Below are 55,998 nucleotides of genomic sequence, written 5' to 3' on the forward strand. Positions count from 1 at the left end.
GTTTTTCTAATAAGCGCTATAAACTCCTCTGCTTTCTCGATGTGTGGAGCGTGCCCCACATTTTCCATGACAATCTCCTGATAGAAACCACCAGCGCGCTGATATTGTTCAAGCACGTCACGAATTTGGGAGACCATCGGCTGCGGGGGATATTCGTCTTCCCCCGGCCATCCGGGGACATAGCCAAGCTTGCCCAGCGTACCGAAATCAGCCAGCGACTGATCCGAGACAATGGCATCATCCGCACCGCGAATCCATAAAATCGGACACTTCGGCTCCATCTGGACAATACCGGACAAATTTACGTATTTGGGAGAAATCGCATTCGTAATCCCTGTCGTTCCAGGAGCAACACCGGGCCAATCGTTTACATATTCAAATGCACCGGGGAAAAAGTCCTCTCCTGTTCTCGTAGAGAGTATAGCGGTCACATAACGGTCTTCCTGCTCTGGGCCAACTTGAAAGGGGGGCTTGAAATAAAGCTGATTCATGACATTGCGAGGACTGGAGGGAGATTCATTGCCCATATCTTTGGCTGCTATCCTTTTGACCAGCTCGGAGTTGGCGGCTCCCCCACCCGAGCCCGAGAAGCTGCTGTAGCACGGGGTGCCAGCTATATCCTTGGTTCCACCAAAGCCGTAAGGGGACATGGGGGCGATGAGAATCAGAGAGCGGACTTCCTGCGGGTGATCGATGGCAAACTGCATCGCTATCCCGCCACCCAACGACCAGCCGGCAAGATGAACAGGCTTTGGCAAGTCCAATGCCCGAATAAACGAATGAAGGTCATCCGACCAGTCTCGCAAACCGCGCGTCGCATCAATTGGCAATGCTTCACTTGCTCCATAGCCGCGCATATCAGGTGCATACAGACGGTACTCGTCACATAGAGCCGCAATGGTATCATCCCAGAACAAGTTGGCTGATGCATTGCCGTGAATGAGGAGAAGCGGTTCTCCTTCTGGTACGCCTGCTGTCAGGTAGGAAACGAGCAATCGATCGGTCTGAATCGTTTTGGTTTCGATTCGTGCATCCATCAATGATGTGCCTCCTTTCAAATCCTTGATATCAGAATATTCCTATTATATGCCTGTTCAGTTACAAAATGAGAAAAGAAAACAACCGCCCTTGAAAAGGCGGTTGCAGGAAGGTTAATTATGGAGACCACGCATCTGCTGTTCGATTTTCTCAAAGCCGCCTGAAACCTTAACGACTTCGTCTTTTTGCTCAGAAACCAGAACAAGCACTTCTTCCAGACTCTCTTTGTTCTTGTCGGTAATATCTGCGTTGACTTCTACTTTTGCGCCGACTTCCTGAATCATGCTGTGAACATGGACGATGAACTCTTGCAGGTTCTTCGTTTTATCTGCGAAGTTTTGCATGTAGTTGTCAACATTGGTGAACATATCTTGTACTTCGAGGATACCCTCGCTATTTTTCTCAAAAGAAGTCTGCGACTCGGAAATCATATCTGATACGAGTTTCATTTTTTCGCGGATGGTCATGAGCAGGCTCGAGATCGACTCGGAGGATAGCTTGGAGGATTCAGCCAGCTTGCGTACTTCATCTGCTACGACAGCAAATCCTCGGCCGTGTTCGCCTGCGCGAGACGCTTCAATCGTGGCATTGAGTGCCAACAGATTGGTTTGTGCAGAAATATCGGAAATGGTTTGAATGATTTTCCCAATCGATTCGGTTTCTTTATTGAGCTCTTGAATCAGCTGGTTCGTACTTTGGATGTCCTTGATGAATCGTTCAAAGTCATTGCCGATGTTGCCAATGCGTTTTCCACTCTCGCTAGTGGCTTCTTTGGTAGATTCTACGTACTCATGCATCTCTATAACAGAGCGGGTCATATCCTCAACTTGCAAATTCGTCGAGCTCATTTCCCGACGAAGCTCGTCTGTATTGCTGGTCTGGACCGTAAAGGACTCCATAATGTCTTGCAGGGAAGCGACGGTTTCGACAGCGCGAACATTTACACCGTCCGTCACCTTGTTCAAATTCTCTTGATAGTCTTGCATAGAGGTGAGTGATTCATTGATCTGATCCAGAACACGTTGTAACGATTCCTTCGAGGCAATCGCTTCTTGCTTTTGTTGCTCACTTTCCTCTTGTAGCTTGTTATTGAATACAGCATGCATCATGCTCGTGATAGAGACGAAGCAGAAGGTGAGCAGGAAGTACATTAGATCAAGGTTGCTAGTCGAATGGAAAATCGTTTCTCTTTGTGTCAGGAAGTAGTAAGAGACAATGCCCAATGTCGATACAATCGTCAAAATATTGATGAGTCGGTCTTGATAAATCCCCATAACTGCTACAAAGAACATAATAGTCATGATATTGATCATGTGCGGGTCCAGTCCAACTATGATGAACATGAAGATCCCGATTACGGCGAAGTTGAAAAACTTCATGAAGGGCGCTGCTTTTTCCCGCAAGCTCGGGCGATTGGAGATGTAAGCAAAAGGTGCCAGCACGCCATACAAAATACCCAGTACCGTGAGAACGAATGTGTACGGTACGCCTAGAAAGAGGTTTAAGATCTGAACAACCGTAATAATACTTGCGAATACGATTACGACCCAATTGTTTCTTCTTCTCAATAGATCAATGTGATCCATGTTACCCACCTACCTCGACTTTTACTTGATTGGATGACGACGAATTGTACCAGGAATATTTCGGATCGTGCTTATTGTCATAGACATCTTTGAGATGGAAGAGGGTCGGAATAGCATCGGCCCCTTTGTAAAATACGATATCTTTGATCTGAGTCGCCTTTACTTGATATTTCTTGTTAATAAATTTAAAAAATGTCGGATCTGCTACCCCGATTGCGTGGGTATAGCCATGCTTTTCAGCGTAATCTATCATCAAGCAAATTCCTTTTTGCCCTAGTTGTCCGCGGTATTTCGGCAAAACAGCGAGACTGTCTACCTCCATGACTTTCATATCTTCTGTAACAACGTCCTGAAAAAGTGATTTCATATAAGCACTTGATTTGGAAAAGGGCGTCATTTCAAATGTTCCACCTGCTTCACCATCTTCGGCGATTAGGAGGAACAGAGCTGAGCCTTCTTTCGCGTACTCCATCTCGAAGCCCATGCTTGTCCATACTGTTTCTTTGATTTCATGAAATTTAGCTAACTCTTGTACGGTTTCTACTTGTTTGTACATAACTTCTCCACTCCATCATTTTCTCTGATTGAACTATGTTGTGTATGTTTGTCGTCTCAAAAGTTATGTTTTTCCATCCGTTGCAAAAATGAAAGTGCTTTCATCCTCCTTTCAAAAATGTCAACACAAAAAAAGGCCATTCCATCGAAATGGAACAACCGAAGCTACCAACATCGAAAATGGTCTCATGATGATGGCAACCCGGCTATCATGGTCAAAGAAGACTGTAGACCCGTGGTTTTGCGTCGCCACCTTTCGATGACTTTGCCTTTTGCATTTCTTTAGCAAAAATTGTAAAAACGTGTCGAATTTTGCTAGACACAATCATGCAAAATATAAGCCATTTGTATTAGCTGTGTCAAGTTTTGGTAGGGAGAAGTAACTAATTGTTCATAATATAAGAACGTACGAAAAAACCAGTTGCGGTATCAACTGGTTCTTCATTAAGTAGGGAGTAGGGCGTTAGGCTAGGGTGCGCAGAATGTCTATAACTTCAGTAGGCTCCATTCGCTTTTTGTAGTCAGGATCTAAGGATACTGACCGGATTACGCCCTGTTTATCGAGGATATAAGTAGCAGGTATGGGGAGTGTCCATGAATCTTCATGATTAAAACGAGTGAGATCGATATCTAATGATTGGTAGGTATCATGTAAATATTCAGGCAGTCTGAATCTGAGTTCATATTTTTCTGCTACCTGATTATTGGTATCGCATAAAACGGGGAAGCTCAGACGATTGTTCTCTTGCATAGTAAGAGAGTGTGCAGGAGATTGTGGACTTATGGCAAACAATTGGGCACCCAGTGAGTTTATTGTATCGATCTGTTTTTGGTACGCTTGCATCTCTAAATTGCAATAGGGGCACCATGATCCACGGAAAAATGTGAGGACGACAGGACCTTTTACGATTTCTTCCGACAAGGTAATGTTCTTTCCAGCATGATCGTTCAATGTGAAATCAGGCGCAATCGAACCAAGGGGCAAGCCCTTTGCGTGTCCAGAGGTCCGCAGCTCCTCGATTGATCTTGTAAATGCATCTGTTACTTCACGGGTGAGGAAGTCTGCTATTTGAATGGTTGTAAAATCTAGCTCTTCGCGCAGGCTCTGAAAATGTGGTTTATCCATATGTCGTTCCCCTCTTTTTCGAAAGAATAGTAGAAGCCATAGCTTTACGATATCTTTCTTTTTGAGCGAAAGATGTAAACTGGATTACATTCTCTTCAAAATTTTGTCCCGCTGAATAGAAATGGATTTAAAGCCTGTTTGAATCAGTTCTTCTCTTGCTAAAGCACGTAATGCTACCGTCACTGCTTCCCTGGATGCCCCAACAAAATTGGCGAGTTCTTGATGGGAGAGAGGTAAGTCAATTTGTTGAAACGCCGAACTGTTAGCATTGCCAAATTGATCGGCGAGCTTTACCAACGTGGAAATAATGCGATCTTGTAAAGGGAGAAGGGCAAGATTTTCGGCTGCTTGACTGATCGAAACCATTCTATCGCTAATGATCTTCATGATCTTCATCATCAGTTGAGGATGTTCGATGAGGTAGCTTTCAAATTTTGCTTTGCTCATTTTACAAATGAGGCAGTCTTCGATGGCATCTATATACATCTCTCTTGTACCTAATGAGAGGAGATCCACTTCTCCAAACACATTGCCTTCCCCGAGGATATCGAATGTGAACTGCCGACCATCCCGATTTACTTTATATAAACGTACCTTCCCCTGTTTGATGAAGTAGAAGCCCTCTGAAAAATTTTCTGGTGTTTGAATGCACGTATTTTTGGGAAAAGGGGTTAGAGAGGTTAATTGATCAATTAAGCGCAAACTTTCCTCGGATAATGAATTCAACAAATAAAATTGGGATAAATGTGTAATTGGGTTCATCATTTCTGTTCAGTTTGGGTCTTCAGGATCGTTCTTTTCGCTTTTGTGACAATTCTTTTCGTCTCCTTTGTATCAGAGGTTTTTAGCCACTCGTCACAAAGCTGTGTCACCCAGTCTGGTTGTGATTTACTCGCATCGTTCAACCAATTCCCTACAGAATCTTGAACATATTTGGATGGATCTGACTTCACTGGTGTGAGCAAAGGCAGGCAGCGAGCGGGCTCATTTTTCAATGCGTCAATATGCTTGCACCAGACACCTCGAGGGCGTGTGGCTTCTATCGCAAAGCGGCGAATATTTTCGTCGGCATCAAGTACCCATTCGCTCAGGAGTTGAATGGAATGGTTCAGATCATGCAAGAGAGAATCTCGAATCGCCATCCATGCGATCTCTCTCACTCCAAAATGATGATCAGCCGCGAATTTTTTTATTTGCGCTAGTTTTTCTTCTAGAGATAAGGTGTTGTCCAGGCCGATAATATAGGCACTCCAGCAACGCACACTGTCTGACTTGTGGTTGGCCAACGATAGGAAAACAGGAGCCGTAGCTGTGGGTTCACCCGATTTGTGTAAGATCGCAAGCAGTTCTTGTCCAATCAGACGGATAGCTTTCATTCCGCTCGTTGATCCGGTCTCTTCTAGCTGACCAACAAGTTGAGGGACATACGCGCCTAATGTAACATGAGGCAGAACGATTCGTACCAAATGAATATGATTAACAGCCTGCCATTCAGTCAAATTGACGCTTTCTAATTCTCCAGCATGAAGGAGTGCTAATACATTGTCAGGGATGAGTGAGGCTTTACTTGCTCCTTTTCTCGTGTGTACCGAATCCGGCATTTCAACAAACTCCTTTTCGCGGTAATGGTAAAAGTATACATAAAAATCACCCGTAACAAAAATTTTCCAACTATCCGATAACTAGAAGGAATAGGAGGGGATTTTGATGAAGGAAGTAAAAGTGATTCAATTTTACTTTTCCGGAGGCGGTGAAATGATTAGCATCGAAACGACGGAACCGGAAGAGATCATTCAAATGGTCGCTAATCAAAACGACGGATGGCTCCAGTATGATGATGTTGTCATTAACGTGAGAAATGTTTTGTATATCAGAGTACGCAATCAGGCGTAACAATAAGAATAGGAAAAGAGTGTCAAGCTCTAGCACGAAAAAGCTCTCCTTTGCATATGGAGGGCTTTTTCGTGTTGGAGGAGCTCAATTGGTTATTCTATTAATAGAAGAAAAGGAGGGTGGCAATATGACGCTGGAAGAAGTCATGCAGAAGCTCGAAGCGATGGGGACTGAACAGACGAAAAAAACGTTATTGCGGCATGGGGCGAAAGAGCCTTTGTTTGGCGTGCGAGTCGGTGATATGAAAAAGCTGGTCAAGGAGGTAAAGCGTGATCAGCAGCTCGTTCAGGCGCTGTACGATACGGGAAACTACGACGCCATGTACTTGGCCGGATTGACGGTTGACCCAATGAGCATGACAAAAGAGCGGCTGCAGTCTTGGGTCAAGAAAGCCTCTTGGTACGCGCCCGCCGAGTATACGGTTGCGAGTGTAGCCGCTGAGAGCCATTTTGCCATGGAGTTGGCACGAGAATGGATCGAGTCAAAGGAAGAGATGGTAGCCACATGTGGGTGGAACACGTATTCGAACTACTTGTCGATTACCCCCGACGAACAGCTGGATAAAGAAGAAATCAAACGGCTCCTCATGAGAGTGAACGAGACGATTCATCAGGAACAGAATCGTGTGCGGTACACCATGAATCAATTCGTTATTTCAGTAGGCGCGTATGTAGCGGAACTTCATCAGGAAGCGCTGGAAGTGGCCGCAGCGATTGGCAAAGTACATGTAGACGTCGGACAGACAGCGTGCAAGGTTCCGTTGGCTACGGAGTATATCAAAAAGATAGAGGAACGAGGGAGTGTCGGAAAAAAGAAAAAGACGTGCATTTGCTAGTGGGGCATTTTTCTCAATCATTTGGCGTATATTTCTAAGGTGCTTTTGTTTAGTAAAGTATCGACTATTTCTTGCTAATGTGCTATCATGATACCTTGTTAACGTATTACCACTTTATCGGAGTAAAACATAGAGTAGGGAAACGAGGGGGATCATCACGATGAAGAAAATAGCATGGATGTCATTGTTGCTGAGTGCGATGGTTTCATTGGTAGTGGGCTGTTCCAGCACAAATACTGGCGCTGACGCGAACAAGCTGATCATCGGAATTGATGATAAGTTTGCACCAATGGGATTTAGGGATGAGAAAAATGAGCTAGTTGGCTTTGATATTGATTTTGCGCGTGCAGCCGGCGAAAAAATGGGAAAACAAGTCGAGTTTCAACCAATCGATTGGAGTGCAAAAGAGTCTGAACTAAACAGCGGTCGTATTGACTTGATCTGGAATGGATATACGATAACAGATGAAAGAAAAGGGAAGGTTCTTTTTACCAAGCCTTATCTGAAAAACGCACAAGTAGTGGTCACGATGGCAAATAGCAACTTGACCAAGCTCTCAGACTTGGCCGGTAAAGGAATTGGTTTGCAAAAGCTGTCTTCCGCAGCTGACGCGATTAATGCGAGTGATATCAAAAATCAGGTCAAATCGATTACCGAGTTCCCTGATAACGTGCTGGCACTGAGTGATTTGAAGATCGGTCGTGTAGAAGCAGTTGTCATCGACCAGGTTGTGGCTGATTACTATATGGCAAAAGAACCGGGTACTTTTAAGAAGTTGGAAGAATCGCTGTCCCCTGAGGAATATGGAGTAGGCGTCAAAAAAGGCAACGAGGCATTGTTGAATGAGCTGCAAAAAGCACTGGATGCGTTGAATCAGGATGGTACAGCTGCAAAAATATCGGAAAAATGGTTCGGCGAAAATCGTGTATTGAAATAAGGAGAACAGCGATGGCTTCGCCGCTTGATTGGCGAAGCCACGCTTTTATTTTCAGGATTAGGAGCATACCAAGATGAGCGTAGACTACATTCTCTCCATTACGAAGCCCATGCTAGAAGGGGCGCAGATGACGGTGCTGTTGTTTATCATCGCCATTCTGCTTTCCATTCCATTAGGTTTTTTGATCACCTTAATGGCAAAAAGCAATAATAAGGCGCTGGCCTGGCTCGCGCATACGTATGTGTATGTGATGCGTGGGACGCCTCTCTTATTGCAGCTGTTGTTTATTTGCTTCGGGCTGCCTCTCTTGCCCGTAGTGGGAGAGTATTTGGTGATGGATCGGTTCGTCGCTGCATGTGTCGGCTTCGTGCTGAACTACGCAGCGTATTTCGCGGAGATTTTCCGTGGAGGACTGCTGTCAATCGACAAGGGACAGTATGAGGCGGCGCAGGTCCTCGGTTTTAGCAAATGGCAGACAACCAATAAGATCATTTTGCCGCAAATGTTTCGCGTGGCTTTGCCTGCCGTCGCAAATGAATCAATTACTCTCGTAAAAGACACAGCACTGCTCTATGCGGTTGCTGTTCCAGAATTGCTTCACTTTGCACAAACGGCTGTGAATCGCGACTTTACCATCGTTCCGTTTTTTATTGCCGGAATCATTTATTTGTTGATGACGCTATTGTTGACGTTGTTCTTTAAGTGGCTGGAAAAAAGGTTCAAATTCGAATAAAGGGCTGGCTCAATATGGATATCATTCAAGTATCGAATCTAAAGAAATCATTTGGCAATCAGGAAGTTTTGCGAGATGTCTCGTTTTCAGTGAAAAAGAACGAAGTCGTGGCAGTAATTGGACCATCTGGCTCCGGCAAAAGCACAATGCTACGCAGCTTGGTCAATTTGGAGCAGGTGAATGGTGGCAGCATTCGTGTGCAGGATGATTATTTGGTGAAGGACGGCGTTTATGCCGGCAATCAAGAAATCAAGCAGATCACATCGAGAATGGGCATGGTCTTTCAGCATTTTAATCTGTTTCCTCATCTCACAGTAAAAGAAAATCTGGAGATCGCACCACGCGTAGTCAAAGGTGAGGCGTCTTCGGACATCCAAAGAAAGAGTGCAGAGCTCTTGGAAAAGGTCGGCCTGTCTGATAAGGCAGACGCGTATCCAGCAAAGCTCTCAGGCGGACAGAAGCAGCGTGTGGCGATCGCCAGAGCACTGATGATGAACCCGCAAATCTTGTTGTTTGACGAGCCTACGTCTGCGCTTGATCCCGAACTGACAGGTGAGGTCCTGCAAGTCATCAAGCAGCTTGCCCAGGAGCATATGACGATGATGGTTGTAACGCATGAGATGGGATTCGCGCGCGAGGTGGCGAACCAAATCATGTTTATGGACAAAGGGGAATTCGTAGAGTCGGGGACACCTGAGCAATTGTTTACAAACGCTAAATTTGAGCGGACCAAATCTTTTTTGCATCGCGCATTAAAATAGTGAAGATCAATAACAAATGCCCTCAGTGTCGAGAAGACAGACTGAGGGCATTTTTGTATAGACAGGCTACATCACCTGATAGTTCAAGTACCGTTGGCTGATAAACGAATGAAAATGATCGCTGAACGAATCAGCATTTAAAAACGCATTGTAAGCGTAAGGAGTGACCCGACAGTAAACGACCTCGCGTCCATCGTGAAAACGGATGTAGAGGTGGCTTGCATCCAGATCGTAGCGAGCAGCTTTGATCAATTTCGAATCCAGTTCCTTGTAGGTAATTTCTTGGGGTTGGTTCTGACATGGCAGAAATTGGCGAAAAAGGGATCTCAATGTTCGTGCAAACTCCTTTATCTAAAAATCAGCTTATCTATTTCTACGTGTCTTCATTTTACGCAAAAATTTGGATTCGGAATACAAAAATAGCACACCGATTGCAAAATAGGCTAAGAGAACCGTATTTAGAACGATCATTGGAAAGTCGGCAAGCATGTAAGTGCCTCCTGTAATAGAGAATGAAGTCACGAATGAAAAGTAACCTGCTCCAAAAAAGTGAAAATCTTCTTTTTGTTTCGTTCTATGGACCTATCATCTGGTTGTGTATAGAAAAGAATGATCATCCGAAAGTATGTAGACTCATGAAAAATGTTGTCGAATATAGTCTATATTACCTATTTTGTTATTGTCAATAATTACATAGAACCAAAAGTGTAATATGAAAATTTCTTTGATAAATTACCTTGTATCACGAGGTATAGTGTGATAATCTCTAGGCATGTCACGGGGAGGAGATGCTTTTGTGAACAAGGAGTTATTGAAAGGAAGCATTGATCTATTGCTTCTCTCGCTAATCGCACAAAAAGATCAGTATGGCTATGAGTTGGCCAAGAAGATTCGCGATAAAAGCGATGAGATGTATGAAATCGGTGAAGGCACACTATACCCTGCCCTAAAACGACTGGAGACGCAAAAGGCAGTGGAGTCTTATTGGGGGGAAGCCAACGAAGGCGGACGCCGCAAATATTATCGGATTACCAAGACGGGCCAGGGGCTTCTTCAAGACAAGATGAAGGATTGGCAGAGCTTAAGCCGACTCATTATGTTGTGCAATAAGGGAAGTGAGTAAACGAATGAAGCTCGAAGAATATGCAGAGCAGGTTGTCAGTCGCTTGCCGTGCTCGAAATGGGAAAAGCGGGATGTCAAAGATGAGCTGATGGATCATTTGAACAGCATGAAAAGTGAGCTCGTTGAAGAAGGCTATGAAGAAAAGGAAGCAGTATCTTTGACCCTTCAACGATTCGGGCCTACGGGAGCAATCAGTCGGCAACTGTCTGAATCCATGCCGCTCATTGATAAATATTTCCGCAAATGGGTCATGAGCTTATTCTGTATGTATGTAGCCGTCCTCAGCTATTACTTGTTGTTGTCGCCTGAGCGATGGGAAAGCAGAGCTTTTATGGTTGAATGGAAGGAAAGGATGCTTGCATATGGCGCTTCGCAGTACAGTCAGCCGTTTCTAAACACGAACCTATTTCATACATTGGTAGATTACGTATACCGTTATGACAAATACAACGTTGATATATTGGTGTTCAATCTGGCTGGAAATGTCATCTTGTTCGTGCCGCTTGGGTTGCTGGTACCACTGCTATTCCTTAGATTCCAAAACATTCATCGGGTATTTTTTCTCACGCTCTTTGTTAGTCTCATCATTGAAACTCTGCAACTATTGTTATCGTTAGGCAGTTTTGATGTTGATGATCTGCTGCTAAACGTACTCGGGGGACTCATTGGCTACGGAATGTTCCGATTAGGAGCGACTCTCATCTACAGGCGACGGAAAAGCATCCCATACGATGATGATTTGTCTGCAACGTCGTAACAACAGAATCAGAGTCGAAAAAGCCTTCTGATTTAGCGAGGTCGCACAGATGTGAGGCGGCCTTGGCAAAGGCTTTGGCTTTTTTTACACAAAAACATCGTGATACGATATACATAGTGATTCGATTTATGGGGATTTCATGAAACAAACAGGGATTTTACTACTGGTATTTGTACTGATGCTCCAAGTAGTCGTTGGTTGTGAGAACAACCTTGCTACCGAGCAGGGACAGACGAAGCAGCATGCAGATTTTACTTTTGATGTGAAGCCGGAGACCTTTGAAGTATTTGTCGAGAGAGACGGAGTGAAGGAAAGTGCTTCGGAGCCGATGCCTGCGCGCAAGGTAACGAATGTACAGAAAGGTCAACAAGAGATTGTCTGGAGCTACCCTGACGATCAACTGGATGTCTCGATCGAAAAGAAAGAGGATCATTTGCAAATCACCCTGACTTCCACAGGAGCAGAGAGCTTTTTCTGGCCGACAGTAAAAGGAGCAAGCTACATGCTGCCTTTGGGCGAGGGGAAATGGATTCCAGCTGTTGACAGCAAGTGGCAGTCCTTTTTAAAAGAAGAGAGTCTTAGCTTTGCTGAGTCTTTTTCCATGCGCTTTTTTACTGTGAACAAGAGCAAGTATGCGTTGATGTACGTCGTGGACAATTTGTTTAACAACACCGTCGATTTTGCCGTTGATCCGACGATTGCGTTTACGTTCTCGCACGAGTTCCCCACGATTAATCCAGACAAGACCTACGGGTTCCGCTTGTATGTCACAGACAACGATCCTGTTAGCGTAGCAGGTGTTTACAAGCAATATGTCAAGGAGCAGGGAGAACTGCTGACCCTGGCTGAAAAAGCCAAAGCCAATCCGAATATCGAAAAGCTTTACGGCGCTCCTCATTTTTACTTGTGGAGCAAGAGCTTCCTATCAATCAACGATGTGAAATGGAATGCACTGAAAACGAAGCTGAATGCGAGCTTCATCGGGGCACTTGAGCAAATCTTGGTTTCCAATGGGGTGGATGGAAAAGAGAGCATCCAGCAATTCCGCGAGATTCAGAAGCAGGATTACGTCGCGGATTATCAAAAGAAAGCGATCCTCAGCGGGTTGAATGACGCTTTGCGTTCCCGTGAGTTTTACAATCCGCAGCTATTTCCACATGTCGATGAAGAGGTGAAAAGATCGTTTAGAAAAGGGATCGACACGTTGACGGAATCACAGCTGTACGACTTGAACAAAAAGGTGCTGAAAAGTGTTCTCCAAGATGTCGTTCCACCTGTGGAACAGTGGGGGAATGCCGACTCTACTGATCTCTTGAAAGAAATGAAAGCGGCAGGGATTGATCAGGCATGGATCGGTTTGCCGGATTGGACGGCTGCCTACATGAAGCCTTCATTCATCCAAGAGGCGAATGAGACAGGCTATTTGATCGCCAGCTACGATTCCTACCATTCCATTCATCAGGAAGAAAATCCCGATTGGAACACGGCTATTTTCAAGGATAAGAGCTTGTATGAGAAGGCGACGATCTCGAAGAAAAATGGAGAGAAAAAAGCTGGTTTTCTCCAGCAGGGCAGATTGCTGAATCCGACGCTTTCGCTGCCAAGTGTCAAACAGCGCATGGATGAAATCATGAGTAACGATGTCGCTTTTAACTCGTGGTTTATTGATGTGGATGCAGCAGGAGATTTCAACGATGATTATTCGCCACAGCACACGACGACTGAGGCAGAGGATATGAAGGCGAAGCTCGCGCGTATGGACTATATTCGCGATGAAAAGAATTTGGTCATCGGGTCTGAGACTGGAAATGACTTCGCTAGCCGAAGCATCGCCTATGCCCATGGCATTGAGACGCCTGTCATCAAATGGGCAGATCCTGACATGCGAAAAAACAAGCAGAGCCCGTATTATGTAGGAGGCTACTGGTCCCAGGCAGGAGAGATTCCGGAACGATACGCCAAACAGGTTCCGATCAAGGAAGAGTATCGTCATGTATACATTGATCCTGCCTATTCTCTGCCACTGTACAAGCTCGTGTACAATAACGCGGTGATTACGAGCCATCACTGGGAGTGGGGCAGTCTGAAGATCAAGGATGAAGTCGGCACCCGTATGCTCAAGGAGCTGCTTTACAATGTACCGCCGCTCTATCATTTGGATAAAAAAATGTGGGATGCAAACCAGCCATTGATCACGAACTATTTGAAGGTGTGGTCTCCTTTCCATAAACAAGCGGTGCAGCAAGAAATGACTGATTATCGCGTCTTGTCCGAGGACAGGCTCGTGCAAAAGTCGGTTTATGGGAAGGATCTGCAAGTGATCGCCAACTTCTCTGAGCAAGATTTCACGTATGAGGGGCAAGTGGTGAAGGCCAGATCAGCGCTGATTATGAAAGGGAACGATAAACAAGCCTTCTTTGCTCCGGCGCAGTAGGAAACGATTTGAAAAAGGCTGTCCGCGAAAATGAAGCGGCAGCCTTTTTCTGCTAAGGAGTGGGTGGGTATTTCTTGCTTTTCAAATCGTATTGGAGTCGATTGATAAAGTTCATGGAAATACGGGAATAATGCCGTTCCTCCGAGCGCACCCACCCATAATAGACGGGTTGTTGATAAGGAATATCCAGATCAAGCGTAATTGAATCGGAGTCTTGCAAATGAGGTTCATGAATAAAAGAGTAGTCCAGTCCGATGGTTACCGCGAGATTTTGCCGGATTGCATTGCGGAGCGCTTCTGTGTTGTTCGACGTAAACAAAATGTCGACGGGACCATAAGTGGCGGCAAAATCCTCTACGAACCATTTGACGTAGTCGTCGTTGTACAGGACGAAGGAGTGGTTGCGAAGCTCTTCAGGTGTGACAGAATCCTGGTAGGCAAGCGGCGAGTTTTTACCCACACCAACGACCATTTTACCCTCCAGCAGCTGTTCGAAGACCAAGCCGAGGCCTTCGCTCTTTTTGACCAAGTTCTCGTGGATAATGACCAGACCAATGTCCAGCTTGTCATGAAGAATGTCCTCTAATATTTCCTGTGTGCCTTTTTCGGCAATTTCGGTACGGATGTAAGGGTAATCTTTTTTAAAGCTCGCGACGGCATCGACCAGAAGATTCATGGGACCGGGAATCGTTGCCAGCCTCAGCTCTCCACTCAACGTGTTCGTATAGTTTTGTGCTTCCTCCCAGATTTCCTGGATCTTTCCCAATGCTTCAAACGCTTTTTTGATGATGAGGCGCCCTTCAGGGGTCGGTACCGCTCCGAGACGCGAACGTGAAAAAAGAGTAACGCCTAGCTCTGCTTCCAAACTGGAGAGCGACTGGCTGATGGCGGAGAGGGTGATATGCTTGTTCTGAGCGGCTTTGGTCAAGGAGCCTGCCTTCGCTATTTCTACAATATATTCCAGTTGTTCCAGATGCATTTGGTAACATCACACCCTTTAGTCGTACTTAAGTAAGAGTAAGTATGTTTACATATTTTTAAATATAAAAGAGTCCTATAATGAAAGCAAGGCAAGAGATCAGGTACAAGAGACATAACGAATGGAGGTATTTACAATGACGAGACTCGAAGGAAAAGTAGCTATCGTAACAGGTGGAGCAAGTGGAATCGGTGAAACGACAGTCCGTCTCTTCGCAAAAGAAGGGGCGAAAGTGGTGATTGCAGACTTTTCCCCACGTGGAAATGAATTAGCGGAAGAGCTGAATCAAGCGGGCTTCGATGCGTTGTTCGTGAAAACAGACGTAACGAAAGAAGAAGAAGTGAAAAACATGGTGAGCGCCACTGTAGAAAAGTACGGAAAGGTAGACATTTTGTTTGCCAACGCAGGTATCGCGAAAGACGCACCTGGTCATCTGTTGAGCATGGATGACTGGCAAAGAACGATTGATATCAATCTGACTGGCGTATTCTTGTGTGATAAATACGTCATCGAGCAAATGCTGGCGCAAGGTACTGGCGGCGCGATTGTCAACTGCGGCTCGATCCATAGCCATGCCGGAAAAGCAGGTGTGACAGCATACTCTTCCGCCAAAGGAGGCGTGAAGCTCCTGACCCAGACGCTGGGACTTACGTATGCCAAGCAAGGGATTCGGGTCAATGCGGTCTGCCCGGGCTACATTGATACACCTCTGATTGCTGGGCGCAATGAAGCTTTGAATGAGCACCTGATCGGGTTGCATCCGATGGGACGCTTGGGTAAACCAGAGGAAGTGGCTAAGGCTGTTCTGTTCCTTGCCAGCGACGATGCCTCCTTCGTCACAGGGACAAGCCTGCTGGTCGATGGCGGTTATACTGCGCAATAAAATGTGTCTTTCTCCTCGCGTAGATTTGTCTACTCGAGGAGATTTTTTTTACAAGACCGCATCGGACAAATGCCCTACACCATCGTCCAAGCGGGCGCAAAACGATTCGAATATGATGGGAATAAGCCATAAGCGCAACGGGGAGGGAGGAGTTTTGCCGACTTTTGTAGGCACGGTGACCATTACCAATAATGTCGGGAATATCAACTTTGGCGATACGGCAAACAACTCTCCGAAAAGCGTAACCAAATCGTTTTCCGGTTCGGGTGGAAACAATAGCGGCAACGTAGTGAAGGTCATCAATGAAAATAGTCAAACCAATACATGGGTGGGTTCAGGAGCCGCTGGAATGAAGACGATGAAGACAGGGAAGACAAAGAAACGGGGCCGTCGCGCAGCCCGAAAAGGCAAAAAGAAAAGGTAGCCTTGAAAAAGGCAGCGTGTGAAAGTGGACAAGCTCGATAATAGAATTGAGATTAAGACTATTGCGAATTTATGTGAATTGAGATAAAAAAGATGAAAGACGATCGCAGAAAGGGAGCAAACCAGATGACGAAAACAAATGAGGAATCACTCTTATTTACACGTGTGAACAAGGAGACGCAGGCACTGCCGATTTCCATTGAGGATTGGGAGAAAAAGGCGCGAGAGGTTTTGCCGGATGGGCCATTTGATTACGTTGCCGGGGGATCAGGGGCAGAGGAAACGCTGGTAGAAAACCGGACAGCTTTTTCCCGTTGGGCGATCATTCCGCGGATGATGCGGGATGTAACGAATCGCACGCTCGGTATTTCGATGTACAATCAAGCATTGCGCACACCGATCTTCTTGGCACCTGTAGGCATGCAGACGATATCACATCCCGATGGAGAGCTGGCGTCTGCCAAAGCGGCAGCAGCAGCTGGAGTGCCGTTCGTAGCCAGTACAGTTTCTGCTCACTCACTCGAGCAGATTGCAGAAGTGATGGGCGATGCCTATCGCTGGTTCCAGCTCTATTGGTCGAACGATCGAGAGGTTTCTGCGAGCATGGTCAGACGGGCGGAAAAGTCAGGCTATTCTGCCATTGTCCTCACGGTAGATACCGTCATGCTAGGGTGGAAGCGCAGAGACTTCCGCAACGGGTATTCGCCACTGCGTGAAGGAAGAGGACTGGCGAATTACTTGACAGACCCTGTTTTTTGCTCGCGGCTCCCAGAGGTAACGCCGGAGAATGCAGTGGAGGAAGTGTTGAAAAACATTTATCATCCAGCGCTCAATTGGAACGATATCGCCTTTTTGCGTGAGCATACCCGTCTGCCGATTTTGGTAAAAGGCATTTTGCATCCGGATGATGCGCGGCTTGCTTTAGACCATGGTGTCGATGGAATCATCGTCTCCAATCACGGTGGGCGGCAGATGGATGGTGCTATTTCTACGCTGGATGCGTTGCCAGCGATTGCCGAGGTAGTAGCTGGCAAAATACCTGTCTTGCTCGACAGTGGCGTTCGTACAGGAGCAGATGTCGTTAAAGCGATTGCTTTAGGGGCCAATGCCATCCTGATTGGTCGCCCATTCCTGTATGGACTGGCTGTTGCCGGGGAGCAAGGCGTAGCGAGTGTGTTAGATACACTCATCCATGAATTCGACGTCGCAATGGCGCTGTCTGGCAGCAATTCTGTCACAGACCTCAATCGCAGCATTCTTGCGCGATTGTAAGGGTAGCAGCCCGTTCATACCCATTGAAAAAAGTGAGCCAGTCTTCATGCACTGGTTCATTTTTTTCGCAAAAATGTTATTTCTACGACAGTTGTTCTCGTTGATCTTTCGGTAAAACATGGTAAAATGGAACGAACTTGTATTCAGAACGTTACGATCCTTCTGTAAGGATCATTTTTTTTGACTGTATCCAAAGCAGGTGATGGAAATGAAAAATCAAACGATGTCTTCACTGACACCCCAAGATTGGGCAGGGCTACTACGTGAAAAAGATGGTGAGCTGAACATGGTTGTGAATGAGCTGGCAGATGTCAAATACGCTTTGGACCAATCCACGATCTTGGCAATTACGGACCATAAGGGGATTATTTTGCGGGCAAATGAGCAATTTTGCCGCATATCGAAATACGAACGAAGCGAATTGATTGGAAAGGACCATCGTATTCTTAATTCGGGTTACCATCCGAAAGGCTTTTTTAAAGAAATGTGGTCCTGTATTCGATCTGGCCAGGTCTGGCGGGGGGAAATTCGCAATCGCGCTAAAGATGGCAGCTATTATTGGGTCGATACAACCATCGTGCCATTTAAAAATCAAGCGGGCGAAATCTATCAATACCTGTCCATTCGCAGTGATATCACAGCTCGCAAGCAGATGGAAGACGAGCTCAAGCGCAGTGAAGAAAAGTATCGCATCATCGCGGAAAACACGTCGGATATCATCAGCATCATCAACCTGGATGGGGATTTTCTCTATTTGTCCCCGTCTCACAAGCGTGTATGGGAGCATACCGTTCCTGATGAGGAAATCCATAACCTGTTCGAGTGGATTGTGGAGGATGACCGGGATATTTTTGCTTATGCGATTCAGCATGCCTTCTCTACGCGTAAAGAGTACATGGTAGAGTGCCGGATTAACACCCAAAGAAACGATGTGATCTGGACAGAAAGCAAAATCAATCCGATTATGGATGAAGAAGGAAATGTGACCAAGCTGCTCCTTGTTACCCGTGACGTCACAGACAGAAAACAGTCCGAAGAGACGATTCACCACTTGGCTTATCACGATGCGTTGACAGACCTGCCGAATCGACGGATGTATGTCCAACAGCTCAGCAAGGAAATGATGCAGGCCAAGCGATTCCAATCGAATCTGGCTGTGCTGTTTTTGGATTTGGATCGCTTCAAGGATGTGAACGATTCTTTCGGTCATGATGTGGGGGATATGTTGCTGGTTGAAGCAGCAAAGCGTCTACAGGCATGCCTCAAGCCAGGGGATGTTGTGGCCAGGTTGGGTGGAGACGAATTTACGATTATGCAAAACCAGCTGCAAGATCGCAGCGAAGCGACTGCTTTGGCAGAGCAGATCATGTATCAGCTACAGCGGCCGTTTGAATTGGATGGTCATGTGTTCAACGTGTCGTGCAGCATTGGCATCGCCTTGTACCCACAGGATGGGGACAATCCCGAAGATTTGTTGAAAAGAGCCGATACGGCCTTGTATACAGTGAAATCACGCGGGAAGAATGGCTATGACTTTTTCGATCCGACGATGGAGGCGAAGTCGCTGGAGCGAATCTTGATGGAAAACGAGATGCGGAAAGCCATTGAACAAGAGCAGTTCCAAATATACTATCAGCCCAAAATCGATATTGCGACAAGCGCAATGACAGGCATGGAGGCGCTCGTCAGATGGGTGCATCCAGAGCTGGGCATTATTCCGCCGAATCGCTTTATTCCAATCGCCGAAGAGACAGGGATGATCCTGGCACTTGGGGAATGGATTTTGAAACAGGCGTGCAAGCAAAATAAAATCTGGCACGATCAAGGATATACCCTGAAGGTCTCTGTGAATTTGTCAGCGAGACAGATCTATCAAAAAGATCTGGTCGAGATGATCAAGGATATTCTTCAGGAAACAAATCTGTCTCCTAATTGGCTAGAGCTCGAGATTACGGAGAGTATTTTTGTCAAAATGGAAGAGGCGACGGTAGTCCTGCAACAGATTCGGGATATCGGCATCCAAATTTCCATTGATGATTTTGGGACAGGCTATAGCTCGTTTAGTTATATTAAAAGCTTGCCAGTCGATACAATCAAAATTGACGCCTCATTTATTCGCGACATTCATCACAACCAAGAGAGTCAAGCGATTGTAAAAGCGATTGTCACGATCGCACAAAGTCTCAATATGAATGTCATCGCAGAGGGAATTGAGCTGCGCGATCAAGTAGCGGCTTTGAAGGAAAATGGCTGCGACCACGGTCAAGGCTATTTGTTCAGCAAACCGCTTCCGACACATGATTTCGATCAGTTATTGCGTCAAGAACAGCAATAATATGCCAGGAAGCAAAGCCGGGTGAGAGCATCCGGCTGTTTCTTTTGTGTGGTACTATAGGAGGCGGACAAAAACATAAGTGCAAGTGTGCAGCTAGAAAGGGAGGCCCCTCGTGGGAAAGTTTTCGGGTAAGACTGTAGTCGCTATTGCAAGTTTGGTGTTGATGTGGGGATTAAGCTGGTCGATCTACAAAATGTCACTCGCCTATACTCCACCGATTTTATTCGCTGGAATGCGTTCGCTGATTGGCGGACTTCTGCTTGCTTTATTTATTTTACCGAAATGGAAAAAGATCAACTGGCGTGAAAACTGGTTGCGCTATTGTATATCTGCTTTTCTGAATACATTGTGCTTTTACGGCATTCAGACGGTTGGACTTGTGTATTTGCCAGGTGGATTATTCTCTGTGTTGGTGTACTTCCAGCCAATCTTGATTGGACTCTTTGCCTGGTTGTGGCTGGCTGAGAGCATGACAGTGCTCAAAATCATTGGGCTGATCATGGGATTCCTCGGGATACTTGCGGTCAGTGCAGATGGTCTGACTGGACAGGTTTCCATCGTGGGCGTCATTTTAGGCTTGTTGACGGCTCTGTCGTGGGCGATGGGCGTGATCTATGTGAAAAAAGTCAGTGCCAAGGTAGATTCGCTGTGGATGGTTGCCATGCAATGCATCATCGGTGGCGCGGCCTTAACTCTTTTGGGGACAGGTGTAGAAAGCTGGTCCGATATCGTCTGGAATGTTCCGTATCTGATCGGTCTAGGCTATGGCGCAACATTTGGCGTGCCGATTGCCATTGCCATTTACTTTGGGCTCGTGAACGCAGGCGAAGCGAGCAAGGTGGCCGCCTTTACGTTTCTCGTGCCGCTCATCGCAGTAGTCACTGGCACTATTTTCATGGACGAGCCGGTTACGTATTCGCTCATCGCCGGCCTGGTATTGATCGTGTGCAGTATTTGCTTGGTGAACTATCAGAAAAAGATACGACAACCTGCAATTGCCAATCATCTCAATCGTTGATGGAAATGACAAACAAAACAGCCGACACTTTCACAGGTTCGGCTGTTTTTCTTATGGAGATTATACGTAAGGCTCTTTGTAGATTCCTTTTTCATAAATGTACTGAAGGCAAGCATCCGGCAACAGGAAGCTGGGATCGCCACCCTTGCGGATTTCGTCTCGGATGTAGGTAGAGCTGATTCCCATGTTGATGCCCTTGCTCATAATGAGAAAATGCTCGTCATGATTGCGCAGCAGCGCGTCTTCTGCAATCAGGTCAGCTGTCGGATAGCCTTCGCGCGACATCACGATGAAGTTGAACCCTGCGACCAGCTTTTCAGCGTTGCCCCAGTTCGACAGTCCCTCTAATAAATCCGATCCCATGATGAAAAAGAGCTCATCGGTCGGGTACTTCCTTTTCATGTGCATCATCGTATCGTACGTATAGGTTTCACCTGGCAAGGCATCCATCTCGACTGTAGAAATCTCGAAAAGAGGCTCGCCATATTTATTTGTTTTGTGTGTGCTGCCAGCCAAAGCCAGTTTGAGCATGTGCAAGCGATGGACGTCCTCTGTCTGCAATTTTTTGTCATGACGCTTCGAAGAGCATGGTACGAAAATGACTTTGTCCAGTCGTCTCCGGTGAGCGACAGTCGCTGCCGTGAACAAATGACTGTACGTGATGGGATCAAAGCTGCTGCCATAAATGCCGATTCGCATAAAAATTGCCTCCTATCGTCATGAGCCTGTTATTTTTTTCGAACAGTCATGCCAAGCTGGTTTTGAAAATGACCGAGAGCCCATTTGTGACCTTCGGGAAGAAAGCTCGCTACAGCATCCTCGTGGATGACGACAGAGAAGCCGTTATAGAAGCCTTCAATCGCTGTATGCAGCACACAAATGTCAGTGCAGACACCTACTAGATGAATCTCAGTAATACCTCTCGTGCGCAACAATAGGGCAAGGTCGGTGCCTTGGAAAGCGCTGTAGCGCGTCTTATCCATCCAGTGAATCGTATCTTCGAATTCCTCATAAATGTCCTGAATGCTGCCATACAAATTCCGGCCAGCCGTACCGATAATGTTGTGCGGAGGATAGAGCCCAGTCTCAGGGTGGTACGGGTCCTGCTCTCGATGAGCGTCGACTGCCATGACGACAAAGTCGCCTTCTGCGAGGAAGTCGCGGATCAGCTCTCCAATGCGTCCTTCAATAGCCTGACCAGGCTCTCCACAAGTCAATGCACCATCTGTCGCGACAAAATCATTCGTGTAGTCAATCACAATCAAAGCTTTCATGGCAAAAACCTCCTGAATGTGGACTTTTTCAGTAAATCATGGCAATTGGGGTAAAGCCTGTAAAGCGATAGAGCTTGGCTGGCGAATTCGAAAACTCGGTCGAGTAGACTGGCTGTCCGTCAGCCGAGAGAACTGGCTCGAGAAGTCCTTGCCGTCTGGTTGTCGCAAGCAGGCGCCGCTCAAAATTGCCGCGATCCTTTGCTGAAAAGGATGGAACGACGGTCTCGATCACTTGCAGCAGTTCACTCAAGGTAAACTCATCTGGCAAAAATGCTTTGGCGATAGTCGTTTGCAGCATCTGCTCACGAACGCGCTGTAAGGCGTCAGTCAAAATTTCACGATGATCAAAAGCAAGGTTGAGGGCAAAAGCTTCCTCGATCGGAAACAGCTGCGCGTCTGATGCATCGTCGTTTGCCTGTGCGTGCTTCAATAAATCTTCATGAACGAGGGAGACATAGGCAACACTCGGGATCCAACCACGAGGGTCTCTTCCCGGATAGTAGTACGTCTTCAACTGCTCGATGTGTACATCGCGGTCAATATTCGTCTCTTCTTTCAACTCACGATAGGCACATTCGTCCAGTGTCTCCGATTCATGGGAAAAACCGCCAGGCAAGGCCCATTGCTCTCCAAATGTATCGCTTTTTCGTTTGATCAGAAGAACGGCCAATTGCTTGAGTGGCAGCGATTTGGTTTTCGTTTGGCGCGGGATGGAAAGGATCGTAAAGAGGCAAATATCTGTAGGAAGTCCATCCGGCGAGCGGTACTTTTTCGTCCGAAAGTGGATGCGTTTGGCTCGAAGGCGAGACGTACTCACAAAGATCATCCTTTCCGTTTGCTCGAATCTGTTATCATGCTTTTATGTTATGATATCGTTTTAACAATGTCAATATTACAATGTAAAAAATATGAAAAAAGACGTCTGTAAATGTCAGACGTCTCTCGAAGCGGTTACCGCGAAAAGAAATGATTAAACAGCATCCAGTGCGAGTCGCAATGTAATGGTGATGTTTTCCTCCGTTTTGGCCACGATCGTATGAGGGCTATTCAAACCGAAGTCACCAAACGTTACGACAGACGTTCCTTCCAACTGTAGCTTGCCTTGGGAATAAATCGCGTCAGCATTAATTTTTACGTCTTTGGCAATTCCTCTTACAGTCAGGACGCCATTGATGGTGAACGATGCCTTTTGTCCTTCTGTCCATGTGGATGGCCAGTTCTCAAAGGATTTCGCTTCGAAGGTAGCAGCTGGATGGACGGCCGTATCGAAGTAATCAGGAGATTTGATATGGGTGTCGCGCTTTTCATTACCGGAGTTCAGCTTATTCAAGTCAGCGGAAGCTGTTGCTTTCATTTGGTCGGGTGCAGTGAGGTTCACATCCCAACTGCCAGTAATGCCATCCATCTCAAAGTTTACCGTTTCTTTCGACGTAGTGACGGAGAAATAGACTTTGGACTGGTCATTGATCGTCCATTTTTTATTCAGTTGATCTGCTGTCAAAGGCGTTGAGGAAGCGGTAGCTGAGGCTGTGGTTGCCGCAGCTGCAGGCTGGATCTCCACATGGTTTCCCACAAAATAGTCATAAAGCATGTAGCCTCCGATACCAACCACGAGCGTGGCAACTGAGGCAGTCAGGATAACCGAATTCTTTTTCATTATTGGATAACCTCCATGTTTTTGAAGTGTTCAGACTTGAGTCGTATGTATTTGGCCTTGCAGGGATCATTATGAGAGAGGAAGCTGAGCGGGTCTTGAAAGCTGGCTGAAAGTTTGTTGAATATGCATTGGGAAGAGAGTTATCAACGTATTTTGCGTATAATTTACATTTTTTGGGTAATTATTCTGTAAATAGCTTTCAGCTCGCACTCAGGGTCTATTCAGCTAATTTTCAGCTACGCTTGGACTGATCAGGTAAAATGGAGGTGAGGTGAAAGAAATGAGCCAAAACAAAGGCAATAAAATATTGCTTGTCGATGATGAGCCGACCATCCTGCAATTTTTGGAGATGGGTCTTGAGAATGAAGGCTTCCAAGTGTTGACGGCACAAGATGGGATGACCGCCGTGACCATGGTGAAGGAGCATCAGCCGCATGTCGTAATTCTCGATGTGATGATGCCTGGCATGGATGGCTTCGAGGTATGCCGGATGCTGAAAAAGATACAGAATGTAGCGACGATCATGCTGACAGCCCGCGAAGATGTCGAGGATCGGGTAAAAGGGCTGACGCTGGGTGCCGATGATTATATGATCAAGCCGTTTAGCTTTGAAGAGCTGCTTGCCCGTATCCATGCGCGCATTCGTAATCATTACCCACATCTGCTCTCCAAGGTGCACCTCGGCCCATTCCAAATCGATGACAGGCGAAAGGAAATTACCTACGAGGATACGCTTCTGGAGCTATCACCAACGGAATACTCTTTGCTGAAATACTTGGTGACGAATCACGGCTTGGTGCTGAGTAAACCAATGATTCTGGATAACGTGTGGGGCTATGATTTCGGTGGGGAGGAGAATATTGTCGAGGTGTACATCCGCTCCCTGCGTGATAAACTGAACGATCGTCAGCATCGGATTATTCGCACATTGCGCGGTGCGGGCTATCGGGTTGATTTTGTATGAAGATGAATCGAAACAATCAATGGGCCGCCTTTCTAGAACCGAACTCTTTGCGCTATCAGCTGTTGTCTCGTTCGTTATTTATCTTATCCGGGTTGCTACTTCTAATTGGCATGATTCAATACTTATTGATGGAGCAGTTCTTGTATCGAAGTAAAGCAGAAAGCTTGTTAAATCTGGCTGTCACAGTTCCTTATCAGGTCTTGGAGGATACGCAAACGCTCCCGAAAAACGATCAGTATGTCAGCGCGTTGCTTTCCTTGCGTACTCCCGATATCAAGTATGCCTTTATTGACAACGACGCCAACGTGACGGAGCTGTTTGCGAATCCGAGCGAAGGGTATTCCCCGCGCTTTCCTGAGAGTCTATACCGCGAGATCTTGGCTAGTGGCGTATGTTCTTTTAAATACAAAATTTTGGAAGGCAGTACGGGTACGGATTATTTGGTCGTACTGGCACCAATCCTTTCCCCTGATCAGCTGCAAGGAATTGTACAGCTGAGCACACCTGTCGGCTCGATGCGAGAAGTGCTGTTTCCACAGTTGATCATTTTCTTCTCAGCATCTGCACTCGCCTTGCTTATCGGTTTGTTAACGTATGTGCCTGTGCTCCGCCGTACGCTGAACCCACTTTCGCGTATTGAAGTTACAGTTGAGCGGATTAATGCGGGTAATTTGGATGAGCGTCTGCCGATGGATCAAGGCCAAATGGAGATAGATCAATTATCGGCGGTCTTCAACGGAATGCTGGAGCGGCTGGAAACCTCCTTTAAAACTGAGCAGGAAGCAGGGGAGCGGATGAGGCGCTTTGTAGCGGACGCTTCGCACGAATTGCGAACACCGCTGACATCCATCCATGGTTTTTTGGAGGTGCTGTTGCGCGGTGCGGCGGCAAATCCCGAACATTTGCAAAAAGCATTGAAAAGCATGCATGGCGAGACAGAGCGGCTGAACAAACTGGTCAATGATTTGCTGTACCTAGCTCGGATGGATCGGGAACCGGCTTTCCTTTTGCAAGAAGGGCAGTTAGACGCGGTCGTGCACAGTATGGAATCACAGCTCATGGTCCTGGCGGGTGACCGAAACGTTCATTTCCGTGTAGAACCGAATGTTACGGTTGCTTTCGACGGTGACGGAATGAAGCAAGTTATTCTCAATCTGTTTCAAAATGCGGTGCAGCATACTGACCCTGTGAACGGTGAAATCGAGCTTACATTGAGCAAGATTGCCAATGGGATCGAACTGGCGATCAGAGATAATGGGGCAGGAATCGCACCGGAGCATGTCCCGCATGTATTCGACCGTTTCTACCGGATTGAATCCTCACGCGCACGTAAAAGCGGAGGTGCTGGACTGGGGCTGTCAATCACCCAATCCATCGTAGAAAATCATCGGGGAAAAATTGACGTACAAAGCAGCTTGGGAACAGGGACGGTGTTTCGCGTCTGGTTGCCTACCGGTTTGAAAGAGGTCCAGAAGGCAGAAGTTGTTGGTTGACAATGAGAGAAAACGTCATATATAATCTGAGACATTCAATAAAACAACCAACACAGCCGTGAAAAGGAAAGTAAAAAAGGGATTTTGACGTCCAGAGAGTTGCCTGTTAGCTGAGAGGGCAGCCGCGAACTCTTTTTGAAAGCCACCTTGGAGCTCTGCTTTTGAAAATGCCAAGTAGAAAGCAGCGGATGGCCCACGTTATGGGGCGCATGTCTTTGTAGACAGCACGAGTTTGCCTTTTGTGAGAGAGGCAAAAAAGCTGAGTGGTACCGCGATACCTTCGCCTCAGCAACCGGATTCATGGAAATCATGAGTCTGGTTGCTGGGGCTTTTTGCTTTATGAGGTTGTGTTAAAAAAATAAAGAGAAAACTGGAGTGGTGGGGCATGGATCGCTTGAAGCAAAGAGAGCTGTTGCACCTGTTGGAAGAAGACAGTCGCATGAGCGCTGAGCAAATCGGAAAAATGATCGGAGAGCCGACCGAGGTCGTTGAGCAGACGATTGCAGCATTGGAAGCCGAGAAGGTCATTGTCAAATATCCAGCGCTGGTGAACTGGGAGCGTGTGGACGATCATCCGTACGTAAACGCCATGATTGATGTGAAAGTGACGCCAAAGCGCGACGTCGGCTTTGATGAAGTGGCGGAGCGAATCTGCCGTTTCCCAGAAGTGAAGGCTGTTTACTTGATGTCTGGTGCAAGCTATGACTTGTCGATTATTTTGGAAGGCAAAACGATGAAAGAGGTAGCCACTTTTGTTTCACAAAAGCTGTCCACTCTCGATTCGGTTGTCTCGACAGCTACACATTTTATTTTGAAACGATACAAGCACGATGGCATTGAGCTGGAAGATCGTGACGAAGATCACAGGATGGTGGTTACGCCGTGAGTACACAAGTCAAAGTCAAAAACCGTTTATCCAATACAGTTCAATCGTTGAAGCCATCAGGCATTCGCCGCTTTTTCGATTTGGCAGCCTCGATGGAAGGAGTCATTTCTTTAGGTGTAGGGGAGCCTGATTTCGTCACTCCTTGGCGCATGAGAGAAGCTTCGATTTCTTCCCTGGAGCGCGGACATACAGCATATACATCCAATGCAGGTATGCTGCCATTGCGCGTGGAAATTCAGAAATACTTGGAAGAACGTTTTTCTGTCAGCTATCATCCAGAGACAGAAATTCTCGTGACAGTTGGTGCCAGCGAAGCGATTGATATCGCACTGCGTGCCATCCTTGATCCAGGTGATGAGGTATTGGTTGTGGAGCCTTGCTATGTCTCCTATGAACCAGTTATTCGCTTGGCTGGAGGTGTGCCAGTTTTCCTGAAAACGACGATGGAAAACCAGTTCAAGCTGACACCGCAAGAGCTGGAGACGCACATCACCTCGCGTACAAAGGCAATCATTTTCTGCTATCCAAATAACCCGACCGGGGGGACTATGACGGCTGAAGAGTGGAAAACACTTTTGCCGATTATTGAAAAGCACGACCTTATGGTGATCTCCGATGAGATTTATGCGGAGCTTACCTACGGCCGCATGCACGATAGTATCGCGGCTCTGCCAGGGATGAAAGATCGGACAATCCTGATCTCCGGTTTTTCCAAAGCATTCGCGATGACCGGCTGGCGTCTGGGATATGTCTGCGCGTCGCCTGATTTGCTCGCAGGCATGCTGAAAATCCATCAGTACACGATGCTGTGTGCTCCGACAATGGCTCAGATGGCTGCATTGGAAGCCCTGCGTCATGGGCGTTCTGATATGGAACGAATGATCGAGAGCTACCGTCAGCGCCGCAATTATGTGGTAGATGGATTCCGCCAAATCGGATTGACTTGCCATGAACCGGATGGAGCATTCTACGCATTCCCGTCAGTGGCGTCTACAGGTCTCAGCTCTTCTGAGTTTGCGGAGAAGCTGCTGATGGAGGAAAAGGTAGCTGTTGTACCTGGAGATGTATTCGGCGAAAGCGGACAGGGACATATCCGTTGTTCTTATGCAACATCGATGGACCAGTTGAAGAAGGCGCTGGAACGTATGGAGCGCTTGATGGGACGACTGTCCTAACATTTTCCGGGAAATAAAGGGGGGCGGCTTTCAAGCTGCTCCTTTTTTGCCCCACAAGGGGGATTCACTGGCCGCCTCGGAAAAAATGTCGGGAGCGCTTCAAACGTAGAAGTCTCGGTGAAGTATTCCATAGGTGAAGCTGAAATTCCCCGCCATTTTTTCCGAAGCTGGGATGGGCTCCAGAGGCGCTTGACTGGAAATACGCTTCTTCTTACGCGGCTGTGGTAAGGGAACAGCTTGCAAGCTAATGCAAGTTGATGTCGGGAGTTTTCGAGAGGCTGTTAAATGAGTAAAGGCTTCACCCTGTGGGATGAAGCCTTCTTTATTTTAAATAAATAAATGAGATCTTTCGTAACACGAAATATTAATAGCCAGTCGACTGATTCAAGGTGGTAGCAGCGAGATTATATTGATAAACCGATTCGATTGCTTTTGTTTCGGCGTCAAACAGGTTTGCTTCGTCTTCCATCAGTTCTTTCATCGATGCTTTTCCTAATCTATATTGATCGATTGTTGCCTGATAGCGCTCCAATGCGGTTTCTTTCTTTGTTGTACTTTCCTCTACTGCCTTTTTGGCTGCCAGTACCTTCGTATAGTTGTCACTTACTTCTTGGCCGATTTTCTTTTGGGTTTTTTGTTTTTGCAGTTCCGCTTTTTTGTGCTCATTTTTGGCGATTGTACCTTTATGTGTGCTGAGTGCGGAATACTCTGCCGTGTAATCAATTCTTACTTGGGCAAAGTCTATTTCTGCTTGTGCTTTGATCATCTCAGGACGTTTTTCAAAAGCTTTTGCTTGCAATTGCTCCAGGGAAAGCAGCTCGTGCTGGGTCAGATCAGTAGCGATCATTCTCCATTGTCTGTCTGCTTTTTCATTCAATAAATCGTTGAGCTTGGCCAATGCTTGTTTGTAGCTGGCTTCCAGGGCAGCAAGATTTTTGTGAGCTTCTGTTTCTTGTGAGTCCAACCAGTACTGTCTTTGCAAGCTTTTCTTTTGCGCTTTGATTTTGGCGTCTAATGATTGGGCTTCGAAGAAAGCTTTTTGCACTTGCAATTGAATGGTGTTTTTTTGCGTATTCAGGGCGACTTCATCGACAACCACTTCTTTGATGGCTTTGGCAGCGTCTTCGAATTTCTTTTTTGCATCAGCCAGAGTCATGATGTCGGCTTTTTTGATTTCTTCTTTTTCCCTTAACGTGATAGATGTTTCGTACTTCGTAATATCTAATTCAAGCCGAAGTAGCTCCAGGTCAACGCTGTTCTTTAGTGCCTGTTCAACTGCGAAATTAAGCGATAAAGGGGAAACATCCGTCTGTTCAGCTGTGGCCGCGAGTGGAGCGGCCTGAGCCAAATGGGCGCCACCTGTGAGGAGAGAAGTGACTAATGTTGTGCTGTAAATGTGTTTGAAGAGCCTGGATTTCATGGGGCAACCTCCTGATTATATATACAAGAATTTGATAACGATTCTCATTATCAAATTAACCAAAAGTATATATTTCCAAAAGAATTTCGTCAATAAAAAAATGTTTTTCACCATGTTCTTGGTCAGAAATCCAAAGAAAGCCCCTTCAGGAAAAAGGCAAAGTGAGCATCTGCCTGTTTCCCCAAAGGGGATTTGTTTTACGTAATGGGAAAAGAACTATTCTTCGTCTCGGTTTTCTTTGTTTTCCGCAGCCGCCTTGGCAGTTTGGTTCAAAGTTCCTTCTTTTGGTGTAAGCGAATAGCCATGCATATTGCTTCCGTTATAGCCCATATCCGGCTTTTCCCTTGAGATGTGATCAGTCATTTGCTTCCCCCTTATTTTGTCCAGTGGGTTTAGAGTCTTGCTGCACATACGGATTGTCGATGTCATTTGGTTCCTTGTCCAGATTGGTACGGATTGCGAGTATTGGACTAGTGGGAGGTTGAGCGATCAGTCTGTCATCCAGTTGTTTGAAATCAGGCAGGTCGTTTTCGCGATTGTCATCCATGTTCGTCTCCTCCTTTACGGGTTAGTATGTCCACCATCTGCCTGTCAATTTCCGTAACTGGAAAAGGAAACTGTACACGAAAAAACAGCCCCAGTCCCTGGGAAATTCGGGCGGAGGCTGTGACGATCATCTTTGTGCAGTTAACTCGTTTTCTTGGCCAGGATCTTCATAAAAGAGGCAAGATTCGTTTGCAGCAATGGTGTGAAGGCAGAAAAAGAAGCATTTTCAGCGAGCGTGTTCATTTGACGAACAAATTCAGTGGCGTCCTTTGTATTTACATTCTCAAAGCGGTTGGCGATTTTCGTATTTTTTAAATCGGAGAGAAGCGTAGCCTGTTCGTTTCGGTATTGTGCGATCCAGTCTGGACGATGTTGCAGCTTTTTGACGAATTGAATCAGCATGCTTACTTTCTCTGTTTGATTGGTTGTGGCCGCTTGCATTTTTTTATAGGCTTCTGGGTCATACCGCTCCATCAGCTTGGATGGATTGATATAGTCGTTCGGCGCCCCATGTGGCTTTTGCGGAAGCTCTACATAGCTGACACTGCCAGTTGCAGGGTCAACCTTTCGGGTTTTGGCAACGCCCGCGAGCAAATGGAGGGTATCCAAAAATTCAGCAGCATTTTTTTCATCAGCCATGTACTGGTCTGCTAAATATTTGCCTTGGGTTAAACCGACTTCTACCAAAGCATCTCTTTCTTCATCGGTGTAGGTGGATTGGGAATTGAAAAAATTTCGCTCCAGAATGTGGTCAAAGGCTTTGCGAGCCTCGGGTGGTTTATCTGCGAAAATTTTATCCAACCGCTCATTAATCTCTGTGCTAAAGAATAATTGAACGCTGTGATGTTCGATAGCATCAGCAGGTAGCTCGCGGGCCTTGTGAGAACGAAGGTCTACGGTATCGTGCTCGGGCAATCGGGGCAATCCTAGGCGAGCTTCTGTCACCATTTTGGGTGCATGTTGGTTAGTTGATAGCTGGGGGGTTAGATAGCGGGTATTCGATTGGATGTGCATGTTCTACTCTCCTCACATGGATTCATGTTCAGTCGTGATGGTAGGAGATCTGGTTACCTTTTATCAGATGACTGGAATGAGTTGTGAGAACGGAAGGAAACGGATCTCAATTGCTTCGTCTCTATACTATCGGCTATTTTGGGGCAGTTTTTAATATGCGGACAAGCATGAAAAAGGACTCCCGTTCAGATGACGGAAGTCCGGATTTTTCTTCGATTATTTCGAGTGTTCATCCATGCTGAAGTCTACTTGTTCAAGAGGGACGAGCTTGGTCTTTTGGGTAATCTTATAAGCAAGCCAAACGATTAAGAAGAGTGGCAGGCCAATGTAAGAGACCAGGACGCCATACCAGTCGATCGTTCCACCCAAGAATGCGGAGTAGTTTTGCCCCAAAATAACGATACAGCAAATGATGAAGGCAAAAATCGGTCCAAACGGGAACCACTTTGCCCGATAAGGCAATTCGCTTAAGTCACGGCCCTGAGCGATAAACGCTTTGCGGAAACGGTAGTGACTAACGGCAATTCCCAGCCAAGCGATGAAGCCCGACATACCGGACGCATTCAAAAGCCATACATACACTTCGCCTTCCCCAAACAGAGAGGACAGAAAAGCAAGGGCGCCGATGAGCGCAGTCAAGATCAAGGCATTGATCGGTACGCCGTTACTTGTTACTTTTGCGAACCATTTTGGTGCTTTTCCTTCTTTCGCCAAGTTCCACAGCATGCGTGTAGAGGCGTACATGCCAGAGTTACCAGCAGACAATACAGACGTGAGAATAACGGCATTCATGACAGATGCTGCAAAAGCGAATCCGGCATTTTCAAATACAATCGTAAACGGACTGATCGCAATATCCGTAAGGTCGCCACTGATCAGATTTGGATTATCGTATGGAACCAACAACCCGATGATCAAAATAGCGAGGATGTAGAAGAGCAAGATGCGCCAAAAAATTTGACGGATGGCCTTCGGAATGTTGCGGGCAGGGTCTTCGCTCTCACCGGCTGCGACACCAACTAGCTCTGTCCCTTGGAAAGAGAATCCGGCAATCATAAAGACACCGAGCAGGGCCATGAAGCCACCATTGAATGGCGCGTCGCCTTTGGTGAAGTTTTGGAAGCCAACTGCTTGACCACCCATAATGCCAAAAATCATCAACACACCCACAATAATAAAGATGATAACTGTTACTACTTTAATCAAGGCGAACCAATATTCAGATTCTCCATAGGCTTTCACAGACAGGAGATTCAAGGCAAACAGCAATCCGAGGAACAAAGCGCTCCACACGATCGCTGGGGTATCTGGGAACCAATATTTCATAATAAGTGCGGAAGCTGACAGCTCGACGGCAATGGTAATGGCCCAGTTGTACCAGTAGTTCCAGCCAAGAGCAAAGCCGAGAGATGGATCGACGAAGCGTGTGGCATACGTCGAAAACGAACCGGAAACAGGCATGAAAGCCGCCATTTCCCCCAAGCTGGTCATTAAAAAGTAAACCATGATACTAATGGCGAGATAGGCGACTAAAGCTCCACCTGGTCCGGCGGAATGAATCGAGCCTCCGCTCGCGAGAAACAATCCCGTCCCAATCGAGCCGCCGATGGCGATCATCGTCAGGTGTCGGGCTTTTAAACCACGTTGCAATTGATTTTGTGACATAAGCTGCTTGCACGACCTTTCTAGATTTTTGAGAAGGAAGGTCGGAAATTAAAAAACCGCCATAGCCAAAAAATGGCATAGGGCGGTATCATCCAATCCCCACCAAGCCTTCACTGAAGATAGCTCACCACGTTTGCTTGGCATGCAAACGTGACAGTTCTGCCCCTTTCGAGTACAGCCCCAACCCAATCGCACAGAGACGCGATATGAGCTTCGGCGGATTTTCCTTACCTGGAGTCATTGATTTTCTCTGAATCTCGTACAGGATGATATAAAAGCCGCGACCTCTATCCTCACCGTGAAAGATGAGGATAACATGTATGAAATTATGTGATTCATCAAATATAAAGGATTGTTCAGGATTAATCAATGTGAAATTTTGTTATTCAAATGAGCGTCTGGCAGGCCAAGAGCCTTGCAGCTTGCGAATTTGGACGATTTGTCCCGTGTGAAAAGCATCATGCAAGACAAGACTCATTACATTTTGGTAAATGGGTGTATAGGTAGCGATCTGGTTTAACTCTTCATCCGTCAGCAAGGAAAGCTGTTCATGAATGTGGCGATGGACGCTTTCCATTCGCAAGAGGGTAGCTTGCCAAGCGTCTTCGTCATCTGGACCGCCGGATGGGGTGAAGGTATCATCGTTCGTCTCAGCGGAGCCAGGAAATTCAGTGCCCAAAAGACGATGCAACAGGCGTTCTTTGTAATAAAGAAGGTGACTGACGTTTTCCCAGATCGTGTTGGCTGCTTCTCCCACAGGGCGCCAGCTAGCCTCGACTGCCGATACCCCGGAAAGCGCTTCTTTTAAGGGTGGATACCAGTCTTCCTTGTCATACGCACATGCCCATCCGTGCAAAAGCAATTCCTTCCGATTCATACGCTTCCTCCTCGTCTGTGAAACAGATTGATGAAACGCTATAATAGCAATAAGAAATGAGGGTGTAACTAGTAAAATTGATTACGATAGTTACAAGTAAAGGTTACCATATCCTGTATGGTCATACAAGAGAGAAAAATGAAGGGTTTCGTCAGGAGAGTTGATGACATGGACTGGCTTTGCATCGATTTTTTAAATAGTGATTGGCGGGATTGGCGTGGCTCTGGTCGTTGGGAAAATCGTTTGGAGAACAAGGAATGGCTGTCATCCTTTTTGCATACATACAAGCTAACCGCTCCGCTGCCGATGAATGAGGAGTGTAGTGCGTCACTTTTGCAATTGCGAGAACGCTTGAGACGTATGCTGGAAGCCGTTGTCCGTGGAGACCGAATCCAAGAGGAGGACCTTGCGGAATTGAACAAAGTATTGGCTCTCGCTCCTTTTCACATGCAGGTGTTGTATATAGATGAGGAGGGCAGCTACTTACAAAAGCATTCTAGCTCAACAGAGGGCTGGCCCCTCGTCATGGCACAAATTGCGGCTTCTTTCGCGGAGTTGCTTACCCCGCAGCATTTGGAACGAATTAAAATATGTAACAACGAGGATTGCCGCTGGGTGTTTTATGATGAAAGCCGCAACCGGGTGCGCCGCTGGTGCGATGACAAAATGTGCGGCAACCTGATGAAGGTGCGTCGTTTTCGTGAGCGGAAAAAGGAGAAAGGGTGATGTGCATGGGCTCACCCTTTTTATCTGTCTGTTATGAAGCGGGGGTCAATTGGATCAGTTTAGGGAAAATGGACGAGCCTGCTGCTACGATGCCTGTGCTTTTCCAGCAAAAATAATCCCCTTGCGTATCCGTAATTTTGCCCCCGGCTTCCTGGACCAAAAGAGCTCCCGCCAGCCAATCATACACCCCTTCACCGTATTCCCAGTAACCGTCGAGCCGTCCGCAAGCCACGTAAGCGAGATGGAGGGAAACCGCGCCCTGCATGCGGATAGCAAAAGCCTCTGGCATCACTCGCGTCAAGGAATTCGCTGTATACTTTCCGACCAAGAGGTTCATTGGTTCGGAGGAAGCAAAGAGCGTGCCGAGAATGCACTCACTCAGCTGCGATTTGGATGAGGTACTGATTTTTTGTCCGTTTAGAAAAGCTCCACGCCCGTCAATTGCTGTAAACAGTTCATCACGGCATGGATCATAGACAAAGGAAACAACCGTACGTCCTCCGTCAATCAGGCAGAGGGAGGTAGCCCACATCGGCATATTTTGCAGAAAGTGGACTGCTCCATCAATTGCATCCATCACCCAATAAGGATTGGTGAATTCAGGCTTTTCCTGTGCAGCCGGATCGAATTCCGCGTCCGAGAATTCATAGGTGGGGAAACGCTCGGATAACGATTGCTTCAATCGTGCTTCAACCACGGGATTCACCTCTTCAAAGCGTTTAGCCATTGCTTCCTTGCTATGGCAGGGCGTGCCTTTTTCAAATTCCACTAGCAGCTCCTTTCCAACGCTTCTTACCAGTTCCTCGCAAAATTGCACATCCTGTAGATTCATACAATTCCCATCCCTTCTTTTTTTGGTGAAAGTTAAGTAGTATGTTTGAATACTACTATGAAAAAATCAGCTCGTCAACACCACGAAAATGTCGAGATTCACAATTTATGCACATGTGCAGAGCGTTTGAGACATAATAAGTAGCATCATACATGGGATCGGAAACGAGGTGGGTAGGATGAGTCAAGCACGCAAAAAATGGCTTCAGGCACTCGTATTGGTGACACTTGCAGCGGTTTGTCTCGCTATATGGTACTTGCAGCCATATCAGCCCGATCAGGCAGCTTTAACGGCCATGCAAGGCGGTGAAGGGATTACGGTCATGGATACGAATGACTGGATTATTTTTCAAGGCGGGGAGTCACGCGAGCCGGGACTCATCTTATATCCGGGAGCATTAGTTAAACCGGAGAGCTATGCACCAATTGCCCGTGCTTTGGCAGGCTACGGCTACCATGTTTTTCTTGCACGGATGCCACTGAATTTGGCTGTAAGTGATATGACGAGAGCCACACAAGTATTAAAGGCATACCCGAATAAAACGTTTGTCATCGGAGGGCATTCGCTCGGTGGTACCATGGCAGCCGAATTCGCAGTAAACCATCCGGACCGAATCAACGGTGTGTTTTTACTGGGGGCGTATCCGAACAGACAGGGGAACTTGAAAAACGTGAATTTGCCCGTGCTGTCATTGCTCGGGTCCCGCGATGGTGTGATCAATATGGAAAAGTTTGAGGAGAGCAAGCAATATTTGCCGGAGCGTACCGTGTACATGTCCATAGAAGGGGGAAACCACTCCCAGTTCGGAAGCTATGGATCGCAGGAGGGTGACAAGCCCGCTGCCATTACCCCGCAGGAGCAGTGGCAGCAAACGGTGGCAGCAATCAAGGATTGGCTGCTTAATGATGTCACGATGATGAACGTGGAATAATACCGGATACAACACCTGTAATGCGAATGTTTTCCGAGGGGAGCAGCATGGGCGTGTCTTGCTCGCGTGTGGTTGTAAACAGACATTCCAATGGATTGACATCTGCTGCGATTCGCACAAGGAACTGCCCCTCCTGTCGGACCAATACAGGTCTGTCTTTTACAGGCTCCATCGAAAAGTCAGAGATCAATAAGGCGTCTCCGGGAAAAATACCGAGACCACTAAGGCCGTCATCTCGCATGATGAGAGCAAAGCGGGCCACGTGATAGCTGGCTACCTCCAAAGAGGGTAACAGAGACAGCTCCTCGTCTTGGTCCAAGGCGAGATCAAAAAAATGAGTCGTGTATGCATCTCCGGCAATAAAGACTCGTTTCACCAGGTATCGCCTCCTGCATCATAATAGCATCGCAATTTACCCATAGACGGGAAAGCCTTTGGCATACATACGGCTTAGTATGCGTTCAAAACGGGCACGAGCAAGAGGCAACGGCACCTGAAAGCGCTGAGCCAACACAGCCGGTGCATTGTATCGCGAGCAATCGGCCAGAAGGGTGCTCATCATGTAAATGGGAAGCAGCAAATGCTCGGCAAAATGATTCGCCTGCGATTCTTGCCAGTCAATCATCCATTCGCTGCTCTGGGGCTGAATGCCTTCATGAAGGAGCAAATGTCCGAGCTCATGCGCGATTTTAACCCGCTGGGTAGCTGGATCGAGCCGCTCGTCCACCGCAATGATATAACGTCCCGGCGAAAAGGGATGCGCGTGTGCCCGACTCCTGCCGCAAATACGATGGATCTCGATGCCGTACGTCTCGCACAGCAGATGCAAATCGATTTGTTCGGGCTGGTCGATGCCGTGATGCTGAAGTAATAAGTAGACGCGACTCTCGAGCCATGTTTGCGGTTCGCAGATTTCTTGCAAAAGGGAGTGAAGCATCAAAGACCTCCTAAGTGAATAAGTAAGGAACGTACGTTCTGTTCTTGGCTGAAAAGAAAACCCCGCATTGGGGTTATTTTTTTTTGATGTCTTCCGTGATGTCAAACAAAGACGGAGGTCGTTCTTCGCGTACTTTACGGACCTTCCACTGTTTCTTCAAGTCGTACCAGTAGCGGCGAATTTCTTTTTTCTCCTCTTCTGAAGCATCCAGATACCCGTCTAGGAAATAGTAGTCGTCCGGGTCATCGATCTTTTCCTGCAAGAGCTCGTCCAACGAACGTTGATTTTTCTCTCCTGTTGCTGGGAGAATATAGGCCGTGACTTCATCTGTGCGGCCCAACAACCAATCGGTCGTGACGTCCAGCACATCAGCCAATTGCCGCAGCATGTCATTCGGTGGTGTGCTGTGGTTGTTCTCGTAGTTACTGATCGTCCCCTTGGTTGTGCAGACATGCTCTGCCAACTCTTCCTGGGTCAGACCTTTTGTCTTACGAGCTGTGCGTAAGCGCTGAGATAGCATGAGCGTGCCAGTCCTTCCTGTGAGGATGTACAAATTTATTGTACTAAATGAGAAGGAAAAAGAAAAGTATGGATATTATTTTTGTCTTTAACGAATTGTGTACAAGCGTTTTGTACAAAATACAGATAAGGACGATGCGGGAACACTCGTTCTGTACAGTGACAAAAGGGGAGATTAACATGGAAGATCAAGTAACAACCGTATTACTTCAGCAAGGACCATTTGCTGCTTTGTTTGTCTGGTTGTTGTTTTATATTATGAGAGCAAATCGCGAGCGAGAGGGGCGACTGCAAGACTTGCTGGACAAATACAGCGACAAATACGATTTGATCCTCGAGGAATTGCGCGAGATCAAGGGAAAAGTGAGGAAATAACTATTTTTGACATCAAACCTTTTGATGAGCGTGACGAATACGAATCCATTCTTATGTTGCCCGATTCCTTGAAAAGCTTATTCAGCAAGGGGGACAAATTGTTGTAGTCTGTACCAGACCTTGATCGGCCTTTAGCCCTTCAAGGTCCTTTTTCTTGCTGTGTCCTTTTCCCTATTCACACGTCCTCTATAATAACTTCCCAATACTTAGCAAAAAGGAGCAGCATGACTATGCATTTACCCGTCGTCTACTCAACCATCTGTGAAAAAGCATTACAGAAAGTACTTCAGGAAGCATATCCAACCGAACAAATACAATCCGTTCACTACATGCTTCGAGGCATGAACGATACGTACCTCGTGAAGACCATTGATCAAAAACGAATTTTCAGGCTGTATCGCAGTGATTGGCGAACAGAGGAAGCAGCTGTCGCGTTCGAGATGGAGCTGTTGCTCCATTTGAACAGACAAGGAGTATCTGTTTCTGTGCCAATTGCGGACGGTTCAGGAAACCATGTCTTGAGACTGCAAGCAGCAGAGGGCAATCGCTTTGGTGCGTTGTTCACTTTTGCCTGTGGCAAGGAGCAGGAGATCGATACCGAAGAACTGAGCGAACGATTCGGCAGAGCCGTTGCCGAGCTGCATGTCAAATCAGAAGGCTTTTCCACACAGCAAGCTCGCGAGGTGTGGGACGCTAAGACGCTGATTCATCGCCCGTTAGCCATCATCGAGTCACGTCTGCAGCATCGGAAGGAAGATTTTCAAATCCTCCAAAAGCTGGCGATTGAGCTGGAAGCCAAGCTGAATGAGCATATCCGTGCCGGACTCGACTGGGGGATTTGCCACGGAGACCTTCAAGGGAATTTTAATACGAACTTTTGTGAGGACAACAGCTATACCCACTTTGATTTCGACCTGTGCGGATATGGCTGGCGGGCGTATGATTTGGCTGCTTTCAAGCTGAGCCGAATATTGATCGAGGAAGATGACGAACTGGTGGATTCGCTATGGAATGCTTTTCTAAAAGGATATACCGAGGTTCGTCCCTTATCTGAAAACGACCAGGCTGCGGTGTCGCTCATGACAGGCATTCGCCAATTGTGGCTAATGGGGCTGTGCATGCATGATCCTCATATCATGGGTAGCACCGATTCGGATGATGCTTTCGTGAGTGAGAAGATGGAGTTTTTCAAAAAAATATTTCGCGTAAGAGAGGGTTTTTCCAAACATGCGCATTGAACAGTTGCAAGCAGATAGCCGTTACCTGAAGGAAATCGTAGAACTATGGAATCAAAACGCAATCGAAACCGTAGAATACGAGCTAACAGATGGAGAAATGGCAGGCATCGAACAGCAGGTGGTCCAGTATTGCCGATCGGCATACGGAGTCGTACATATTGCGCTTGACGATGACGACCAGCTTGTTGGTTATGGGCTTGCCTCCATGAAAAAAGAGATGGTGCATGAAACTTACTCGGGGCACGTAGATGAACTGTATGTGGCTCCAGCGTACCGTAAACAAAAAGTGGGGCAAGCGATTTTTCACAGCTTGAAAAGATGGCTTCTCGCGCAAGAAGTTTCGCACATTCAAGTGTTTGTGGATGTAGAGAATGAGTCAGCACAAGCTTTTTGGGAGAAAACCGGATTTGAGAAAGAGTTTTTCGTCATGTCGGAAGAAGAGGAAGAATGAAGAAGCGTTTTGCAAAGCGTTGTCAGAAAAGCATGTGTCCCAAAGTCAATGACAGGTAAGCCATACATTGACGAGAAAGAGGGAGAAGAAAAGCATGTTACCGTACATCGGAAGTGGCGCGTACTGCTACGCAAATTCATCATCAATGCTTCTGGAGACGATTGGGGAGAAGGTATCGCCTGCTGTACTTGAAGTACTCTCTGGCGTAGGCATTGGGGCGATGTGGCATGAGGAGCAGAAAGTCATTTATTTCGGACAAGAGATTCCGGATCGTGGTGTAAGTCATGCGTTGGAGCTACTAGGGTTTCGCTGGACGGAAAAGTCAGGGGATGCTGAGGGAGAGCCACCATTGGAGCAATTACGGCGTGATGTGGAGCATGGGCCCGTTTTGCTCGGACCACTTGATATGGGCTATTTGACGTATAATCCCAATGCTGCTTATTTGGGAGGAGCTGACCATTTTGTTCTCGCGTACAGGATGGATGAGCAAGCCATCTACCTGCATGATCCGGCAGGATTCCCTTTTGTGAGCTTGCCATTGTCCCAGTTTGTCTTGGCATGGAAAGCCGAAAAAATCTTCGATCGCCTCTTTTCCTATCACTACTGGACAGCACCAAAGCGTGTAGGCAGTCCGTCAGAGGAGGAACAAGCCGCAAATGCCCTTCGTTTATTCCAAAGGGTTTATCAGGAAAGCGCATCGGCTAAACCAAACGCTTCGGTCCTATACGGAAAAGAAGCGATCTTGCGGGTAGTGAAACGGATAGAAGAGGAGGGCGGACTCTCCCCAGCAGAAGTTGGTCATCTCTCCTACTTTGCTTTCCAATTAGGTGCAAGGCGAGCACTGGATTTCGCTGTGTTTTACTCGAAGCATGCGCCAGAGTTGGCGGCAATCAAAGAGAGACAGGCGAAGCAATTTGGACGTTGTCACACACTGATCGTGGAAAAGAATGAGCAAGATCTAGCGAATGCCATGCGCGTATTGGCAGACCTCGAAGAGGAATTTCGCCAGGTGCTTTGCGCCAAATAAAATCGTTCCCCCAAGTGAGTAAGAAACGCTCATTGGGGGTTTTTCTTTAATTTGAATATTTTTACTTTATTATGATTCATGACAATCTCATCCCGGATGTGTTACCTTGTTATTCATTAGTCCGCGTAAAAGAGACATAGTCCATTCCACGTGGACATCATTTATTAATACTTAACGGAGGTTTAATATTAATGAAACAGCTAGGTTTACTACCCAAAATCCTGATCGCCATTGTCCTTGGGGTTGGAATCGGATCTATTTCGCCGATTTGGGTTGTGAAAGGATTGGCTACGTTTAGTGGCCTGTTTGGAAATTTCCTCGGATTTGCGATTCCGTTGATTATCATTGGATTTATCGCGCCAGGCATCGGTGAGCTGGGCAAAGGGGCAGGGCGTTTGCTTGGGGTAACCACAGGGGTTGCTTACTTGTCTACGATCCTCGCAGGAGTGCTTGCTTATTGGGTCAGTACAAGTATTTTTCCACACATTCTTGAGGTAGGTGGACTGGTGAATCAGTATGCCAACCCGGAGGAAGCACTGGTGAAGCCATTCTTTACCGTGGACATGCCGCCGATTGTAGGTGTAATGACAGCATTGTTGCTCGCCTTTACCCTTGGTCTTGGAGCGACTGTCATCAAAGGGAATGCCCTGCAAAATGTGATGGTAGACTTGAGAGATATCGTCGAGAAGCTGATTGCTTCCGTCATTATCCCGTTGCTTCCATTACATATCCTGTCTGTATTTTCCAATCTGACCTATGGTGGACAAGTCACCATGATTTTGTCCGTATTTGTGAAAGTTTTCGTCATGATTATCGTCTTGCATCTATTTTATCTGTTCGTGCAGTACATGGTAGCAGGTCAGATGGGACGCAAAAACCCATTCACGCTGATAAAAAATATGCTTCCCGCTTACTTCACAGCGATTGGAACACAATCATCTGCAGCCACCATTCCTGTGACACTAAATCAGACCAAGAAAAACGGTGTGAGCGAAAAAATCGCGGACTTCGTCGTTCCACTCTGTGCAACGATCCATCTTTCCGGAAGCACGATTACGCTTGTCAGCTGTTCCATGGCAGTTATGATGCTAAATGACATGGCGACATCCTTTAGTGTGATGTTTCCATTCATCTTGATGCTCGGTGTAACGATGATCGCCGCACCAGGTGTGCCGGGCGGAGCAGTCATGGCAGCACTCGGATTGATGGAGACCATGCTCGGATTTACTACCACGTTGACTTCGTTGATGATTGCACTGTACATCGCGCAGGATAGCTTCGGCACTGCTTGTAACGTAACGGGTGATGGTGCGATTGCTGTAATTACGGATCGATTGAGTGAGGAGAAGGTGGTTTGATCATGTCTTTGCAAAGTCTGTTTATATAAGACCTATCCATGTGTGGATGGGTCTTCTCTTAAGGATACTTAGTGGATATAATCTCGACAAAATTATAAGGAAAGTGACATGAATCAACAAATAACTTCAATAAAAATTATATTTTGACATAATTTGAAAATGATGGTACATTCCTATTATTCCATATTATAGGAGGAAGGCATTGTGAAAAAGATCCTGCTAGCATTGACACTAGTATTTGCTGTATCTTCATCCGCTTTTGCTGCAAGTTCGGAAACAGAGTCGAACAATACTTTCGAAACAGCTAACACTATGATTGTTGACTCGAGCATTTCAGGTGAAGTTGACCGAACTGATAATGAGGATATTTTTGTTTTTGTAGCTAATAAAACTGGACAAGTACGCGTTTTACTGACAGGACCAACTGGTTTAGCAGCTGTAGGTTTATATAATTCTGACACTGAGTATATTAAAAATTCCGTTATGGATATTCCATTAGATTTTGATGTAGTTGCTGGTCAAAAGTACTATCTTAAAGTATTGGGATTTAATCAAACTACTAGCTATAATTTGTCTGTTAGTAACTTATAATTATATAGAACATCTATAATTCGAATTAAGACAAGATAGCTTTTTCTATAGCCAAGTTTGGTATAGAGAGGAGCTATCTTTAATTTTTGTTGCTATACTCTTGGGTGTGATAAGGATTTTTTGTCACTCAAATTCCCGTTTCCAACTAGTACGAATTATATTATCATTGGATATAATTCCATCATTCTACTTTTTGCGAAAAGGGGAATACATAACGCAATGTTTAACGAACGGAAAGCGTTACAAATGACATTGCAGGCCATGCTAGAGCAGCGTATGGCACTGCGTCGACAGTATGTTGATCAGGACAAGCAGTTGGGAGCTGACATCAAGCAGCTTCTGAGCCGTATTCGCGAGTTGGATAATGAAGCCGGGATCGGAGAAGAAGTGAGCCAAGACGATGTAGCTATGTCAACAGAGGAATATTCCGATGATGTGATGAAGCGAATGAAGGTGAGAAAGGCGCACATTCGTCATGATTATGTGGAAGTTGCGAAGCATATCGAAAACCTGTTACGGGAATCGATGTCACCAATGTCATTGGCTGATCTCTGCTCCGTATTGAAAGCACGCCACCAGGTAGAGTTTGCGAGTCCCTACATTGGTGTACAGAAGTCATTAAAGTATTTACCCCAAGTAAAAGTAGAAAAGGACGGGCGGAAACTGATTTTTTCACTCTAGGATAGCAGGGTGAGATAGGCAGTTTCGCGGGAGGCAAGACCTCAAAAAGGCGATGTGTCTATGCACAATCGCCTTTTGGTGTCTATTGATTTACTTGCTTATTGTAAGAAGGATTTGAGCATCCAAATGTGTTTTTCCAAGCTGCTGCGGATTCCCAACAGCATATCGGCTGTCGCTTCATCGTCGGCTTGGTCTGCCGTTTCCATAGCGAGCTTCAGTTCATCCACGAGAATGGAGAAGTCTCTCGCGATCGTTTCTACCATTTGCTCAGCTGTTTCGCTTCCTTGTGCTTCGGTGATGCTTGCTGTGTTCAGACATGCAGCCAAAGTCGCTACAGGCTTTCCGCCGATGGAGAGGACACGTTCAGCGAGGGAATCTAGATTCGCTGCTGCTTCGTTGTACAATTCCTCAAATTTTGCGTGGAGTGTAAAGAAGTGTGGCCCTTTTACATTCCAGTGGAAATTGTGTAGTTTTGTATAGAGGACTGTCCAGTTTGCCACTTGTTTATTTAGAGCGCTGTAGAGTGTGTTTTCCATCGAGAATCTCTCCTTATTTATAATAATTATTTGTTTAAACTCATTATAAACTAATAAGAGTTATTGTCAACACCCGGGAGGAAATTTATGCAGCAGCTGCGTATCGGTGCGGTTATTTTAGCGGGCGGAAAAAGCAGCAGAATGGGCTCGCCAAAGCAAAAATTACCGTGGAGGGACGGAACCTTTTTAACAGAGCTGGTAAAGGAAGTACAGGCGGTTGGCTTGTCTTGTTTCATTGTAGCGAACGATTTTTCGGACGCTCAAGTGACACAAAAGGAACAAATTGATGAACAGCCCGTCACAATAACGCCAGATCTGGTACCATCCTGCGGTCCTGTTAGTGGACTGGTTACTGCTTTTCGTGTAAGCTCCGAGGATGCTTTGCTGGTGTTGTCCTGCGACCTACCTTTTATGGATCGTGTTCAAATAGCCAAACTTATTGAGTTCGCCAGGGAGAGGGACGACTGGGATGTGATTGTCGCCCAATCAGAAGGACGAACCCATCCATTATGTGCAGTGTACCATCGGAGAACACAGACTAATTGGGAGCAGGCGCTGTTGCATGGACAGCGAAGATTAATGCGGACTTTAGATGAGTTGCGCGTTGTGCCCTTGCCTGATGAATCGTTGGACCCTTGGGCTGTATTTAATGTAAACACGCCGGAAGAGTACGAAAAGGCAAAAAGCGAAGAAAAACGCAGAAAGACAGGACATGCTTGAGACGTGTCCTGTTTTTTGTTTGGAAAAAAGGGGCTTTTCATAGAGGGCTATCATACAAGCATTTCTCTGGACAAACCGTATGAATAGTAGTGATGGCTAACGAAAGGAGGGAGCGCAATGACAAGAAAGTGCAATAAACAGGGCAAACACCACGGTCACCATTGTTGTTGCAAAAAACCCGACAAATACGACCACCACTGTTGCGACAAAAAACACGACAAGTATTACGACCACCACTGTTGCGACAAAAAACACGACAAGTATTACGACCACCACTGCTGTTGCAAAAAAACCGACAAATATTACGATTACCACTGCTGTTGCAAGAAACACGACGTTTACTACGAGCCACACTGCTGCTGCAAAAAGCATGAACATTGCCACGATCACTGCTCTTGCTGCAAACACCATGATTGCAAAGGCTTTGAAAAACATGACCACCATTGTTGTAAAAAGCAAGACATCGATGATGAAGACAAAGAAGAGGACGACGAAGACGAAGACAAAGATGAAGAAGATGATGAGGACGAAGACGAAGACGAAGACGAAGACGAAGATGAAGACGACCACTGCAAGCATAAAAGGAAACATTGCTGCTGCAAATAAAAAATTCCCACGTTCAAAGAATAAAAGCCCGAGAGGATAACTCGGGCTTTGAGATTACCAAATGAAAAAACATAGAAAAGCGGGAAGGCTCTGAGCTTGTCCCGCTTTTGATTGATTTCTTTTTTAAGGCAGAAGAATTCTTTCGGCTTGTGTATACACGTTCATTTTGTCATTACGGATAAAACCGACTGCGGTGAGCTTCAGCTCATCTGCCAATTGCAGGGCGAGATCAGTTGGAGCGGACTTGGACAAAATGATGCCAGCACCAATCTTGGCAGCCTTGAGCAGCACTTCAGACGAGATGCGTCCACTGAATACTAAAATTTTGTCCGTGGTGGAAATGTTATCTCGCAAGCATTTCCCATAGATCTTGTCGAGAGCATTGTGACGCCCGATATCGGAGAACTGAAGCAAAACTTCATCCGGTGTACAGAGGGCTGCATTGTGGACGCCACCTGTTTGGCGGTGGATCTCAGACGACGCTTGCAATTCCTTCATCAGGCGCATGCATTGAGCTGGGGTGACAGATGTTGTGCTTTCAACAGGCTTTGCTGTGCGCGCATCGCTAAAAAAGTAAAAGGATTGTCTGCTTTTTCCGCAGCAGGAAGTAATTCTGCGTTTGGAGTAAAAGCTCTGCGACAAAATCGTTTCTTTATGCAAATCAACGTAAGCAAACCCTTGGGCCTCATTAATCGTAAGCTGTTTGATTTCCGAGTAGCTCTTGATGACACCCTCAGCTGCGAGAAAACCAACGACCATTTCTTCCAAGTCGGCCGGGGTACATACGATTGTAGCGAATTCCTCATCATTGAGGAAAATCGTGAGGGGGTACTCGGTAACGATTTCGTCGTCTTCCCAGCCATGTTGGTCAGCAGAGATTTTCAACACAGGCAATCGGGTGGTGATGGTTAGCTCGGACATACGGGCCTCCTTTTTGTCGAAATTATGAAGTTTTCATGGCTATTTTGTGAGGAAAATATTGTCGAGTGAACGCTTACATGGTAGTATACTATGTGAGATGAAAAGTGTCATAAAATTTTCGTCTTTCCATGTATTCATAGCGTAGGGACAGATTGACACGGAGCAGCGACCCTGCCACCGATTATTTTGTAGCCTTGCAGCGAATTACATAGTGAACACAATGCTTGTTGATGCTGATGTAGCGTTCCTGCTGATGATTAACTGCTGTGTTTCATCGTAGCCCTCGTTTCCAGTTGTGGAAATCTGGGTGAGTCGGTGAAATCAGCAGTTTTTCTTTTTCTCGCGAAGGCTGCTGATGAATCCGCAGCATGCTAAAGACCATTGCGAAGGAGATGAATGATTTGGAACAAAAAGTGAAAAACCGTTGGCTGATCGCGTTGGCTGCGGTGGGCATCCACATCTCGATTGGCTCGGTGTACGCCTGGAGTGTATTTACCAAGCCAATTACCGAGCAATTCGGCTGGGACTTGCCAGACGTTCAATTTACGTTTAGTATTGCGATCTTGTTCTTGGGGCTGTCTGCTGCCTTCCTCGGTCATTATGTCGAAAAGCACGGCCCGCGCAAAGCTGGCATTCTCGCATCTATCTTTTTTGGAGTAGGAACTGTCGGGGCTGGCTTGGCGATACAATTGAGCAGCTTGCCTCTGTTGTACTTATGTTATGGAGTGCTGGGCGGTATCGGACTTGGGGTAGGCTATATTACGCCAGTATCGACTCTGGTCAAATGGTTTCCGGATCGCCGTGGGTTAGCAACGGGTCTTGCCATTATGGGCTTCGGTTTTGCTTCCATGATTGCCAGTCCGATTATGAACGCTTTGATTGCAAATGTAGGAATCGCGAACACCTTTTATATTTTGGGCATTATTTATTTCGTTGTAATGTTGGCTTCGGCTCAATATTTGGCTCCACCTCCAAAAGGCTGGGTACCGGCTGGATTTTCCGCTGAGGGAACAGTTGGCAGCAAGCAAATCAAAAAAGATTTGTGCCAATTGACTGCCAACGAAGCGATCAAGACACGCCGTTTTTACTGGCTGTGGCTGATGCTGTTTATCAATGTGACATGTGGAATCGCTGTCATTTCGGTAGCATCGCCGATGGCGCAAGAAATGGTGGGCATGTCTGTCGGAACAGCAGCTTTGATGGTAGGGCTAAACGGTTTGTTCAACGGTGGTGGACGAATCGGCTGGGCGTCTCTGTCTGATTTCATTGGACGACCAAACACGTACACAGCTTTCTTTGCTATCCAAATGGTACTGTTCTTCCTGTTGCCGAATATGTCCAATCCGATCTTGTTCATGGTGGCGATGTTCATCATTATGACCTGTTACGGCGGTGGCTTTGCATCCATTCCGGCGTACATCGGTGACCTGTTTGGAACGAAGCAATTGGGAGCGATTCACGGCTATATTCTGACGGCATGGGCTGCTGCCGGCTTGGCAGGACCGATCTTTGCAGCATGGGTTCGCAAGACGACAGAAAGCTATACAGGAACCATGAGTGTTTTCGCAGGAATGTTCGTTGTCGCTCTGGTGATCTCGCTATTCGTCCGTCTGGATATCAAAAAACTGAAGGAAGAAGCCAAACAAAGAGAAAAGTCTGTTGAATTGGCTAGTTAATCAATGGTAAAGTTTAAGTAGAGAATGATTTGAAGTAAAGGTGATTTTCCTCGATGAATAAGTTCGAAGCAGAATTCAGTAATTTGGTCAGGGCTTTCCGAAAGCGCCATATGGGAAAGGGACCTAGCAAGATCAGCACCACGTTCTGCAAGAACTGGGCGATCTGCGAGATGGAAGGCAACCTTTCTCCGGTGGAAAAGTTCATCGCCACTTCGGAAGACGGAAAGCAGACATTACGAGCTGCCCGAACCGAAATGGTCAAAGAGATCTATCGGAAACACCAGCCAGTTGACATGGAAGCGTTTCTTGGAGCAAAACTCGTTGATCTATTCGTCGATATTGACATTGAACGGGATTTTGGAATGTCGATCTTTGTTTTTGATCAAGACATCGAAAAGAAAATGAAAAACGAACCGTAAGTCTAAACGAAGCAGCGTTCCTGTTCACCGGCTTAGACGTAACGGAATTCGCAAAAGCAAACACGAAGTTGAGACTAGGTAGCGAACCTGCCGTAGACAACCACCGTGAACACGCTCTTTTCCTATAGGACAAGGGACGGTTTCATGGTGGTTTTTTCGTCTCAATGGAGTTTACTAGAGGGGAGACTAAAGAAATGGGCAAGACCAAGCATGGCGGACCAATTAAGCTGGATACTTCTTGGAAGCCTTCCTTATGGGCTTCACTGATGCCGATGGGACTCGGAAAAATCAAGCCGCATCACATTCGCGATACGATGAAGGTGGCCTATGACAATCGCGATAATTTGGGCTATGCCTATCGCATTTTGACCCAAGGGGTTTGTGATGGCTGCGCTCTCGGCGTATCCGGTCTCTACGATCAGACGTTGACTGGACCGCATTTGTGCACCACGCGACTGAACGTACTGCGTCTTAATACCATGCCAGCCATGGATGCCAAATGGTTTGAAGACGTAAATGCGCTGCGCAAGCTGTCCAGCGAAGAATTGCGCAAGCTGGGAAGAATTCCGTATCCGCTTTCAAGAAAGCCAGGTGAAAACAAGTTCACCCGCATTAGCTGGGATGAAGCGTTAAACCGCATCGCGAGAAAAATCAAAAACATCAGCCCGAAACAGCTGGCCTTTTTCTTGACCGCTCGTGGGATTACGAACGAGGTATACTACACGGCAGCTAAAATGGCTCGTTTCCTCGGAACCAACAATATCGACAACGCATCACGTATTTGTCACTCGCCAAGTAAGACAGCATTGAAGCGTTCGGTTGGGATTGGTGCATCGAGCTGTAATTATCAAGATTGGATCGGTACCGATGTCCTCGTGTTCTGGGGCTCTGTACCAGGCAATAACCAGCCTGTATCGACGAAATACATGTATGCTGCGAAAAAAGCAGGAACGAAAATCATCCTGATCAATCCGTACAGAGAGCCAGCGATGGAGAAGTACTGGATTCCATCTGTACCGGATAGTGCTTTGTTCGGTACGAAGATTGCGGACGATTTCTACCAAGTGAATATTGGCGGCGACATCGCATTCATGAACGGTGTGATGAAGATTTGGTTCGAGATGGAGGAAGCCAAACCAGGCTCTGCGATCAACCATGAATTCATCAAGGAGCACGCGAACGGAATCGAGGAGCTGCGCAAGCATGTGATGAATGAATCGTGGGACAAGATTGTAGAATCCTCCGGCCTCAGCCGCGAGCGTATCAAAGAATTCGCGCAGCTGCTCGCCAACTCCAAAAATGGTGTATTCGTATGGAGTATGGGTTTGACTCAGCACAAATTCGGTACGGACAATATTTCTCAAGTAGCCAATCTGGCCATCCTTCGTGGATTCTTGGGTCGCAAACACACAGGTCTCATGCCGATTCGCGGACACTCCGGCGTACAAGGCTCCGGTGAAATGGGTGCCGATCCGTTCAGCTTGCCAGGTGGAGATTTTGAAGAAAAATCCTGGAACCGCATTGAAAAGATCTGGAAGTTCCCGATCCCGAAATGGCAAGGAGATATCGTCGGTATTTCTTTGGAGAATGCAGTGTTGCCAGATGGACACGAGCGCAAAACCAGATTGTTCTATACGAGTGGAGGTAACTTCCTGGAGACGATGCCAGATCCGGACTTCATGCAAAAATGCTTGGAGAGCATAGAAGTGCGTGTACATCAGGACATCATTTTCAATACATCAACGTTGGTGGATGCGAAGGAAGAAGTAATCGTACTGCCGGCAATGACTCGCTACGAGCAACCGGGTGGCGGAACTTCGACAAGTACTGAGCGCATGGTTTACTTCAGTGCCGAAGTGGAAGGGCCACGTATTGAAGAGGCGCGTTCGGAATGGGAGATTTACGTTGATCTGGCGGCACGGGTCAATCCGGAGAAAAAGCATCTGATGCACTTCTCAAGCGCGGCAGAAATTCGCGCAGAGATTGCCTTGGCGAATCCAAACTACGATGGTATCCAGCATCTGAAAAACCGCGGAGATGTTTTCCAATGGGGCGGTGCATGGTTGTGTGAAGGCGGCGTATGCCCGACACCGGATGGCCGAGCGAATCTGATTCCGATTGAGATTCCGGATTTGAACAAGCCAGAGGGACACTTCTATGTAACGACTCGTCGCGGTAAGCAGTTCAACTCGATGATTTACAGCAAGAAAGACCCGTTCAACAATGCGGACCGTTATGATATCCTGATCAATGCAGAGGATGCAAAAGAACTGCGCATTGCAGAAGGCGAAAATATCGTCGTTTACAATAAATATGGAACGTTCCAAGGACGTGCCAAATTCGAGGACACCAGACGCGGAAATATTCAAGTACACTGGCCGGAAGGGAACGTACTCATTCCGAAGGGTGTATACGAGACATACGCAGGTATTCCCGAATACAATACAGCCGTGAAGGTTGAAAAAGCGGACACTTTCCACGCCAACAAAGATTTGAAGTACGTGGAGAGAGAAGTGGAAGATTTGGAAGTAAACGTCGGCTAACGAGCAGAAGCAATGGGTGGTCAAGATTAGGAGGAACAAGCCATGCGTTTTTCGCGACAAACACTCTCAGTTGAGGAAGCGATGAGCAAGCTGTTGGCAAAACTGCTGACAGGGAGAACGGAACAAGTGCAGATCGGGGAGGCATACGGGCGGATACTAGCCTCTGATCTACATGCAACATACGATTTGCCGCACTTTGACCGCTCGCCGCTGGATGGGTTTGCCGTGAGAGCTGAGGATACGGTTGGGGCCTCCGTTGACCACCCGATTACGCTAACAGTACTAGAGACGGTTGCGGCTGGGCAAGTACCTACTAGAGAGTTGAAAGAGGGCTATGCGACGCGGATCATGACAGGTGCGATGATGCCAGCCGGTGCGGATGCGGTCATCATGTTTGAGCAAACGTATAACCCAGCCGAAGAGGCCGATGCTGTACGGATCAAGCGGGAGATGAAGCCTGGGGAAAATGTATCACGTCGCGGTGAGGAGATGGCCACAGGAACGATCATTGCCAAGGCGGGCGAGCGGATTAACGCAGGTACTCTCGCCAGCTTGGCTACGTTTGGCTATTCGCAAGTTGAGGTGTTCTGCAAGCCGCGTGTCGGGCTGATTTCTACTGGAAGCGAGCTGTTGGAGATTGATCAGCCGCTTGCTCCAGGCAAAATTCGCAACAGTAATACGGTGATGCTGACTGCCTTGATTGCCGAGGCAGGGGGCATCCCTGTTTCGTTTTCAAGACTGCCGGATGATCTGTCGGTGGCAAAGGCGAAAATCAGTGAATGCTTGCGAGGCGTGGATCTGGTCATTTCAAGCGGCGGTGTGTCTGTTGGGGATTTTGATGTGATTGCGGCTTTAGTGGATGAGCCAGAGGCGGAGCTTTTGTTCAATCGGATTGCGATTCGTCCGGGAAGTCCGACAACAGCGATGATCATGGAAGGCAAGCCTTTTATTGCTCTATCAGGGAATCCGGGTGCCTGTTTTCTCGGGTTTGAGTTATTTGCGCGAGCAGCCATTCGTCGCCTCTCGGGAGAAGCTCATGCCGTGCAGCAGGTGATTAAGGCGAGACTTGGCGTCGATTATACGAAGCCTTGTCCATACCCACGCTACCTGCGAGGGAAGCTCCTCGAAAAAGACGGGGTTTTGCACGCGATCCCTGATTTCAATGAAAAGGCAGGGAATCTGGGGACGTTGAAGGACAGCGAATGCTTTATGATCATACCAGCTGGGGGAAGCGGTCGAAAAGCAGGAGAGCTGGTTGAGGTTCTCACGCATGCCGCCCCAACCTGGAGAAGAGAGGGATAGCGAATGGTCAAGCCACCTTGTGTTTTGCAGATTGTCGGTTATTCGAACAGTGGCAAGACGACGCTGCTCACCAAGCTCATTCCAATTCTCGAAAAGGCAGGGATAAGAGTCGGGGTCATCAAGCATGACGGGGGACACGATTTTGAGTGGGATCAGCCGGGGAAGGACACCTGGCGTTATCGTGAAGCCGGAGCCTCGCTGGTTGCGATCACATCCAAAACGAAAACGGCCATCGTGGAACAAAAGCCGCAGGAGTTGTCCGTCCTTATCAAGCGCTTGGCAGATGCGGGGGCCCAGCTCGTTTTGGTAGAAGGCTTCAAGCGTGAAGGCTATCCCAAGCTCGTCCTGCTTCGCAGACCAGAAGATGAGGAGCTTTTATCGATTGTTACAAATTTGGTAGGGATTGTAGGCTGGTCAGACAAACGTCAGCCGGGGTTGCCATTTTTCGATATTAATGACATCGACAACTTGGCCGAGTTTGTAAAGGAACGGGTATCTGCTTGGTATTGTCAAAACTGATTAGAAACATGGAGATCATTCCAGCTTGATTGGGAATGATCTTTTTTTTGTAAAAGGCAGGGAGTATCGGGGATATCAATAAGTCAATAGCTTTAGATACAAGCACAGGGTTCAACCGAAGCCTCTTTGCTATCACCTACGTAGATTTTCGCGTATCCGTTATCCAGAATGTTGAGCTGGTTTTGCTCTATACGTTCGCGTTTAGCCAACGGGCGATACGCAGGCGGCATTAGTTCCACATTCGTACAGATCGGCGCGAGGCCAGCGGCAAACGACTTCGTCACCTTCAGCCCTACGCCAGTACCTACCAGTAGTATGTAAAATAGATCACCTAGATCACCTAGATCACTCTATGACTTGATGTATGGGAAAATAAAAAAAGAGGAGTCGAGCGCTATGCTCGAACCCTCTCTATCTTCCCTAATTGGAGCTTGCAGAAAGTTTAACTTTTCCCGGGACGCCATTTCTATTGGAAACGTTCAATCTATAATCTCCAAATTCCCATGGGTCATCTAAATAGAGGGAGTTCTCGACTTTTTCGTTAGGTTTTAAAGTACCGGAAAACCAAGTCCTGCCGGATGGCATGGAAACTTTGTACTTCATATCAATGTCCCCCAAGTTTTGTACGTGTACTCGAAGCTCTTCCTCACCCGGTTCCCACTCGTCGAAATTGAAAGTCCAGCTGTCGCTTCCGTCATACGTAAATGTGTCTCTTATGATTCTACCTAATGGCTGTATCGTACCGCTATTATCAGTAGAAGCCCCATGTCCGTTACTTGGCACAATTTCTAAAGGTCGAACAGATTCCGCAGACACCCCCACTACCGAAAGACTGCTTAAAAGTAGAGCTGTTACAAGAGTTGATTTAATCAGTTTCTTCATAACAGAATCACCTATTATTTGTATAAATTTGTAAAACTATGTTATATATTACAACTTTTCGTCCCGTTATTTTCGTTTTTTACAAAATATTATCTTTTAAAATTATTGTTAATTTTTGTATTATATTACTTTATGTGTAAGCGAAGTAACCGCATTGCCTTGATAATTGAGCACCGTGCACCTATTCGCCGGGAGTACATTAATAGAGACATATTCTATTAAACTTGCTGACAGATTATTCATGTAATGAAATATGTGGTAAAATGCCCTCACTGTAACAACGAATTAAATGAATTGCCTTTCTGTTACGGAATAGAAGCACCACATTATTTTTACATGGTACCAGAAGAGAAACGAACAGAATTAATCAGAGACTTTTGTGTAATTGATGAACAGCATTTCTTTATTAGAGGACATATTGAAATACCAATCATTGATACAAGTGAGAAATTTATATGGAGTGTTTGGGTTTCTCTTAGTGAAGAAAACTTTTTGAGATCAAATGAATTGCTGCACGTAGAAGGAAGAGAAAATGAAGAACCTTATTTTGGCTGGTTATCGACTGAACTTTCCATCTATCCAAAAACTACCCTCTCCTTAAAGACATGGGTACATACTCAAAAAGTTGGTGCGGTTCCCTTAATAGAAGTAGAACAAACGAGTCATCCGCTTGCGGTTGAACAAAGGGAAGGAATTACAATGGAGAGAGTGAAAGAAATTGCTCATTTAATCAATCATACCGAGTAATAAGAAAATGCCTGCTGCCGGGAGTTCCGGCAGCTTTTTCGTTTTCTCATGCTTTAGACGATTGCTTATGGATTGCTTCAATTAGGTGGTTTTGGACGTATACCTTCACTCCAATGGCTGATAAACTTGCAGCATATTTCAAAATAATGGGAGTGGTAACAATGGATGGAGTGCGTTACAAAATGAGAGAAGTATTAGATAAGAGCAAGATTGAGACATTTTTGCAGCAAGCAAGAATCGGACATCTTGGAATGGTCGATGGTCATTTGCCGTATGTAGTTCCGCTCAATTTTGTTTGGGCAAATGGGAAGCTCTATTTCCATGGTGGCACAGGCGGGAGAAGAAATCAGGTTATGGATGCTAATCCTGAGGTCTGTTTTACGGTTTGTGAAGAATATGGAACGATTACTGATCCGGTGCCAGCTAAGACGGACACAGCGTATATGAGTGTAATGATTTTTGGCAAGGCACAGCCTATAGCCGATCTAGATGAAGCTACATACATGTTGCAAGAAATGATGAATAAGTATGTGCCAGGCTACTATAATCGGCCTTTACCCAAGCAGCACGTAGACAAATACCGTTCAGCAGTATTCGGTGGTCCGGTTCAGGTGTACCGAATAGATCCACAGCATATCACTGCGAAAGAAAATCCAATAGAAGAAGAAAAAATGTTCAAACCTGGTAAAACCGTGTAATTTCCGCAAGACGAAAAATGCCTTCTTCAATGGTTGATTCATCTACTTTAGCAAAGCCTAGTACCCATCCTTTTCGATCGCTTTTCAAACAATACCTGCTAAGTGGATAAACACGGATTCCTTTTTCGAGTGCTAGGATCGTCGCGGCTTCTTCATCAAACGATTTATCAGCTTCAAGAAGGATATGCAATCCCGTTTCTACGCCGCTTAGTGTGAAGTGTTCGACGAGACCTGTCGTGATGATAGCCTTCGTCATGGCTTCATGTCTGCGCCGATATACATTTCGAACCCGTCTCATATGGCGCATGAAATGACCATGCTCAATAAAATGAGTAAGCGTTAATTGCTCCATAATCGGAAGATGACGATAGGTTAATTCATGGACTTGGGCGAGCTGGCGAATGGCTTCTTTGGGACCAACGATTGCCGATATCCGTATACCAGGAGCAATCATTTTGGAAAAACTCATCATATACAATGTGTTCTGAGGCCGCTGACTGAACAAGGTTGGAAGTGGGCCGCCTCGATAGCGAAATTCGCTGTCGTAATCATCCTCAACAATCCAAAACTGCTGCTCGGCAGCCATGTGTAACAATTGTTGCCTGCGAGGTTCCGACATAATGACTCCAACCGCACACTGGTGCGATGGCGTAACATAGACAAGCTTGGAGCCCGAATGAATCTGGTCTGCGCATAAACCGTACTCGTCAACTGGAACCGAGACAACTTGCATACGCCGATACTTCATTGCCATCCAGGCAGCAGGGAAGCCAGGATCTTCTACAGAAACGGTATCCCCTTCATGTAAAAGGGCTTGGGCAATCAAATCGATGCTATGCTGTGCACCTGAGGTTAACATGATTTGATCGATATTTACATGAATGCCCCGTTCAAGTGACAAATAACGTTGAATTTGTTCTCGTAGCGGTTGGTATCCATAGGCATTGCCATAAGCCCAACAGTCCAGATTCGTTTCTGTGGAAGCCTGTAAAAACGAACGTCTCCAAATTTTTTGAAAATGTTCGTCCAAATATGGCTCATGGGGACTGAAATCGACCTCAACCTTTTGACTATTTTTGTCCCCGAACCAACCGTGCAAATGAC

Annotated in this window: 61 protein-coding genes, 1 pseudogene, 2 riboswitches and 1 other annotated feature (1 of these 65 only partly in view); of the genes and pseudogenes, 34 read left to right on the forward strand and 28 right to left on the reverse strand. The window is 46.5% G+C overall.

The window, feature by feature from the left end; all coding sequences use genetic code 11:
- The 6 genes from C7R94_RS03335 to C7R94_RS03360 all read right to left on the reverse strand — a co-directional run.
- Positions 1-1,037 (reverse strand): alpha/beta hydrolase (locus C7R94_RS03335; protein WP_106778457.1); only part of this gene is annotated, 1,037 nt, incomplete at its 3' end.
- Positions 1,038-1,151: 114 nt separating this feature from the next.
- On the reverse strand, positions 1,152-2,624 hold the full coding sequence (locus tag C7R94_RS03340; protein ID WP_106778458.1) for a methyl-accepting chemotaxis protein: 1,473 nt from the start codon (positions 2,622-2,624) through the stop codon (positions 1,152-1,154).
- A gap of 1 nt (position 2,625) precedes the next feature.
- Entirely contained in the window at positions 2,626-3,180 is a 555-nt protein-coding gene (locus C7R94_RS03345) for a GNAT family N-acetyltransferase (protein WP_106778459.1), read from the reverse strand.
- 192 nt (positions 3,181-3,372) lie between these two features.
- Positions 3,373-3,459, reverse strand: a riboswitch (cyclic di-GMP riboswitch).
- A 183-nt stretch (positions 3,460-3,642) separates the two neighbouring features.
- Positions 3,643-4,305: a peroxiredoxin-like family protein gene (locus tag C7R94_RS03350; RefSeq protein WP_106778460.1), complete on the reverse strand. Its 663-nt coding sequence runs from the start codon at positions 4,303-4,305 to the stop codon at positions 3,643-3,645.
- 84 nt (positions 4,306-4,389) lie between these two features.
- Positions 4,390-5,067 (reverse strand): Crp/Fnr family transcriptional regulator, encoded by a 678-nt coding sequence (locus C7R94_RS03355; protein WP_106778684.1) that lies wholly within the window; start codon positions 5,065-5,067, stop codon positions 4,390-4,392.
- Entirely contained in the window at positions 5,067-5,906 is an 840-nt protein-coding gene (locus C7R94_RS03360; protein WP_106778461.1) for a DNA alkylation repair protein, read from the reverse strand. The genes C7R94_RS03355 and C7R94_RS03360 overlap by 1 nt, the downstream gene beginning before the upstream one ends.
- A 106-nt stretch (positions 5,907-6,012) precedes the next feature.
- Here C7R94_RS03360 and C7R94_RS03365 point away from each other — a divergent pair, with 106 nt between their 5' ends.
- The 5 genes from C7R94_RS03365 (at position 6,013) to C7R94_RS03385 (ending at position 9,464) form a co-directional block, all read left to right on the forward strand.
- Positions 6,013-6,198: a hypothetical protein gene (locus C7R94_RS03365; protein WP_047070381.1), complete on the forward strand. Its 186-nt coding sequence runs from the start codon at positions 6,013-6,015 to the stop codon at positions 6,196-6,198.
- A gap of 127 nt (positions 6,199-6,325) precedes the next feature.
- Positions 6,326-7,033, forward strand: a complete 708-nt coding sequence (locus C7R94_RS03370) for a DNA alkylation repair protein (protein WP_106778462.1) — start codon at positions 6,326-6,328, stop codon at positions 7,031-7,033.
- Between the two features lie 160 nt (positions 7,034-7,193).
- Complete coding sequence (locus C7R94_RS03375; protein ID WP_106778463.1) at positions 7,194-7,970, forward strand: amino acid ABC transporter substrate-binding protein; 777 nt, start codon at positions 7,194-7,196, stop codon at positions 7,968-7,970.
- 73 nt (positions 7,971-8,043) lie between these two features.
- Positions 8,044-8,703 (forward strand): amino acid ABC transporter permease, encoded by a 660-nt coding sequence (locus C7R94_RS03380; protein ID WP_106778464.1) that lies wholly within the window; start codon positions 8,044-8,046, stop codon positions 8,701-8,703.
- A gap of 14 nt (positions 8,704-8,717) precedes the next feature.
- On the forward strand, positions 8,718-9,464 hold the full coding sequence (locus C7R94_RS03385; protein WP_047070385.1) for an amino acid ABC transporter ATP-binding protein: 747 nt from the start codon (positions 8,718-8,720) through the stop codon (positions 9,462-9,464).
- Between the two features lie 66 nt (positions 9,465-9,530).
- Here the strand turns inward: C7R94_RS03385 and C7R94_RS03390 are convergent, their stop codons facing one another.
- A complete protein-coding gene (locus C7R94_RS03390; RefSeq protein WP_106778465.1) occupies positions 9,531-9,794 on the reverse strand; it encodes a KTSC domain-containing protein in 264 nt (87 codons plus the stop codon).
- A gap of 466 nt (positions 9,795-10,260) precedes the next feature.
- On the opposite strand from C7R94_RS03390, the gene C7R94_RS03395 reads away from it, so the two are divergent.
- The 3 genes from C7R94_RS03395 (at position 10,261) to C7R94_RS03405 (ending at position 13,778) form a co-directional block, all read left to right on the forward strand.
- Positions 10,261-10,587, forward strand: a complete 327-nt coding sequence (locus C7R94_RS03395; RefSeq protein ID WP_106778466.1) for a PadR family transcriptional regulator — start codon at positions 10,261-10,263, stop codon at positions 10,585-10,587.
- Between the two features lie 4 nt (positions 10,588-10,591).
- Complete coding sequence (locus tag C7R94_RS03400) at positions 10,592-11,344, forward strand: VanZ family protein (protein WP_106778467.1); 753 nt, start codon at positions 10,592-10,594, stop codon at positions 11,342-11,344.
- A gap of 139 nt (positions 11,345-11,483) precedes the next feature.
- On the forward strand, positions 11,484-13,778 hold the full coding sequence (locus C7R94_RS03405) for a glycoside hydrolase (protein ID WP_106778468.1): 2,295 nt from the start codon (positions 11,484-11,486) through the stop codon (positions 13,776-13,778).
- Between the two features lie 52 nt (positions 13,779-13,830).
- Here C7R94_RS03405 and C7R94_RS03410 read toward each other — a convergent pair whose 3' ends face one another.
- Positions 13,831-14,757 carry a LysR family transcriptional regulator gene (locus C7R94_RS03410; protein ID WP_106778469.1) on the reverse strand — a complete coding sequence of 309 codons (927 nt, stop codon included), beginning with the start codon at positions 14,755-14,757 and terminating at the stop codon, positions 13,831-13,833.
- A gap of 136 nt (positions 14,758-14,893) precedes the next feature.
- On the opposite strand from C7R94_RS03410, the gene C7R94_RS03415 reads away from it, so the two are divergent.
- The 5 genes from C7R94_RS03415 to C7R94_RS03435 all read left to right on the forward strand — a co-directional run bounded on the left by C7R94_RS03415 (position 14,894) and on the right by C7R94_RS03435 (position 20,688).
- Positions 14,894-15,640, forward strand: coding sequence for an SDR family NAD(P)-dependent oxidoreductase (locus C7R94_RS03415; protein ID WP_106778470.1), 747 nt, complete (start codon positions 14,894-14,896; stop codon positions 15,638-15,640).
- Positions 15,641-15,794: 154 nt separating this feature from the next.
- Complete coding sequence (locus C7R94_RS03420) at positions 15,795-16,064, forward strand: spore germination protein (protein WP_106778471.1); 270 nt, start codon at positions 15,795-15,797, stop codon at positions 16,062-16,064.
- A 125-nt stretch (positions 16,065-16,189) separates the two neighbouring features.
- Positions 16,190-17,335, forward strand: a complete 1,146-nt coding sequence (locus C7R94_RS03425) for an alpha-hydroxy-acid oxidizing protein (RefSeq protein ID WP_106778685.1) — start codon at positions 16,190-16,192, stop codon at positions 17,333-17,335.
- Positions 17,336-17,543: 208 nt separating this feature from the next.
- On the forward strand, positions 17,544-19,670 hold the full coding sequence (locus C7R94_RS03430) for a bifunctional diguanylate cyclase/phosphodiesterase (RefSeq protein WP_106778472.1): 2,127 nt from the start codon (positions 17,544-17,546) through the stop codon (positions 19,668-19,670).
- 112 nt (positions 19,671-19,782) lie between these two features.
- Positions 19,783-20,688: a DMT family transporter gene (locus tag C7R94_RS03435; RefSeq protein WP_106778473.1), complete on the forward strand. Its 906-nt coding sequence runs from the start codon at positions 19,783-19,785 to the stop codon at positions 20,686-20,688.
- A 60-nt stretch (positions 20,689-20,748) separates the two neighbouring features.
- Here C7R94_RS03435 and nadD read toward each other — a convergent pair whose 3' ends face one another.
- The 4 genes from nadD to C7R94_RS03455 all read right to left on the reverse strand — a co-directional run bounded on the left by nadD (position 20,749) and on the right by C7R94_RS03455 (position 23,619).
- Positions 20,749-21,387: a nicotinate (nicotinamide) nucleotide adenylyltransferase gene (nadD, locus tag C7R94_RS03440; protein ID WP_106778474.1), complete on the reverse strand. Its 639-nt coding sequence runs from the start codon at positions 21,385-21,387 to the stop codon at positions 20,749-20,751.
- A 29-nt stretch (positions 21,388-21,416) separates the two neighbouring features.
- Positions 21,417-21,962: a cysteine hydrolase family protein gene (locus C7R94_RS03445; protein WP_047070394.1), complete on the reverse strand. Its 546-nt coding sequence runs from the start codon at positions 21,960-21,962 to the stop codon at positions 21,417-21,419.
- A gap of 28 nt (positions 21,963-21,990) precedes the next feature.
- Complete coding sequence (locus C7R94_RS03450; protein ID WP_233220468.1) at positions 21,991-22,779, reverse strand: NUDIX hydrolase; 789 nt, start codon at positions 22,777-22,779, stop codon at positions 21,991-21,993.
- Between the two features lie 153 nt (positions 22,780-22,932).
- Entirely contained in the window at positions 22,933-23,619 is a 687-nt protein-coding gene (locus C7R94_RS03455) for a YceI family protein (RefSeq protein ID WP_106778476.1), read from the reverse strand.
- 280 nt (positions 23,620-23,899) lie between these two features.
- Here C7R94_RS03455 and C7R94_RS03460 point away from each other — a divergent pair, with 280 nt between their 5' ends.
- The 4 genes from C7R94_RS03460 (at position 23,900) to C7R94_RS03475 (ending at position 28,137) form a co-directional block, all read left to right on the forward strand.
- Positions 23,900-24,583: a response regulator transcription factor gene (locus C7R94_RS03460; RefSeq protein WP_106778686.1), complete on the forward strand. Its 684-nt coding sequence runs from the start codon at positions 23,900-23,902 to the stop codon at positions 24,581-24,583.
- Positions 24,580-26,076: a sensor histidine kinase gene (locus C7R94_RS03465; RefSeq protein WP_106778477.1), complete on the forward strand. Its 1,497-nt coding sequence runs from the start codon at positions 24,580-24,582 to the stop codon at positions 26,074-26,076. The genes C7R94_RS03460 and C7R94_RS03465 overlap by 4 nt, the downstream gene beginning before the upstream one ends.
- Positions 26,077-26,125: 49 nt before the next feature.
- Positions 26,126-26,367 (forward strand) — a binding site (T-box leader).
- 94 nt (positions 26,368-26,461) lie between these two features.
- On the forward strand, positions 26,462-26,962 hold the full coding sequence (locus tag C7R94_RS03470; protein ID WP_007722565.1) for an Lrp/AsnC family transcriptional regulator: 501 nt from the start codon (positions 26,462-26,464) through the stop codon (positions 26,960-26,962).
- Positions 26,959-28,137: an aminotransferase gene (locus C7R94_RS03475; protein ID WP_047070398.1), complete on the forward strand. Its 1,179-nt coding sequence runs from the start codon at positions 26,959-26,961 to the stop codon at positions 28,135-28,137. The genes C7R94_RS03470 and C7R94_RS03475 overlap by 4 nt, the downstream gene beginning before the upstream one ends.
- Before the next feature lie 364 nt (positions 28,138-28,501).
- On the opposite strand, the gene C7R94_RS03480 is transcribed toward C7R94_RS03475, so the two are convergent.
- The 6 genes from C7R94_RS03480 to C7R94_RS03505 all read right to left on the reverse strand — a co-directional run bounded on the left by C7R94_RS03480 (position 28,502) and on the right by C7R94_RS03505 (position 33,659).
- On the reverse strand, positions 28,502-29,557 hold the full coding sequence (locus C7R94_RS03480) for a TolC family protein (protein ID WP_106778478.1): 1,056 nt from the start codon (positions 29,555-29,557) through the stop codon (positions 28,502-28,504).
- Positions 29,558-29,773: 216 nt separating this feature from the next.
- Entirely contained in the window at positions 29,774-29,920 is a 147-nt protein-coding gene (locus C7R94_RS30175) for a hypothetical protein (RefSeq protein ID WP_199197917.1), read from the reverse strand.
- On the reverse strand, positions 29,913-30,104 hold the full coding sequence (locus tag C7R94_RS03490) for a hypothetical protein (protein ID WP_106778480.1): 192 nt from the start codon (positions 30,102-30,104) through the stop codon (positions 29,913-29,915). Before C7R94_RS03490 ends, C7R94_RS30175 begins: the two co-directional genes overlap by 8 nt.
- Positions 30,105-30,244: 140 nt before the next feature.
- Positions 30,245-31,117, reverse strand: a complete 873-nt coding sequence (locus tag C7R94_RS03495) for a hypothetical protein (RefSeq protein WP_106778481.1) — start codon at positions 31,115-31,117, stop codon at positions 30,245-30,247.
- 216 nt (positions 31,118-31,333) lie between these two features.
- The gene (locus C7R94_RS03500) at positions 31,334-32,782 is read right to left on the reverse strand and encodes an amino acid permease (protein ID WP_106778482.1); all 1,449 of its coding nucleotides are present in this window, start codon (positions 32,780-32,782) and stop codon (positions 31,334-31,336) included.
- A 112-nt stretch (positions 32,783-32,894) separates the two neighbouring features.
- Positions 32,895-33,080, reverse strand: a riboswitch (Lysine riboswitch).
- An 84-nt stretch (positions 33,081-33,164) separates the two neighbouring features.
- On the reverse strand, positions 33,165-33,659 hold the full coding sequence (locus C7R94_RS03505; protein WP_106778483.1) for a DinB family protein: 495 nt from the start codon (positions 33,657-33,659) through the stop codon (positions 33,165-33,167).
- A gap of 168 nt (positions 33,660-33,827) precedes the next feature.
- Here C7R94_RS03505 and C7R94_RS03510 point away from each other — a divergent pair, with 168 nt between their 5' ends.
- The gene (locus C7R94_RS03510) at positions 33,828-34,385 is read left to right on the forward strand and encodes a CGNR zinc finger domain-containing protein (RefSeq protein WP_106778484.1); all 558 of its coding nucleotides are present in this window, start codon (positions 33,828-33,830) and stop codon (positions 34,383-34,385) included.
- A gap of 31 nt (positions 34,386-34,416) precedes the next feature.
- Here C7R94_RS03510 and C7R94_RS03515 read toward each other — a convergent pair whose 3' ends face one another.
- Positions 34,417-35,217 carry an inositol monophosphatase family protein gene (locus tag C7R94_RS03515; protein ID WP_106778485.1) on the reverse strand — a complete coding sequence of 267 codons (801 nt, stop codon included), beginning with the start codon at positions 35,215-35,217 and terminating at the stop codon, positions 34,417-34,419.
- Between the two features lie 178 nt (positions 35,218-35,395).
- Between C7R94_RS03515 and C7R94_RS03520 the strand changes: the two genes are divergently transcribed.
- A complete protein-coding gene (locus tag C7R94_RS03520; protein ID WP_106778486.1) occupies positions 35,396-36,148 on the forward strand; it encodes an alpha/beta fold hydrolase in 753 nt (250 codons plus the stop codon).
- Here the strand turns inward: C7R94_RS03520 and C7R94_RS03525 are convergent.
- The 3 genes from C7R94_RS03525 to C7R94_RS03535 form a co-directional block, all read right to left on the reverse strand.
- Positions 36,126-36,524, reverse strand: a complete 399-nt coding sequence (locus C7R94_RS03525) for a hypothetical protein (protein ID WP_047070407.1) — start codon at positions 36,522-36,524, stop codon at positions 36,126-36,128. The two genes, C7R94_RS03520 and C7R94_RS03525, sit on opposite strands and share 23 nt — an antisense overlap.
- A 36-nt stretch (positions 36,525-36,560) precedes the next feature.
- Positions 36,561-37,085, reverse strand: coding sequence for an ImmA/IrrE family metallo-endopeptidase (locus tag C7R94_RS03530; RefSeq protein WP_047070408.1), 525 nt, complete (start codon positions 37,083-37,085; stop codon positions 36,561-36,563).
- A gap of 73 nt (positions 37,086-37,158) precedes the next feature.
- Positions 37,159-37,605 (reverse strand): helix-turn-helix domain-containing protein, encoded by a 447-nt coding sequence (locus C7R94_RS03535; protein ID WP_106778487.1) that lies wholly within the window; start codon positions 37,603-37,605, stop codon positions 37,159-37,161.
- 179 nt (positions 37,606-37,784) lie between these two features.
- Between C7R94_RS03535 and C7R94_RS03540 the strand changes: the two genes are divergently transcribed.
- The 7 genes from C7R94_RS03540 to C7R94_RS03570 all read left to right on the forward strand — a co-directional run bounded on the left by C7R94_RS03540 (position 37,785) and on the right by C7R94_RS03570 (position 43,325).
- Positions 37,785-37,979, forward strand: a complete 195-nt coding sequence (locus C7R94_RS03540; protein ID WP_047070410.1) for a BhlA/UviB family holin-like peptide — start codon at positions 37,785-37,787, stop codon at positions 37,977-37,979.
- 230 nt (positions 37,980-38,209) lie between these two features.
- Positions 38,210-39,217 carry a homoserine kinase gene (locus C7R94_RS03545; protein ID WP_106778488.1) on the forward strand — a complete coding sequence of 336 codons (1,008 nt, stop codon included), beginning with the start codon at positions 38,210-38,212 and terminating at the stop codon, positions 39,215-39,217.
- Complete coding sequence (locus tag C7R94_RS03550) at positions 39,207-39,668, forward strand: GNAT family N-acetyltransferase (protein WP_106778489.1); 462 nt, start codon at positions 39,207-39,209, stop codon at positions 39,666-39,668. The genes C7R94_RS03545 and C7R94_RS03550 overlap by 11 nt, the downstream gene beginning before the upstream one ends.
- Positions 39,669-39,762: 94 nt before the next feature.
- Positions 39,763-40,695 carry a hypothetical protein gene (locus tag C7R94_RS03555; RefSeq protein ID WP_106778490.1) on the forward strand — a complete coding sequence of 311 codons (933 nt, stop codon included), beginning with the start codon at positions 39,763-39,765 and terminating at the stop codon, positions 40,693-40,695.
- 191 nt (positions 40,696-40,886) lie between these two features.
- Entirely contained in the window at positions 40,887-42,053 is a 1,167-nt protein-coding gene (locus C7R94_RS03560; RefSeq protein ID WP_106778491.1) for a dicarboxylate/amino acid:cation symporter, read from the forward strand.
- Between the two features lie 204 nt (positions 42,054-42,257).
- Complete coding sequence (locus tag C7R94_RS03565) at positions 42,258-42,644, forward strand: hypothetical protein (protein WP_106778492.1); 387 nt, start codon at positions 42,258-42,260, stop codon at positions 42,642-42,644.
- Between the two features lie 219 nt (positions 42,645-42,863).
- Positions 42,864-43,325: a hypothetical protein gene (locus tag C7R94_RS03570; protein ID WP_047071238.1), complete on the forward strand. Its 462-nt coding sequence runs from the start codon at positions 42,864-42,866 to the stop codon at positions 43,323-43,325.
- Between the two features lie 98 nt (positions 43,326-43,423).
- Here C7R94_RS03570 and C7R94_RS03575 read toward each other — a convergent pair whose 3' ends face one another.
- A complete protein-coding gene (locus C7R94_RS03575) occupies positions 43,424-43,861 on the reverse strand; it encodes a Dps family protein (protein ID WP_106778493.1) in 438 nt (145 codons plus the stop codon).
- Positions 43,862-43,948: 87 nt separating this feature from the next.
- Between C7R94_RS03575 and mobA the strand changes: the two genes are divergently transcribed.
- Positions 43,949-44,581, forward strand: coding sequence for a molybdenum cofactor guanylyltransferase (mobA, locus tag C7R94_RS03580; RefSeq protein ID WP_106778494.1), 633 nt, complete (start codon positions 43,949-43,951; stop codon positions 44,579-44,581).
- Positions 44,582-44,677: 96 nt separating this feature from the next.
- Here mobA and C7R94_RS30180 read toward each other — a convergent pair whose 3' ends face one another.
- Both C7R94_RS30180 and fdhD read right to left on the reverse strand, forming a co-directional pair.
- Entirely contained in the window at positions 44,678-45,160 is a 483-nt protein-coding gene (locus C7R94_RS30180; RefSeq protein ID WP_199197918.1) for a hypothetical protein, read from the reverse strand.
- Between the two features lie 150 nt (positions 45,161-45,310).
- On the reverse strand, positions 45,311-46,108 hold the full coding sequence (fdhD, locus tag C7R94_RS03595) for a formate dehydrogenase accessory sulfurtransferase FdhD (RefSeq protein ID WP_106778497.1): 798 nt from the start codon (positions 46,106-46,108) through the stop codon (positions 45,311-45,313).
- Positions 46,109-46,509: 401 nt separating this feature from the next.
- On the opposite strand from fdhD, the gene C7R94_RS03600 reads away from it, so the two are divergent.
- From C7R94_RS03600 to mobB, 5 genes are all read left to right on the forward strand, one after another.
- Positions 46,510-47,784 (forward strand): L-lactate MFS transporter, encoded by a 1,275-nt coding sequence (locus C7R94_RS03600; RefSeq protein ID WP_304533578.1) that lies wholly within the window; start codon positions 46,510-46,512, stop codon positions 47,782-47,784.
- A gap of 53 nt (positions 47,785-47,837) precedes the next feature.
- Complete coding sequence (locus tag C7R94_RS03605) at positions 47,838-48,203, forward strand: Na-translocating system protein MpsC family protein (protein ID WP_012684864.1); 366 nt, start codon at positions 47,838-47,840, stop codon at positions 48,201-48,203.
- 194 nt (positions 48,204-48,397) lie between these two features.
- Positions 48,398-50,746: an FdhF/YdeP family oxidoreductase gene (locus C7R94_RS03610; protein WP_106778499.1), complete on the forward strand. Its 2,349-nt coding sequence runs from the start codon at positions 48,398-48,400 to the stop codon at positions 50,744-50,746.
- 42 nt (positions 50,747-50,788) lie between these two features.
- Positions 50,789-52,048: a molybdopterin molybdotransferase MoeA gene (locus C7R94_RS03615; RefSeq protein ID WP_106778500.1), complete on the forward strand. Its 1,260-nt coding sequence runs from the start codon at positions 50,789-50,791 to the stop codon at positions 52,046-52,048.
- Between the two features lie 3 nt (positions 52,049-52,051).
- Positions 52,052-52,567 (forward strand): molybdopterin-guanine dinucleotide biosynthesis protein B, encoded by a 516-nt coding sequence (gene mobB / locus C7R94_RS03620; RefSeq protein ID WP_106778501.1) that lies wholly within the window; start codon positions 52,052-52,054, stop codon positions 52,565-52,567.
- A gap of 81 nt (positions 52,568-52,648) precedes the next feature.
- Here mobB and C7R94_RS30945 read toward each other — a convergent pair.
- A pseudogene (locus C7R94_RS30945) lies at positions 52,649-52,905 on the reverse strand (ribonucleoside-triphosphate reductase, adenosylcobalamin-dependent); the annotation flags it as partial.
- An 82-nt stretch (positions 52,906-52,987) separates the two neighbouring features.
- A complete protein-coding gene (locus C7R94_RS03625) occupies positions 52,988-53,449 on the reverse strand; it encodes a hypothetical protein (RefSeq protein ID WP_106778502.1) in 462 nt (153 codons plus the stop codon).
- Positions 53,450-53,695: 246 nt separating this feature from the next.
- On the opposite strand from C7R94_RS03625, the gene C7R94_RS03630 reads away from it, so the two are divergent.
- Complete coding sequence (locus tag C7R94_RS03630) at positions 53,696-54,196, forward strand: DUF2199 domain-containing protein (protein ID WP_106778503.1); 501 nt, start codon at positions 53,696-53,698, stop codon at positions 54,194-54,196.
- A 161-nt stretch (positions 54,197-54,357) separates the two neighbouring features.
- Positions 54,358-54,894, forward strand: a complete 537-nt coding sequence (locus C7R94_RS03635) for a pyridoxamine 5'-phosphate oxidase family protein (protein ID WP_106778504.1) — start codon at positions 54,358-54,360, stop codon at positions 54,892-54,894.
- Here C7R94_RS03635 and pdxR read toward each other — a convergent pair.
- A protein-coding gene (gene pdxR, locus C7R94_RS03640) for a MocR-like pyridoxine biosynthesis transcription factor PdxR (protein WP_106778505.1) crosses the window boundary here: on the reverse strand, positions 54,872-55,998 show its 3' portion. It continues 316 nt past the right edge of the window; 1,127 of the gene's 1,443 nt are visible here — the last part of the coding sequence; its start codon lies off the right edge, out of view; its stop codon occupies positions 54,872-54,874. The two genes, C7R94_RS03635 and pdxR, sit on opposite strands and share 23 nt — an antisense overlap.

Source organism: Brevibacillus sp. NRRL NRS-603, assembly GCF_003013445.1.
GTDB lineage: Bacteria > Bacillota > Bacilli > Brevibacillales > Brevibacillaceae > Brevibacillus > Brevibacillus formosus.

Excerpts from the sequence above, each read along its gene's own strand:
- C7R94_RS03520 (WP_106778486.1), top strand. The coding sequence starts at position 35,396 with ATGAGTCAAGCACGCAAAAAATGGCTTCAGGCACTCGTATTGGTGACA.
- C7R94_RS03515 (WP_106778485.1), bottom strand. The coding sequence starts at position 35,217 with ATGAATCTACAGGATGTGCAATTTTGCGAGGAACTGGTAAGAAGCGTT.
- nadD (WP_106778474.1), bottom strand. The coding sequence starts at position 21,387 with ATGCGAATCGGCATTTATGGCAGCAGCTTTGATCCCATCACGTACAGT.
- C7R94_RS03575 (WP_106778493.1), bottom strand. The coding sequence starts at position 43,861 with ATGGAAAACACACTCTACAGCGCTCTAAATAAACAAGTGGCAAACTGG.
- C7R94_RS03455 (WP_106778476.1), bottom strand. The coding sequence starts at position 23,619 with ATGAAAAAGAATTCGGTTATCCTGACTGCCTCAGTTGCCACGCTCGTG.
- C7R94_RS03430 (WP_106778472.1), top strand. The coding sequence starts at position 17,544 with ATGAAAAATCAAACGATGTCTTCACTGACACCCCAAGATTGGGCAGGG.
- C7R94_RS30180 (WP_199197918.1), bottom strand. The coding sequence starts at position 45,160 with ATGCTTGCAGTGGTCGTCTTCATCTTCGTCTTCGTCTTCGTCTTCGTC.
- C7R94_RS03570 (WP_047071238.1), top strand. The coding sequence starts at position 42,864 with ATGTTTAACGAACGGAAAGCGTTACAAATGACATTGCAGGCCATGCTA.
- C7R94_RS03445 (WP_047070394.1), bottom strand. The coding sequence starts at position 21,962 with ATGAAAGCTTTGATTGTGATTGACTACACGAATGATTTTGTCGCGACA.
- C7R94_RS03365 (WP_047070381.1), top strand. The coding sequence starts at position 6,013 with ATGAAGGAAGTAAAAGTGATTCAATTTTACTTTTCCGGAGGCGGTGAA.
- C7R94_RS03405 (WP_106778468.1), top strand. The coding sequence starts at position 11,484 with ATGAAACAAACAGGGATTTTACTACTGGTATTTGTACTGATGCTCCAA.
- mobB (WP_106778501.1), top strand. The coding sequence starts at position 52,052 with ATGGTCAAGCCACCTTGTGTTTTGCAGATTGTCGGTTATTCGAACAGT.
- C7R94_RS03460 (WP_106778686.1), top strand. The coding sequence starts at position 23,900 with ATGAGCCAAAACAAAGGCAATAAAATATTGCTTGTCGATGATGAGCCG.
- C7R94_RS03610 (WP_106778499.1), top strand. The coding sequence starts at position 48,398 with ATGGGCAAGACCAAGCATGGCGGACCAATTAAGCTGGATACTTCTTGG.
- C7R94_RS03560 (WP_106778491.1), top strand. The coding sequence starts at position 40,887 with ATGAAACAGCTAGGTTTACTACCCAAAATCCTGATCGCCATTGTCCTT.
- C7R94_RS03340 (WP_106778458.1), bottom strand. The coding sequence starts at position 2,624 with ATGGATCACATTGATCTATTGAGAAGAAGAAACAATTGGGTCGTAATC.
- C7R94_RS03635 (WP_106778504.1), top strand. The coding sequence starts at position 54,358 with ATGGATGGAGTGCGTTACAAAATGAGAGAAGTATTAGATAAGAGCAAG.
- C7R94_RS03360 (WP_106778461.1), bottom strand. The coding sequence starts at position 5,906 with ATGCCGGATTCGGTACACACGAGAAAAGGAGCAAGTAAAGCCTCACTC.
- C7R94_RS03535 (WP_106778487.1), bottom strand. The coding sequence starts at position 37,605 with ATGCTATCTCAGCGCTTACGCACAGCTCGTAAGACAAAAGGTCTGACC.
- C7R94_RS03355 (WP_106778684.1), bottom strand. The coding sequence starts at position 5,067 with ATGAACCCAATTACACATTTATCCCAATTTTATTTGTTGAATTCATTA.
- C7R94_RS03505 (WP_106778483.1), bottom strand. The coding sequence starts at position 33,659 with ATGAATCGGAAGGAATTGCTTTTGCACGGATGGGCATGTGCGTATGAC.
- C7R94_RS03500 (WP_106778482.1), bottom strand. The coding sequence starts at position 32,782 with ATGTCACAAAATCAATTGCAACGTGGTTTAAAAGCCCGACACCTGACG.
- C7R94_RS03540 (WP_047070410.1), top strand. The coding sequence starts at position 37,785 with ATGGAAGATCAAGTAACAACCGTATTACTTCAGCAAGGACCATTTGCT.
- C7R94_RS03470 (WP_007722565.1), top strand. The coding sequence starts at position 26,462 with ATGGATCGCTTGAAGCAAAGAGAGCTGTTGCACCTGTTGGAAGAAGAC.
- C7R94_RS03410 (WP_106778469.1), bottom strand. The coding sequence starts at position 14,757 with ATGCATCTGGAACAACTGGAATATATTGTAGAAATAGCGAAGGCAGGC.
- C7R94_RS03550 (WP_106778489.1), top strand. The coding sequence starts at position 39,207 with ATGCGCATTGAACAGTTGCAAGCAGATAGCCGTTACCTGAAGGAAATC.
- C7R94_RS03350 (WP_106778460.1), bottom strand. The coding sequence starts at position 4,305 with ATGGATAAACCACATTTTCAGAGCCTGCGCGAAGAGCTAGATTTTACA.
- C7R94_RS03370 (WP_106778462.1), top strand. The coding sequence starts at position 6,326 with ATGACGCTGGAAGAAGTCATGCAGAAGCTCGAAGCGATGGGGACTGAA.
- C7R94_RS03530 (WP_047070408.1), bottom strand. The coding sequence starts at position 37,085 with ATGCTTCACTCCCTTTTGCAAGAAATCTGCGAACCGCAAACATGGCTC.
- C7R94_RS03425 (WP_106778685.1), top strand. The coding sequence starts at position 16,190 with ATGACGAAAACAAATGAGGAATCACTCTTATTTACACGTGTGAACAAG.
- C7R94_RS03625 (WP_106778502.1), bottom strand. The coding sequence starts at position 53,449 with ATGAAGAAACTGATTAAATCAACTCTTGTAACAGCTCTACTTTTAAGC.
- C7R94_RS03415 (WP_106778470.1), top strand. The coding sequence starts at position 14,894 with ATGACGAGACTCGAAGGAAAAGTAGCTATCGTAACAGGTGGAGCAAGT.
- C7R94_RS03385 (WP_047070385.1), top strand. The coding sequence starts at position 8,718 with ATGGATATCATTCAAGTATCGAATCTAAAGAAATCATTTGGCAATCAG.
- C7R94_RS03545 (WP_106778488.1), top strand. The coding sequence starts at position 38,210 with ATGCATTTACCCGTCGTCTACTCAACCATCTGTGAAAAAGCATTACAG.
- C7R94_RS03630 (WP_106778503.1), top strand. The coding sequence starts at position 53,696 with ATGAAATATGTGGTAAAATGCCCTCACTGTAACAACGAATTAAATGAA.
- C7R94_RS03615 (WP_106778500.1), top strand. The coding sequence starts at position 50,789 with ATGCGTTTTTCGCGACAAACACTCTCAGTTGAGGAAGCGATGAGCAAG.
- C7R94_RS03465 (WP_106778477.1), top strand. The coding sequence starts at position 24,580 with ATGAAGATGAATCGAAACAATCAATGGGCCGCCTTTCTAGAACCGAAC.
- C7R94_RS03555 (WP_106778490.1), top strand. The coding sequence starts at position 39,763 with ATGTTACCGTACATCGGAAGTGGCGCGTACTGCTACGCAAATTCATCA.
- C7R94_RS03495 (WP_106778481.1), bottom strand. The coding sequence starts at position 31,117 with ATGCACATCCAATCGAATACCCGCTATCTAACCCCCCAGCTATCAACT.
- C7R94_RS03605 (WP_012684864.1), top strand. The coding sequence starts at position 47,838 with ATGAATAAGTTCGAAGCAGAATTCAGTAATTTGGTCAGGGCTTTCCGA.
- C7R94_RS30175 (WP_199197917.1), bottom strand. The coding sequence starts at position 29,920 with ATGACTGATCACATCTCAAGGGAAAAGCCGGATATGGGCTATAACGGA.
- C7R94_RS03400 (WP_106778467.1), top strand. The coding sequence starts at position 10,592 with ATGAAGCTCGAAGAATATGCAGAGCAGGTTGTCAGTCGCTTGCCGTGC.
- C7R94_RS03510 (WP_106778484.1), top strand. The coding sequence starts at position 33,828 with ATGGACTGGCTTTGCATCGATTTTTTAAATAGTGATTGGCGGGATTGG.
- C7R94_RS03480 (WP_106778478.1), bottom strand. The coding sequence starts at position 29,557 with ATGAAATCCAGGCTCTTCAAACACATTTACAGCACAACATTAGTCACT.
- C7R94_RS03380 (WP_106778464.1), top strand. The coding sequence starts at position 8,044 with ATGAGCGTAGACTACATTCTCTCCATTACGAAGCCCATGCTAGAAGGG.
- mobA (WP_106778494.1), top strand. The coding sequence starts at position 43,949 with ATGCAGCAGCTGCGTATCGGTGCGGTTATTTTAGCGGGCGGAAAAAGC.
- C7R94_RS03375 (WP_106778463.1), top strand. The coding sequence starts at position 7,194 with ATGAAGAAAATAGCATGGATGTCATTGTTGCTGAGTGCGATGGTTTCA.
- fdhD (WP_106778497.1), bottom strand. The coding sequence starts at position 46,108 with ATGTCCGAGCTAACCATCACCACCCGATTGCCTGTGTTGAAAATCTCT.
- C7R94_RS03490 (WP_106778480.1), bottom strand. The coding sequence starts at position 30,104 with ATGGATGACAATCGCGAAAACGACCTGCCTGATTTCAAACAACTGGAT.
- C7R94_RS03345 (WP_106778459.1), bottom strand. The coding sequence starts at position 3,180 with ATGTACAAACAAGTAGAAACCGTACAAGAGTTAGCTAAATTTCATGAA.